Source organism: Caryophanon latum (genome assembly GCF_001700325.1).
In the GTDB taxonomy this organism is placed as follows: domain Bacteria; phylum Bacillota; class Bacilli; order Bacillales_A; family Planococcaceae; genus Caryophanon; species Caryophanon latum.
Genome location: NZ_MATO01000044.1, coordinates 56,079 through 111,130, shown reverse-complemented (window position 1 = coordinate 111,130; position 55,052 = coordinate 56,079). Strand labels below are relative to the sequence as shown.

45 protein-coding genes, 1 pseudogene, 1 CRISPR repeat array and 1 riboswitch (1 of these 48 only partly in view) are annotated in these 55,052 nt (G+C 43.0%); of the genes and pseudogenes, 33 read left to right on the top strand and 13 right to left on the bottom strand.

Features of this window, described 5'->3' with window-relative positions; genetic code table 11:
* Both A6K76_RS11885 and A6K76_RS11880 read left to right on the top strand, forming a co-directional pair.
* Window positions 1-1,794 (top strand): S-layer homology domain-containing protein (locus tag A6K76_RS11885; RefSeq protein WP_139108692.1); only part of this gene is annotated, 1,794 nt, incomplete at its 5' end.
* A gap of 209 nt (window positions 1,795-2,003) precedes the next feature.
* Window positions 2,004-2,750: a DUF7225 domain-containing protein gene (locus A6K76_RS11880; RefSeq protein WP_066465341.1), complete on the top strand. Its 747-nt coding sequence runs from the start codon at window positions 2,004-2,006 to the stop codon at window positions 2,748-2,750.
* Between the two features lie 161 nt (window positions 2,751-2,911).
* Here the strand turns inward: A6K76_RS11880 and A6K76_RS11875 are convergent, their stop codons facing one another.
* Window positions 2,912-3,913 carry an LLM class flavin-dependent oxidoreductase gene (locus tag A6K76_RS11875; RefSeq protein WP_066465339.1) on the bottom strand — a complete coding sequence of 334 codons (1,002 nt, stop codon included), beginning with the start codon at window positions 3,911-3,913 and terminating at the stop codon, window positions 2,912-2,914.
* Between the two features lie 5 nt (window positions 3,914-3,918).
* Window positions 3,919-4,200 carry a DUF3219 family protein gene (locus A6K76_RS11870; RefSeq protein ID WP_066465338.1) on the bottom strand — a complete coding sequence of 94 codons (282 nt, stop codon included), beginning with the start codon at window positions 4,198-4,200 and terminating at the stop codon, window positions 3,919-3,921.
* A 411-nt stretch (window positions 4,201-4,611) separates the two neighbouring features.
* Here A6K76_RS11870 and A6K76_RS11865 point away from each other — a divergent pair, with 411 nt between their 5' ends.
* On the top strand, window positions 4,612-5,265 hold the full coding sequence (locus A6K76_RS11865) for a nucleotidyltransferase domain-containing protein (protein WP_066465337.1): 654 nt from the start codon (window positions 4,612-4,614) through the stop codon (window positions 5,263-5,265).
* Window positions 5,266-5,463: 198 nt separating this feature from the next.
* On the opposite strand, the pseudogene A6K76_RS11860 reads toward A6K76_RS11865, so the two are convergent.
* Window positions 5,464-6,203, bottom strand: a pseudogene (locus A6K76_RS11860) (SDR family NAD(P)-dependent oxidoreductase).
* A gap of 235 nt (window positions 6,204-6,438) precedes the next feature.
* On the opposite strand from A6K76_RS11860, the gene A6K76_RS11855 reads away from it, so the two are divergent.
* On the top strand, window positions 6,439-7,122 hold the full coding sequence (locus tag A6K76_RS11855; protein WP_066465336.1) for a CPBP family intramembrane glutamic endopeptidase: 684 nt from the start codon (window positions 6,439-6,441) through the stop codon (window positions 7,120-7,122).
* 42 nt (window positions 7,123-7,164) lie between these two features.
* Here the strand turns inward: A6K76_RS11855 and A6K76_RS11850 are convergent, their stop codons facing one another.
* The 4 genes from A6K76_RS11850 to A6K76_RS11835 are packed head-to-tail and all read right to left on the bottom strand — an operon-like array spanning window position 7,165 to window position 11,070.
* Complete coding sequence (locus A6K76_RS11850; protein WP_066465335.1) at window positions 7,165-7,962, bottom strand: ABC transporter ATP-binding protein; 798 nt, start codon at window positions 7,960-7,962, stop codon at window positions 7,165-7,167.
* Window positions 7,963-8,994 (bottom strand): FecCD family ABC transporter permease, encoded by a 1,032-nt coding sequence (locus A6K76_RS11845; RefSeq protein WP_066465333.1) that lies wholly within the window; start codon window positions 8,992-8,994, stop codon window positions 7,963-7,965.
* Entirely contained in the window at window positions 8,991-10,022 is a 1,032-nt protein-coding gene (locus A6K76_RS11840; RefSeq protein WP_211271757.1) for a FecCD family ABC transporter permease, read from the bottom strand. The genes A6K76_RS11845 and A6K76_RS11840 overlap by 4 nt, the downstream gene beginning before the upstream one ends.
* A gap of 1 nt (window position 10,023) precedes the next feature.
* Window positions 10,024-11,070: an iron-siderophore ABC transporter substrate-binding protein gene (locus A6K76_RS11835; RefSeq protein WP_083995421.1), complete on the bottom strand. Its 1,047-nt coding sequence runs from the start codon at window positions 11,068-11,070 to the stop codon at window positions 10,024-10,026.
* 211 nt (window positions 11,071-11,281) lie between these two features.
* On the opposite strand from A6K76_RS11835, the gene A6K76_RS11830 reads away from it, so the two are divergent.
* Window positions 11,282-12,307 carry an NAD(P)/FAD-dependent oxidoreductase gene (locus A6K76_RS11830; RefSeq protein ID WP_066465329.1) on the top strand — a complete coding sequence of 342 codons (1,026 nt, stop codon included), beginning with the start codon at window positions 11,282-11,284 and terminating at the stop codon, window positions 12,305-12,307.
* 54 nt (window positions 12,308-12,361) lie between these two features.
* On the opposite strand, the gene A6K76_RS11825 is transcribed toward A6K76_RS11830, so the two are convergent.
* On the bottom strand, window positions 12,362-14,323 hold the full coding sequence (locus A6K76_RS11825; protein WP_066465328.1) for an Ig-like domain-containing domain: 1,962 nt from the start codon (window positions 14,321-14,323) through the stop codon (window positions 12,362-12,364).
* Between the two features lie 232 nt (window positions 14,324-14,555).
* Window positions 14,556-14,733, top strand: a riboswitch (cobalamin riboswitch).
* 155 nt (window positions 14,734-14,888) lie between these two features.
* Between A6K76_RS11825 and A6K76_RS11820 the strand changes: the two genes are divergently transcribed.
* The 15 genes from A6K76_RS11820 (at window position 14,889) to cas2 (ending at window position 34,383) form a co-directional block, all read left to right on the top strand.
* Window positions 14,889-19,292: a DUF4430 domain-containing protein gene (locus A6K76_RS11820; RefSeq protein WP_066465327.1), complete on the top strand. Its 4,404-nt coding sequence runs from the start codon at window positions 14,889-14,891 to the stop codon at window positions 19,290-19,292.
* Between the two features lie 63 nt (window positions 19,293-19,355).
* Window positions 19,356-20,801, top strand: coding sequence for an S-layer homology domain-containing protein (locus A6K76_RS11815; protein WP_066465325.1), 1,446 nt, complete (start codon window positions 19,356-19,358; stop codon window positions 20,799-20,801).
* Window positions 20,798-21,643: a DUF4430 domain-containing protein gene (locus A6K76_RS11810; protein WP_066465324.1), complete on the top strand. Its 846-nt coding sequence runs from the start codon at window positions 20,798-20,800 to the stop codon at window positions 21,641-21,643. Before A6K76_RS11815 ends, A6K76_RS11810 begins: the two co-directional genes overlap by 4 nt.
* Window positions 21,636-22,517 (top strand): energy-coupling factor transporter transmembrane component T, encoded by an 882-nt coding sequence (locus tag A6K76_RS11805; protein ID WP_066465322.1) that lies wholly within the window; start codon window positions 21,636-21,638, stop codon window positions 22,515-22,517. The genes A6K76_RS11810 and A6K76_RS11805 overlap by 8 nt, the downstream gene beginning before the upstream one ends.
* Window positions 22,490-24,097 (top strand): ABC transporter ATP-binding protein, encoded by a 1,608-nt coding sequence (locus A6K76_RS11800; protein WP_066465321.1) that lies wholly within the window; start codon window positions 22,490-22,492, stop codon window positions 24,095-24,097. The genes A6K76_RS11805 and A6K76_RS11800 overlap by 28 nt, the downstream gene beginning before the upstream one ends.
* Entirely contained in the window at window positions 24,091-24,783 is a 693-nt protein-coding gene (locus A6K76_RS11795) for an ECF transporter S component (RefSeq protein ID WP_066465320.1), read from the top strand. The genes A6K76_RS11800 and A6K76_RS11795 overlap by 7 nt, the downstream gene beginning before the upstream one ends.
* A gap of 164 nt (window positions 24,784-24,947) precedes the next feature.
* Window positions 24,948-25,637, top strand: a complete 690-nt coding sequence (locus tag A6K76_RS11790; RefSeq protein ID WP_066465318.1) for a DUF3800 domain-containing protein — start codon at window positions 24,948-24,950, stop codon at window positions 25,635-25,637.
* Window positions 25,638-26,227: 590 nt separating this feature from the next.
* Window positions 26,228-26,944 (top strand): CRISPR-associated endoribonuclease Cas6, encoded by a 717-nt coding sequence (cas6, locus tag A6K76_RS11785; protein WP_066465316.1) that lies wholly within the window; start codon window positions 26,228-26,230, stop codon window positions 26,942-26,944.
* Complete coding sequence (locus A6K76_RS11780; RefSeq protein ID WP_066465314.1) at window positions 26,937-28,706, top strand: hypothetical protein; 1,770 nt, start codon at window positions 26,937-26,939, stop codon at window positions 28,704-28,706. Before cas6 ends, A6K76_RS11780 begins: the two co-directional genes overlap by 8 nt.
* A complete protein-coding gene (gene cas7i, locus A6K76_RS11775) occupies window positions 28,703-29,602 on the top strand; it encodes a type I-B CRISPR-associated protein Cas7/Cst2/DevR (RefSeq protein ID WP_066465312.1) in 900 nt (299 codons plus the stop codon). Before A6K76_RS11780 ends, cas7i begins: the two co-directional genes overlap by 4 nt.
* Window positions 29,583-30,290 carry a type I-B CRISPR-associated protein Cas5b gene (gene cas5b, locus A6K76_RS11770; RefSeq protein ID WP_066465310.1) on the top strand — a complete coding sequence of 236 codons (708 nt, stop codon included), beginning with the start codon at window positions 29,583-29,585 and terminating at the stop codon, window positions 30,288-30,290. Before cas7i ends, cas5b begins: the two co-directional genes overlap by 20 nt.
* Window positions 30,291-30,297: 7 nt before the next feature.
* Entirely contained in the window at window positions 30,298-32,619 is a 2,322-nt protein-coding gene (locus A6K76_RS11765; RefSeq protein ID WP_083995418.1) for a CRISPR-associated helicase/endonuclease Cas3, read from the top strand.
* A gap of 12 nt (window positions 32,620-32,631) precedes the next feature.
* Window positions 32,632-33,138, top strand: a complete 507-nt coding sequence (gene cas4, locus A6K76_RS11760) for a CRISPR-associated protein Cas4 (protein WP_066465308.1) — start codon at window positions 32,632-32,634, stop codon at window positions 33,136-33,138.
* A complete protein-coding gene (cas1b, locus tag A6K76_RS11755; protein WP_066465304.1) occupies window positions 33,128-34,114 on the top strand; it encodes a type I-B CRISPR-associated endonuclease Cas1b in 987 nt (328 codons plus the stop codon). Before cas4 ends, cas1b begins: the two co-directional genes overlap by 11 nt.
* 5 nt (window positions 34,115-34,119) lie before the next feature.
* Entirely contained in the window at window positions 34,120-34,383 is a 264-nt protein-coding gene (gene cas2 / locus A6K76_RS11750; protein WP_066465303.1) for a CRISPR-associated endonuclease Cas2, read from the top strand.
* Window positions 34,384-34,533: 150 nt separating this feature from the next.
* Window positions 34,534-36,570: a CRISPR direct-repeat array (repeat unit 29 nt; unit sequence ATTTTATCTGAACGAAGAGGGATTTAAAG).
* A gap of 152 nt (window positions 36,571-36,722) precedes the next feature.
* Here cas2 and A6K76_RS11745 read toward each other — a convergent pair.
* Window positions 36,723-37,043, bottom strand: a complete 321-nt coding sequence (locus A6K76_RS11745) for a hypothetical protein (RefSeq protein ID WP_139108691.1) — start codon at window positions 37,041-37,043, stop codon at window positions 36,723-36,725.
* Window positions 37,044-37,174: 131 nt separating this feature from the next.
* Here A6K76_RS11745 and A6K76_RS11740 point away from each other — a divergent pair, with 131 nt between their 5' ends.
* The 11 genes from A6K76_RS11740 (at window position 37,175) to A6K76_RS11690 (ending at window position 50,126) form a co-directional block, all read left to right on the top strand.
* Window positions 37,175-37,819, top strand: coding sequence for a TetR/AcrR family transcriptional regulator (locus A6K76_RS11740; protein WP_066465302.1), 645 nt, complete (start codon window positions 37,175-37,177; stop codon window positions 37,817-37,819).
* 68 nt (window positions 37,820-37,887) lie between these two features.
* Window positions 37,888-38,625 (top strand): glucose 1-dehydrogenase, encoded by a 738-nt coding sequence (locus A6K76_RS11735; RefSeq protein WP_066465301.1) that lies wholly within the window; start codon window positions 37,888-37,890, stop codon window positions 38,623-38,625.
* Window positions 38,626-39,022: 397 nt separating this feature from the next.
* Window positions 39,023-40,465 (top strand): extracellular solute-binding protein, encoded by a 1,443-nt coding sequence (locus A6K76_RS11730; RefSeq protein WP_066465299.1) that lies wholly within the window; start codon window positions 39,023-39,025, stop codon window positions 40,463-40,465.
* The gene (locus A6K76_RS11725; protein ID WP_066465297.1) at window positions 40,462-42,585 is read left to right on the top strand and encodes a diguanylate cyclase; all 2,124 of its coding nucleotides are present in this window, start codon (window positions 40,462-40,464) and stop codon (window positions 42,583-42,585) included. Before A6K76_RS11730 ends, A6K76_RS11725 begins: the two co-directional genes overlap by 4 nt.
* Before the next feature lie 127 nt (window positions 42,586-42,712).
* Window positions 42,713-46,090 carry a leucine-rich repeat protein gene (locus A6K76_RS11720; RefSeq protein ID WP_083995417.1) on the top strand — a complete coding sequence of 1,126 codons (3,378 nt, stop codon included), beginning with the start codon at window positions 42,713-42,715 and terminating at the stop codon, window positions 46,088-46,090.
* Window positions 46,091-46,196: 106 nt separating this feature from the next.
* A complete protein-coding gene (locus A6K76_RS11715) occupies window positions 46,197-46,550 on the top strand; it encodes a hypothetical protein (protein WP_066465295.1) in 354 nt (117 codons plus the stop codon).
* A complete protein-coding gene (locus A6K76_RS11710; protein ID WP_066465294.1) occupies window positions 46,547-46,942 on the top strand; it encodes a type II toxin-antitoxin system RelE/ParE family toxin in 396 nt (131 codons plus the stop codon). Before A6K76_RS11715 ends, A6K76_RS11710 begins: the two co-directional genes overlap by 4 nt.
* Before the next feature lie 38 nt (window positions 46,943-46,980).
* Complete coding sequence (locus A6K76_RS11705) at window positions 46,981-47,214, top strand: S-layer homology domain-containing protein (RefSeq protein WP_066465293.1); 234 nt, start codon at window positions 46,981-46,983, stop codon at window positions 47,212-47,214.
* Between the two features lie 79 nt (window positions 47,215-47,293).
* Window positions 47,294-48,028, top strand: a complete 735-nt coding sequence (locus tag A6K76_RS11700; RefSeq protein WP_066465291.1) for a sulfite exporter TauE/SafE family protein — start codon at window positions 47,294-47,296, stop codon at window positions 48,026-48,028.
* Window positions 48,029-48,130: 102 nt separating this feature from the next.
* Window positions 48,131-49,822: an FAD-dependent oxidoreductase gene (locus tag A6K76_RS11695; protein ID WP_066465290.1), complete on the top strand. Its 1,692-nt coding sequence runs from the start codon at window positions 48,131-48,133 to the stop codon at window positions 49,820-49,822.
* Window positions 49,823-49,943: 121 nt separating this feature from the next.
* The gene (locus A6K76_RS11690) at window positions 49,944-50,126 is read left to right on the top strand and encodes a hypothetical protein (RefSeq protein ID WP_066465289.1); all 183 of its coding nucleotides are present in this window, start codon (window positions 49,944-49,946) and stop codon (window positions 50,124-50,126) included.
* 206 nt (window positions 50,127-50,332) lie between these two features.
* On the opposite strand, the gene A6K76_RS11685 is transcribed toward A6K76_RS11690, so the two are convergent.
* Window positions 50,333-50,956, bottom strand: coding sequence for a cyclase family protein (locus tag A6K76_RS11685; protein ID WP_066465288.1), 624 nt, complete (start codon window positions 50,954-50,956; stop codon window positions 50,333-50,335).
* Between the two features lie 349 nt (window positions 50,957-51,305).
* Between A6K76_RS11685 and A6K76_RS11680 the strand changes: the two genes are divergently transcribed.
* Window positions 51,306-51,710: a hypothetical protein gene (locus tag A6K76_RS11680; RefSeq protein ID WP_066465287.1), complete on the top strand. Its 405-nt coding sequence runs from the start codon at window positions 51,306-51,308 to the stop codon at window positions 51,708-51,710.
* Between the two features lie 243 nt (window positions 51,711-51,953).
* Here the strand turns inward: A6K76_RS11680 and A6K76_RS16800 are convergent, their stop codons facing one another.
* On the bottom strand, window positions 51,954-52,127 hold the full coding sequence (locus tag A6K76_RS16800; RefSeq protein WP_169818015.1) for a hypothetical protein: 174 nt from the start codon (window positions 52,125-52,127) through the stop codon (window positions 51,954-51,956).
* A gap of 583 nt (window positions 52,128-52,710) precedes the next feature.
* On the opposite strand from A6K76_RS16800, the gene phaZ reads away from it, so the two are divergent.
* Window positions 52,711-53,574, top strand: coding sequence for an intracellular short-chain-length polyhydroxyalkanoate depolymerase (phaZ, locus tag A6K76_RS11675; protein WP_066465286.1), 864 nt, complete (start codon window positions 52,711-52,713; stop codon window positions 53,572-53,574).
* Between the two features lie 19 nt (window positions 53,575-53,593).
* Here the strand turns inward: phaZ and A6K76_RS11670 are convergent, their stop codons facing one another.
* A complete protein-coding gene (locus A6K76_RS11670; RefSeq protein ID WP_066465285.1) occupies window positions 53,594-54,532 on the bottom strand; it encodes an agmatinase family protein in 939 nt (312 codons plus the stop codon).
* On the bottom strand, window positions 54,529-55,052 hold the 3' portion of the coding sequence (hutI, locus tag A6K76_RS11665; protein ID WP_211271758.1) for an imidazolonepropionase. 703 nt of this gene lie beyond the right edge of the window; only the last 524 of its 1,227 coding nucleotides appear in the window; its start codon lies beyond the right edge, outside the window; the stop codon is at window positions 54,529-54,531. Before hutI ends, A6K76_RS11670 begins: the two co-directional genes overlap by 4 nt.

The window sequence follows — 55,052 nt, the reverse complement described above, 5'->3', positions numbered from 1 at the left end:
CTTCAAACAGAAGTAGACAAAGCAAAAGATTTAGAAGAAGCAGCATATACAGAGGCAAGCTGGCAAGATTATGCTAAAGCGTTAGAGGAAGCAGAGAAAGTATTAGCGGACGAAAACGCCACACCAGAGCAGATCAAAGTAGCATTAGAAGTTTTAATAAAAGCAAAAGATGAGTTGGCAATCGTTGTAGAACCAAAACCAGAACCAACGCCAGAACCAAAACCAGAACCAACGCCAGAGCCAAAACCAGAACCAACACCAGAGCCGACGCCAGAGCCGACGCCAGAGCCGACGCCAGAGCCAACACCAGAGCCGACGCCAGAACCAACACCAGAACCAACGCCAGAACCAACACCAGAGCCGACGCCAGAGCCAACACCGGCACCAACGCCGACACCGAGTCCGGCACCGGCACCGATGCCAGAGAAGCCAGGTGAAACGGAACTAGAGGAACAGTCGACTACAATTGTTGAAGTAGCGTTAGAGGTGGCGGGTGAAAATCCGGTGGAGAGAACACCGATTGCGGTCGAGCGTACGGATAAAGGGGACAGTCAAGTAGCAGATACTGTCAACTTAACGGAAGAGCATGCGTTACAGGCAATTGAAAAGGCGCAGGAAATTCAAAATACGATTGTGCGTATCGTTGTACCAGATCCACAGGACATCGTGGCACAAACAGTAGGGAATATCCCTGGTAAAGTAGCGCAAATGCTATATGAAAATAAGCTATCGTTAGAAATTTCAACGGAAAATGCGTTGTTAGAAGTACCAAATAGCTCATTAAATGGTATAGTAGAGGACTTCTACTTCAACTTGATTCCTGTGAAAGCAGAGTCAGAGCGTATCGAAATTGAAAACCGTGCACGTACAGAGGAAGTAGTACGAGATATCCTTGGAACGAATGATGTACATGTACTAGCACGTCCGATGGTGATTGAAACAAACTTACCATCACGTCCGGTTGACATTACGTTACCGTTAAAGGATGTAACATTACCGACGAATGAGGTAGAGCGCCAAGCATTTTTAAATAGCTTAGCTGTTTATATCGAGCATTCAGATGGCGAGAAAAAGGTTGTATATCCAGAAGTAGTGAAGCTAGAAAATGACACGTTTAGTTTACGCTTCAAAGTAAATGAGTTTGGGACGTTTACGCTTCTTCAAATGGATCAAGATGTCATCACGCACGCAGCGTATATTCGAGGCTTTGATGATGGTACTTTCCGTCCAGAGGAAAACGTAACACGTGTACAAATGGCACGTATGATTGCACGTATTTTAGGTTATAAAGATGGCATGGAAGTGAAGGAGGCACCGTTTAAAGATATTTCTGCGACGCACTTTGCGGCAGGCGAAATTGCTTTCGTGAAGGCAGCAGGTATTATGGACGGTGACGAAAATGGTCACTTTAATGCATCGAACGAATTAACACGTGCACATATGGCGAAAATTATAGCGAATATGAAGCAGTTAACGGTTGAAGAAAATGTTGAGCTAACATTTACGGATACGAAAGGTCACTGGGCACAGTGGATCATCGAGGCGAACCGTGAAGCAGGTATTGTCAATGGTTACCCAGATGGTCGCTTTGCACCAAAAGAGGCAATTACACGTGTGCAAGCTGTGTATATGATTAACCGTATGTTAGAGCGCGCACCATTAAATGATTTACCGACGCAAAGCTTTAAAGATGTATCAGCGACGCATCGTGCAGTTGGAGAAATTGAAGCAGCGACTCGTACACATTCATATATCATTGATGCAAAGGGACAACAGCTCCTTGTACATGATTAAGTGACGCTGAGTGAAATCGTTTACCAATAAAAAGGAGACATGTGGCAAGTTCGCATGTCTCCTTTATTTGTTTTTTCAGTTATCAAATTATTATATAATGAATAATATTTAAGGGAATAAATGGTTCCTCACCGTAAGCTGGGGTTGACGTGAAAAGCAACCTCAAGTTATGCTGAAGAGCCCAAATAGTGTACTAAAAGGAGAACATTATGCCAACGATTTACGAACAGTTACAAGAAGTGTTAGCAGGGCGTGAGGGCGAGCTTGTGTATGCAGGCGATGTGAAGGCGTTGTTAGCGGAAAAATACGGAACGAATACAGGAAGCGTCATGTTGTCGGATTATTGCTATAACCGTTACAACAACGGCATCGCATTTACGAAGCATTTGTTTCAGTATATTGACCGCAATACATATAAATATTTAGGCGAGCATGCGAATTATACGGGGCTTATTTTTCATAAGCAACAAGGGGAAGCGGCAGAGCGCATCGTCGGCGAGTGGATTGGCGGCGTGAAATATATGAAAGGTGATGGCATTAGCAAAGCGCAAGTCGAGCAGCTGTACACATATTACCAGGACATTTTACGCTACGAGCTGCACGTTCTCCAAACGAAGCCGACTGAGCTACGCCATTTACTCGGGCGCATCGGTGAATTTTTATGCGTGCTTCAAACGGACGGTCAGCTGGCATTAAACGTCAATGAGCCAGGCTATGACGTCATTGGTGCGAACGGTCGTAAAATTAGCGTCAAAACGACAGCGCAAGCAAGCGGTTTCATTCCAATTAATCGCAACACATTCCATTTATGTGATGACTTGTTCATCGTGCAATATAAAAATGAAGCGTTCCATGTCGTTTATTTCGGTGACAAGGAGCACATCGTCGAGCATTGTCGTGCGTACGATAAAACGTATGAGCTAGATGTATCGAAGTTAAACAAGTTAACAATGTAAAAGTAGCGGCATAACGTATGTCTCATGCCGCTTTTATCATTCGAATGGGCAGTTCGCGTCATGCGGTTCGCTTTCCTCGGGCATGGCTTGAGCCTGTAGTCTCGCCGCGCGCTCACTGCCACTCATATACAGCATTCTTTTAGCTTGTTTGCTAAAAATGGCTAATCGATAAACTTCATTTCATTTGCAATCAACGTGTATGATTGAAGGCGGTCATGCAATGAATACGCAATCGTGTTGATCATGATTTCATCTGCACCGTACATACGTTGAATTGCATGAAGCTGCTCTTTCACTTGTGCGGGATTGCCGATAATGGCGCGCTTTTTCATTGTTTGTAACGTTTCTACGTCTGCCTCATTCAGCTCGTAGTTGTGCGCCTCTTCAATCGACGGAATGCCGTTTGCGCTGCCTTTGTCGAGCTGTAGCGACCAAATGAGAAAGCTTTGCGCGATGTGTTCTGCTTGTTCGGTCGTTTCGGCACAAATGACAGAAGCGGTCACGATGACGTACGATGTTTTCGCAAATGTGCTCGGCGTAAATGTGTCGCGGTACTGCTGAATGACCGCCACACCGTCCTCACTGCTCATAAAGTGACCGAACGTAAACGGCAAGCCGTGCTGTGCTGCTAACACGGCGCTTTTTTGCCCAGTGCCGAGCAGCCACGGAACGGGAGCAATTGCTGGAACTGGTGCAGCCGATAGCTTCGCGTGCGCATTTTCTGGCTGGAAGTCGTCTTGCAAAAATTGCAGCAGTTCTTCGACGAGTTGTGGGAAGCGACCGACGTTTTGAATGAAGTTACCAGATAGTGCAATCATCGCTTCCGACGAGCCACCTGGTGCACGACCGATGCCGACATCAATGCGATTTGGCAAAAGTGTTGCGAGCATATGAAACAGCTCGGCCACTTTGTACGGCTTATAATGCGGCAAAAGGAGCGCACCTGTGCCAAGGCGAATTGTCTTCGTTTGTGCGCCGATGTAGCTGAGCATAATTTCAGGCGCTGAACAGGCAAGCCCGGCTAAGTCGTGATGCTCGGCAATCCAGTAGCGCGTATAGCCGAGCGCTTCGCCGTGCTGTGCAAGCAGCAACGCATTTTGCAGCGCTTGTTGCGGCGTTTCATTTGAAGCAATCGGCGCTTGATCGAGTATGCTTAATTTCATATCGCTCAATCCTTTACTTGTGCGAATGTTACTGCATAGTTCGCTACTTGATTCGGCTCGTATAAATTCGTCGTATCGGTAACGTAATGCACAATCGTACCTGTAAATTGACGCCCGTTATGAGGCACTGTTACGTCGAATGTTTGCTCGTACAATAAGACGGCAAGCTCGTGGTATTCCTCGCTCGTAACGTTGAATGTAACCGATACGTGCAGACGGTCATTTTTCGTTTCTTCTTTATAGCTCGTCACCGGAATGACGCGGTCGTTTAATTGAATTGTTGTCACAAAAATCACTTCTTTCTAAGCGGTTGTGTTTTTATTATACGTTTCGATTGCCGAAATGAATAGCGAGCCGCATTTTTAATATATAAACAAGCGTGTTGATTAGCCATTCAATTGGCATTTCGCGTATTGCGGCTCGCTTTCCTGGGGCTCGGCTCAAGCCTCCGCACCGCTCCTACGTCGCGGCTTACGGGGTCTTGAGTCACGAGCTCTTCCCCAAGGAGTCTCGCCGCACGCTCCATGCCACTACAATGCTGCATTCATGTCAGTTTTGCTGCTGAAAACAACCAATTCAGCTGTATAAAAGTGGCTAATCAACAGACCTGATATATAAATAGTGTAGTTTTTTACTTAGCGGCTATGTTAAAATAACAACTGCATTTACCGCGGCACATAAAGAAAGGTTGATGCGATATGGACAAATGGTTACAACAATTGAAGGGTGTTTTGCTAAATGAATTTGGCGAAAGCATTCAGTTTATCGGTTTACAAGGTAGTCGCGCTCGCAATGAAGCGACAGATCGAAGTGATATTGATGTTGTTGTTATTTTTGATGCAATGACAATGGATGTACTAGCACGTTATGAAGCGGTTGTACAAACATTGCCGAATCGTCATTTATTATGTGGTTTTGTCGGTGGTCTCAATGACTTAAATAATTGGGATAAGGCAGATTTATTTACGTTTATGTATGATACGACAGCAATTTACGGGGAACTATCTATTCCGAAAGAAGCCATTACAAAAGCGCACGTACAAAAATTTGTTCGTTCCACAGCAGGAAACGTCTATCATATGGCACTTCATAATTATTTACATGGAAAAGATATACATACGATAGTAAGTTTATTTAAAAGTGCGCGCTTTGCGGTGCAAGGAATCGTGTTTTTAGAGAAGGCGACGTTTATTGCACAGCTTTCGCAATTAGAAACAGTCGCCACACATTATGATCGAGATGTTATACAGCGTTTAGCTACACTAATCAATAGTGCAGACGCAGATTTACAAAAAGATACTGAACTATTATTAGCATGGTCACAGCACGTACTACAAAGAGTGAAAGAATAATGCGATGATTATCGAATAAATGGACGGTGAACGTATTGCCGTTCATGTTCCTACAGTATTGCTTGAATCGCTTTACCGCGCGTTCACGACCATTAGCGACAGTATTTATTTGGAGCAGATAATGATAACAAGCATCGCTATATGCATTAAATTTAAAAAAGCGGCATGAGAAACGTTTCTCATGTCGCTTTTAGTTCGTTAAATAGCTGTATATCCACCATCGATTAATAAGTTAATACCTGTTGTAAATTCATTTTCACATAAAAAGACGATGCCGTGTGCAATTTCTTCTGGCTTGCCGAGTCGACCGATTGGATGACGTGCAACGAGCCCATCGTAAAATTCACCGAGTGCTTCTTTGTTTACCATGCCTGATTCGACATAGCCAGGACAAACGGAATTGACACGAATGTTTTGGAGCGCGTATTCAGCAGCAAGCGATTTCGTTAAAAGATTAACCGCGCCTTTGGATGCATTGTAAGCAAACGCCCCTGCCTCACCACACCTAAAATCGAGGCAACATTAATGACAACACCACCATCTTGCTTTAAAAATTGTTGAATGGCATATTTAGCCCCGAAAAATACGCCGTCTTGATTAATACGAATGACACGTTGATAATCTTCATAGTCGAGTTCATGTGTAGCAGCTAGCATACCGATGCCGGCATTGTTTACGATAATATGTAAGGCACCGAATGTCTGAACTGCATGCTGAACAAGCGCTGCAACACTTTGCTCATTGCCAACATCAGCAGTGAAAAAGGATGTTTCCGCTCCTGCTTGACGTAGTGCCTCTGCTTGCTGTTGACCAACCTCTTCATTTACATCTGACAGTACAACTTTCGCGCCCTTTTTGGCAAATGCTTGTGCAGTAGCAAAGCCAATACCCGAAGCGGCACCAGTGACAATAGCAACTTTTCCTTGTAAATCGAACATGCAAATTCCTCCTCTTTCGTTAACGTGCAAGTTAAGTATAACAGAAGTTACTTTGTCATAACTATTGCGGTCATATATTAATTAGCGCAATAGTTACATATAAAAGTGAATATGTATACATAATAATGGCTCTTCATTCAAGCGTATGGATTAGCGAATAAATGGGCATTGAACTTATTGTGCTCGTTTTTTATACTCTCCTTTTCGGGTATACGTATGGAAAAGGGGTGAAGTGATGAATCGTTTACACAATTGGAAAAAGGAAGATTTTTTATTATTAACGGTTATTCCGTTAGAGCTATGGATTGGCACACAGCTATCGATCATTCCGGGCATTAATAGCAGCTCGACGTCGCTCATCGTTTCGGGCGTGCTGCTGTTTATTGTAGGGATGATCGTCTGCATTTATTGGACGCGCGATTTTTTGGCGGGCGAGTGGCGCGTCTATAAAGAAAAGCTCATTCGCAACGTGGCGCTGACGATTTTGCTAGCGGGTGGTACGTTTTTAGTGATGAAATTAGCAAAGCTCGTCGTGACGGGAAGCGTGTCGAATACGGTGACGACAGCGGACGGGGAATACGGTATCTTTTTGCTTGCGTTTAGCCTCGTGCCTGCTGTTATTGCGGCGTTTGCCGAGGAGCTGACGTTTCGCTATGCGCTGCTTGGGAAGTTTCGAGGGCGCGGACTGCGAGCAGTTATGTTCATCGTGTCGTCAGTGCTGTTTGGGCTAGTGCATTTAAACAACGTGAGCGGCGATGTTGTGGCGACGGTTCCGTATATGATTATGGGGGCGTATTTCGGTGCGGTGTATATGTTCACAAAAAACATTTGGTTTGCGATCGGCACACATTTGTTATACAACGCATCGATTTCGTTGCTGCCGGTGCTGTTGTTAATTGTCGTGAGCTTGTTTCAGTGACGAAAAAAACGCGCGAAAGTTATGACACTTTTGCGCGTTTTTTTATTGATGAAATTTGCCAATTGGTAAAATGAGCGGTGTGTTCGAGACGGGATCGTTCATGACGCGGCATTTTAACGAGAAAATATCCTCGATCAGCTGTTCGTTCACAATGTCAGACGGTGCGCCTTCTGCAACGAGCTGCCCGTTTTTGACCGCGAATAAATGATGTGCATAACGTGCGGATAAGTTAATATCGTGCAGCACCATGACGATTGTTGTGCCATGCTTTTCATTTAGCTCCATCAATAAATCTAAAATTTCGATTTGGTACGTAATGTCTAAATACGTCGTTGGTTCGTCTAAAAATAAAATATCCGTTTGCTGGGCAAGTGCCATCGCAATCCAAACGCGCTGACGTTGCCCACCTGATAATTCGTCGATGCTGCGGTCGGCAAACTCGGCAATGTTCATCATATCGAGTGCTTCAGCGACCGCTTCATAATCTTGCTTTGACCAGCCTTTTAGTAACGTTTGGTGAGGGAAGCGACCACGACCGACTAAATCAGCGACCGTAATGCCTTCAGGAACGATTGGTGACTGTGGCAACAAACCGAGTACGCGCGCGAGCTTTTTCGGCGGCATCGTATGAATCGATTTGCCATCGAGTAATGCTTGACCGCTCGTTGGTTTCATAAGGCGCGACATCGTTTTTAATAGCGTTGATTTCCCGCAGCCATTTGCGCCGATAATGATGCTAATTTTATTCGCAGGAATCGATAAGTTGACGTTTTGTAAAATTGTTTTGTTGTCATAGCCAGCTGTGAGCCCGACAGCTTCAAGCGTATGTGTGTCTTTCATTTATAAATCTCCCTTTCGATTAATGCGAATGAGTAAGTAGATTAAATATGGTGCGCCGATAATGCCGGTAATGACGCCAACTGGGTAGCGCACCGAAAAAGCAAATTGCCCGATTAAATCAGCAGCAAGCACTAAAATAATACCGATGAGCCCAGCAGGTAATACGTTTGAAAAGTCCGACCCGACAAGTCGCTGTGCAATCGGTCCTGCTAAAAAGGCGACGAACGCAATCGGTCCAGTCGTTGCCGTTGCGAGTGCTAAAATGATCACTGCACCGACAATTAGAACGATGCGTGTGCGGTTTGTATCGACGCCGAGCGAGGTCGCGGCTTGTTCGCCAAGTTCGAGCATTGATAATCGTTTGCTGAAGTATAACAGCAGTGGCGTCATAATGATTACCGCAATAATGAGTGGATACGTAGATTCAAGTTTCATACCGTTTAAGCTACCACTTAGCCAGCGTAGCGCAGTTGGAATATCGTGCGTGTTTGCTAGCAACATTAAATAGGAAATAAACGCGTTAAGCATTGCTTGAATCCCGATACCGATTAAAATGAGGCGACCGATCGAGAACGATGCGCCCTTTGCTAATACGTAAATGATGAGTACCGTTGCGAGCCCGCCGACAACCGATGCAATCGAAATGACCGTATTGCTCGCTTGGAGTACGACGATGCAAAAAACAGCCGCTGCACTAGAGCCTGCCGTAATGCCGATAACGTTTGGATTGGCGAGTGGATTGCGCAGCATCGTTTGGAATACGTAGCCGCCGACACCGAACGCAAAGCCGGCAAACGCACCTGCAAGCATGCGAGGCAGACGAATCGTGCCAATCGCAAAATTCGCGCCATCGACGTCGTGACCGAGCAGCACGCGTACAACGTCACGGACTGGATAAATGGTATTGCCGAGCATGAGCATCGTACCGCAAAGAAGTAGTGCGATACATGCAAGGAGCGACGTAATAGCGATGTAACGTCGCTTTCGTTTTTGACGAGATTGTTGAATGTGTAGCATTGTGTTATTCATCATAGCGCACGCATCTTCGCTTTCATTGTAATGAGTATTAAAATTGGTGCACCGATGAACGCGGTTAAAATGCCGACTTCCAGTTCACCAGGGCTACCGAGCAGACGACCGCATACGTCGGCAATCGTTAAAATGATGGCACCTGTTAACGCTGATAGAGGCAAAATAAAACGAATGTCTGGACCGATCACAAGGCGTACAACATGTGTTGCAAGCAAACCGATAAAGCCGATTGGACCAGCAAGCGCAGTCGCAGCACCGCAAAGTAATACAGCTCCAACTGCTGCAAATAAACGAATCGTCACCGTATTGACACCGAGCCCGGTCGCTACTTCATCGCCGAGTGCAAGCGCGTTTAATGCAGGTGCCGTTAGTAGTGCAATGACGATGCCGACAATTAAAAATGGCAAAAATAGCAAAATATTATCCCAGCTACCTGAGCCGACACTACCAACTTGCCAAAAGCGAAACTCGTCCATAACGTTTGTGCGCGGAATCATAATTGCAGTAACGAGTGACGATAAAATAGCACTCGTAGCCGCACCGGCAAGCACGAGCTTTAGCGGCGTTGCACCACTTGCGCCGAGTGAGCCAATTGTAAAGACAAAAATAGCAGTAATAAATGCCCCTGCTATTGCTAACCAAATATATTCATTTGCCGTGCTAATATTGAAAAAAGCAATGCCGCATACGACAAAAAGCGATGCGCCTGTATTGACACCTAAAATACTTGGGTCGGCAATGGGATTGCGTGTAACAGCTTGCATGAGTGCGCCTGCAACACCGAGTGCCGCTCCGCATAGCAAACTAAAAATCGTACGTACAATGCGCTGACGAATAACGCTTGCTTCATGCGACGTCACGTCAGGATGGAATAATCCATCCATCAGTCCCGCCATGCTAATTGTACGTGAGCCGAATATGAACGAGGCAGCGATTGTTACGAGCAGCAATAGGCTTAGTAAAATCGCTACTTTCCAAAAATGCTTTGGCAAAATGATTTGCCGCTTCGTCACTTGTACATCGCCCATATTACTTCACGTTTTTCGCAACGTCAGATACGATTGTTAAATAGTCATCAATTGTGTATTCAATCGATAATGGGTTCGGGTTACCCGCCGCTGCTAATGGTGTGTTATCTTCAATAATCGCAACGTTGCCTGCTTTAATTGCCGGCACTTGCCCTAAAATTGGATCCGCCTGTAATGCCGCTAACGTTGAATCGTCACCGTATGCGATAAATAGTTCAACATCTGCTAATGCGTCCGCATGCTCTGCGCTTAACTCAAGATAGAAGCTTTCCTCGTCCGTCGCTAACGTTTGTAAGCTTTCAGGATATGGCATGCCAAGGTCTACTAAAAATTCACCGCGTGGGTCCGCTGGTGTGTACACATAAAACTTCGATAAGTCCGTCACCGTAAACATAGCAAACGCTGCCTTTTTACCTTGAATGTCGCTATACTCGTTTGCTTTATCTTGGATTAGCTTTTCTGTATCTGCAATTAATTGCTCGCCTTCTGCTTCCATCCCCATCGCCATCGAGTTAAATTTCACTTGATCGCGCCAAGATGTTACCCACGGTGTTTCTTGATAAGCAATGACAGGAGCGATTTGTGTTAACGTGTCGTATTCTTCCTGCGTTAAGCCTGAGTACGCTGCTAAAATAACGTCAGGATTTGAATCGGCAATCGCTTCAAAATCTAGACCGTCCGTATCTTGGTAAACGTTCGGTGAATCAACGCCAAGCTCTTTTAATTTTTCTTCCGTCCACGGTAAAATCGTTTTCCCTTCCTCAACGCCGTAATTCGCTGCTGAGAAGCCGACTGGTGCTACGCCAAGAGCTAATGCGATATCGTGGTTTGCCCAAGCGATCGTTGCAACGCGCTCTGGCTTTTGTTCAATGACTGTTTCACCTAATGCGTGTGGAATCGTAATAGGATAGTTTTCGCTCGCTTCATTTTCTGCAACTTCTGTGCTGCTATCTTTTGGTGCTGCGTCTTCCTCGCTAGTTGCGCATGCTGCTAACGTTAATGTTAATAATGCTGTACCAACTGCTAACCATCGTTTGTTCTTTTTCATGCTGTTCATTCCTCGCGTATGTATTTGTTTGATAAAGATTCTCAATATCATTTATATGCCTATAATAACTTCATTTATCTGAATGTCAATAGGCTATTATTGGGAACGAGCTGCTTTCAGTAAGCGTTGACAAATGATGCGTTGTTCCGTATATTTATCGAAAATGATTCTCAATTGAACGGTAATGTTGAGAAAAGGGAGCGATTCATAAATGGAGCTGTACGACGTAACGATTATCGGTGGAGGACCAGCAGGCTTATACAGCGCTTTTTATAGTGGGCTACGCGACTTAAAAACGAAAATTATTGAGCATCATCCACAACTCGGTGGCAAAGTGAATATTTTTTTAGAAAAAATGTTATGGGACGTTGGAGGACAGCCACCGATTCTCGCTGAAACATTCGTCAAAAATTTAATCGAGCAGGCGATGACATTTCAGCCGACTGTATGTTTAGAGCAAAAAGTAACGATGATTGATAAGCAAGACGATCTGTTCGTCATTCAAACAGAGCAAGGGCATACGCATTATTCAAAAACGGTCATTATCGCAATCGGTGGAGGCATTTTAGAGCCGATGAAGTTAACGCTTGAAGGTGCTGAAAAATATGAGATGACGAATCTCCATTACACAATTAAGGAGATGGAGCGCTTCCGCAACAAAAACGTATTGTTATCGGGTGGTGGTAACTCAGCGATTGATTGGGCAGTGGAGCTATTACATGTCGCAAAGCATATGACGGTTATTTACCGCGGCGATGATTTAAAGGCACATGAGGCACAAATTAAAAAGCTTCAGCAGCACGGTGTTACAATTCGTCTGCAAACGGAAATTCAGTCGCTCATCGCGAACGAGCAAAAGACAGCAATTGACGAAGTGCTCATCGTATCAAATGGTATGGAGGAGCGCCTTGCAGTAGACGACGTGCTCGTATGTCACGGCTTCAATCGCGAAGTATCGCTAGACGTCGCAAAAGGCATCGACATTAAGCGCAATGAGCATCAGCAATTTGAAAGCATCGGGCAATGTAAAACGACAGTCGATGGCATTTACGCAGTTGGTGATATCGTTGCTTATGCAGATAAAGTGTACTTACTCGTCGGCACATTTAATGACGCGGTGCTAGCAGTCAACAGTGCCAAAACGTATTTACAGCCAACTGCGAATCCGTACGCAATGGTGTCGTCCCATAACGAAAAATTCCACGCCCGCAACCGCGAAATATTGGCGACGACGTAATAAAAAAACGAGCGCAATTGTAGTAGGACTACAGCTGCGCTCGTTTTCGTTTGCTTATTTAAATGAGAATGGTACGTATACCGTTTCTTTTAAAATGCCACCTTCTGCTGATTTTGTACCAGCTGGGATGACAACGTAGTAATCAGCGCCCGCTACATAATCTTCTGCTGGTGTGATTGTTAATGTGTCGTCTTTTACAGTTGTTGTTGTGAATGATCGTTTTTCGATTGCTAATGGCTTATTGAAAATATCAACAACTTTAATGTTTTCTTTATCGCTATCAGCTACTGGTACTGAGAACTTGATTGACCAACTTTTCTTTTGTTCAACGTTAGCAAATTCTGTTGCCCATTTTGTGCCGTTCTTTTCGATTTCTTTTACGGCATTATACGCAGCGATTTTTTCTTGGAATGCTTTTAGCTGTTCGTTTGTCGTTGGCGCATTTACAAAGTTTTTCAGGTTCTCTAATAGAGCTTCAAATGCTTGCTTTGAAATAGCGCTCTCGATTTGCTTCACTGTGTCTGATTCTGGTTTGAATTTCTCATCAATTTCCGTTTCAGTTACAGGTTGCTCTGGCACAGCAGGCTCTTCTGTGTCACCAGGGTTATCGGTTTCAGTTGAAGTGTTTGCGGCTTCTTCATAAATAAGTTTTTCTGTTGAATAATGATGTAAGCTCGTGTATTGATCATTTTCAATTGTTCCATCTAATGCATACACTTTTAATGCATCTTTTGTTACGGCAATATAACCAGCGCGATCAGCAGGATATGAAAAATCATCTTCATAGCCTTCTTGTACGACAGAAATTGTACCATCTTTCGTAATTTGAGCTAATTGCCCATATGCATTAATAAAGAAAATGCGATCGTTAAACGTGACTAAGTTTTGAACTTGATTAATATCCTCTTCATTAAGCGGTAGTACTTGTGGCGTTAACGTCGGCTGTGTAAAATCTGCCATTTCAAGCGCATAATTTGTTGCATGTTGATAATAATAATGTTTGCCATCTAACGTAACTGCATTTGTAACGTTATGCCACGCTGCAAAGTCGTCTGAGCTTGGCTTCTTGTACGGACGCGCCTCTGTAATAACATGCCCTGCATTTTTAGCTAATTGCTCCTCTGACATTAAAAACGTGTTGTACGTGACATATTGTGGCATCGTAATCTCTTTTTGCTCGCCAACAATTGTGCCATTTCCTGCTGCATCATATGTTGCGAAGTATTCACTGAACACTGGATCGCCGTATGTAGCGTCAATATGATACGTTTTGCCATCAATCGTCACTAAATTCCATGCGTGATTAATTCCGCCTGCGACACCGACGATATATTTCGATGCAATGCCTTCTTCCTCCATTAAACGTTGGAACAATAATGCGTACGCTTGACATACACCGATGCCATCTTTCACGATTGAGTAAATTGAGTGACCGCCACCGTCTTCCACTGGTGCGATTGAATAATTTGTGTTCGTAATAATGTACTCATACGCTGCACGGACTTTTTGGAAGTCGGTCATATTGTCGCTGAAAATTTTTGCGGCTGTATCTTTTACGTATTTTGTAATTACTTGTTCTTTTTCAATCGATACAGGGTATGTGAATTTAAATGTCAATATACTAGCAGAAGAGACGCTCATAGCTGCATCGATACCGATTCCATATGTGTATTCACTTTTTCCGAAACCATTGTTCAATGCATTAGTAATTTGTTCACTCGTAGCATCTTTCATACTGATTTTTATTTGTAACTGTGGCTCGTAATTTTTTACAGCTTTAAAAACTGCATCGCTTACTTGTTCCCATGTCGAAGCCGTTTGTGTTGCTGTTGATGAAAATGAACGATCGTCTTCGATAAACTCTACTGTATGTGTGCCGAACTTTACTGGCACAAGCTTCGGTGTTTGCGTCAACGTTACTTGCTCTGTTGGTAACGCAATTTCTTCTGCACTAGCAGTTGAAGCTAGTAGTGCAAATGCTAATACAGGACTTGCTAACCATAATCTTTTTCTCATAAGTAAACACCTCTGTTAAATTTAGCCTTTTGTGTAGGCTATTACTATAAGTATGAATGAAACTTTAGGGTGTGTAAAGAAAAATTAAATTAGGTTAAATGAACTGTTCTATATAGTCATAACGTGTCCTCTTTAAGCAGGAAATTTCGCTAAAAATATCGCTGCTTGAGACAAATATTTGAAAAATTTATTGCATTGTGTCACAACTGTGATACAATCGCTTACAAGTGCATAATGTTTGCAGGATTAAGATGCGATAAAACGCATAAAAGGGAATTTGGTGAGAATCCAAAACTGTTTCCGCAACTGTGAGTATCAATGAAATGAGCGAAGCCACTGGAGCAATCTGGGAAGGGCTCAAAGTAAAGGGCGATACAAGTCAGGAGACCTATCTTAATCTGATCGTTACATAATCTCTTCGGAATAAAGAGAATGGACGGCTGGATCTTGACGAGGACTTTTTTGTATTCGTATTTTCACCACCATTTTTTTCTGTTTATTCAGAAGAAAATGGTGGTTTTTTTAATTTCTGCAACGGCACGAGCATCTATGAAGGAGGAATTATGTGAAGTACGCAAAATTTGTGCTGCAGCTACTCATTGCAGTCGTACTCATTAGCTCAAACATTGCACCGTCAATCGTAATGGCAGACGAGTTAGAGCAAGTCGCTGAACAACAGCAGCAGGCGATTGTAAATGAAGCACAAGCAGCAACAACAAACACGCAAGACACAACACCCGAACAAACAGAAGGAACGACGGATTTTAGTGAACAAAATCCGAATCAGTACGCCGTATTCGATATTACGACGACTGTAAAAGGCCCAACAGGTAACAACATCGTAGCCGCTTCAGCTGGCAAAATGTCTGTTGCAGAAGGGACGACAGCACTTGATGCAGTGAAGCAACTGCTTGATAGTAAAGAAATTGCCTATGAAGTAACAGATTCACAGTTTGGTTCATACATTACTTCTATTAAAGGCGAAACAGCAGGCAAGTTTGGCGGCTGGGACGGCTGGTCGTATAAAGTAAACGGCGCAGCACCAGAAGTTGGTCTAGCGTCTTATGTATTAAAAGCAAACGACAAGCTAGATGTGTATTACAGTACATATGCTGAGTACACAGTAGATACAGTTGTCGCAACGCAAACAGCAGACGTTGTTGTAAGCGTTAAAGGTGACAAGTTCCAATCAAACGCGAAAACGTTAACGAACTGGGTAAGCTCAAACGGTGTCGTAAAAGCAGTAACGCTTGATGAATCAATGCAGCAAGCGACCGTTACATTAAAGCTACGCGACGTGGAATCAAAAGAGCCGCTTACATTAACGATGAAGCCGAGCGCGACAGTTGGTAAACAAGAGCAGACGTTCACGTTACAAACGGCAGAAACGATTGAAAAAGATGTGATTGTGACGTACACAGAGGAAGAAGTACGTCAGCAAGCAGAAGCAGCATTACAAAAATCAAAAGCGTTTATGCAGCAAAACGTTGAAGCGTTATCAAAAGGTACGTCAAGCTCATATAGCGGCTTTTGGAAAACAGCAGCACTTGTAGCAGCGGGCATTAACCCTGCGAAATATCCGTACGCGGCGGAAACTTCACCGTACGCAAAAGGTAGCGATTGGTTAAAGCCAGTAGATAAAGCTTTTACACCAGTGAATACGAACGCAGGCTACGTGTTAGGTGCAATTCATTTAGGCTTTGATCCAACGAATTTAAAAACGCGTAACTTTATCGATGACTTAGTGAAGCAGCAAAAGGAAGACGGTAGCTTCGGACAAATTAACAACGAAGCATTTGCGCTTCTTGCATTAGATTTAGCAGGCGCGAAATACGACCGAGAAAAGCATTTACAAGCGATGATCGCACTGCAAGACGAAACAGGCATTTTCCCAGCATGGGGCTCATTAGATAGTACGGGCTGGGCATTAATGGCGTTAGCACCACATAAAGACCGCGAAAACGTTGCTGAAACGATCAAACGTGCAGTAGACGGTTTACATGCGGAATATATTGAAAACGGTGTAGACAATTCAAATACAGCAGCGGCACTCATTTCAGGGCTTAGTGCAGTAGGCGAAAATATTTTCAGCGACAAGTGGACGGATTGGCAAGGTCGTCAGCTCGTACAACATTTAGTAGCCGATTATCAGCTTGAAACAGGCGAATTTGTATGGAAAACGACAGATGCAAAAGCAAATGGTGCTGCAACAGACCAATCAATTATTGCATTAGGTGACGCATTAAACGGTTACTCAAGCTTCTCGAAGCAGGCGCTTGACAATGTGCAAAATGTAAACACGACAGTTGCCGTAAAAGGTCCAACAGGTAATAACATTGTACGTGATGAAGCGATTAAAGTAGCAGACGGCGCAACAGCACTTGATGCACTTACACAAGTATTAGATGCGAAACAAATTCCGTATGAAGTAGTTGAAGGCAGCTACGGACCGTACGTGAAGTCAATTAAAGGTGAAGCAGAAGGCAAGTTTGGCGGCTGGGATGGCTGGATGTACACAGTTAACGGCGAAGCACTAGAAGTTGGCTTAGGCGCATACACATTACAAGCAAACGATAAAGTGGAAGTATATTACAGCACGTACCCAGTATTTACGAGCGAATCAGTTGTTGCTACACAAACTGCAAATGTGATCGTAAACGTAAAAGGTGACCAGTTTAGATCAAACGCAACAACGTTAACGAACTGGGTAAGCTCAAACGGTGTCGTAAAAGCAGTAACGCTTGATGAATCAATGCAGCAAGCGACCGTTACGTTAAAGCTACGCGACGTGGAATCAAAAGAGCCACTTACATTAACGGTGAAGCCGAACGCAACGATCGGTAAGCAAGAAACGATTATTCCTATAACAACAGCAGAAACAATTACAGCAGATGAAGTTGTGACGTATACAGAGGAAGACATTCGTAAGCAAGCAGAAGCGGCATTACAAAAATCAAAAGCTTATTTACAAAGCAATGCAGAGCTAGTATCAAAAAATATTTCAAGCTCATATAGCGGCTTCTGGAAAACAGCAGGCTTAGTCGCAGTTGGCATCGACCCTGCGAACTATCCGTACGCGGTGGAAACTTCGCCGTACGCAAAAGATAGCGATTGGTTAAAGCCAATTGATGCAGCAAATGCAGCAGTGAATACGAACGCCGGCTACGTGTTAGGGGCGATTCATTTAGGGCTTGACCCGACGAACTTAAAGACGCGTAACATCGTCGAGGATTTATTAAGCAAGCAAGGTGAATCAGGTGCATTCGGCTTAATTAACAATGATGTATTTGCGTTACTTGCGCTAGATTTAGCAGGCGCGCAATACGACCAAGAAAAGCATTTACAAGCGATTTTAAGCATGCAAGATGAAACAGGTATTTTCCCAGCATGGGGTTCACTCGATAGCACAGGTTGGGCATTAATGGCATTAGCACCACATAAAGAGCGCGAAGATGTAGCAAAAGCAATTGAACGTGCAGTGAATGCGCTACATGCATCGTACATCGAAAATGGTGTCGATAACGCGAACACAGCAGCGGCATTTATTTCAGGGCTTGGATCTGTTGGCGAAAACATTTTCAGCGACAAGTGGACGGATTGGCAAGGTCGTCAACTCGTACAACATTTAGTAGCCGATTATCAACTTGAAACAGGCGAGTTTGTATGGAAAGAAGCAGATGAAGAAGCGAATGCAATGGCGACAGAACAAGCAATCATCGCATTAGGTGACGCATTAAACGGTTACTCAAGCTTCTCAAAACAAGCGCTTGATCAAGTACGAAAAACAGTAGAAGAGCCAGTAGAAACACCAGAGCAGCCGACAATTCCGACAAATCCGGAAATGCCAGCGCAGCCAACGCAACCGACGACACCGGAGCAACCAGCACCACAAACGATGAAAGTATACGTATCAATTGACGGCTTACAATCAATTGTGGAGCAGCAAGAAATAACATTACCGAAAGAAGCAACAGTACTTGATGCATTACAAGCAGTTGCAGCAGCAAACGGCGTGTCGGTATCAATTCGCAGCACGACGTACGGTTTATATGTAGAAGGTATTAACGGATTAATGGAAATGCAGCACGGCAAAACGAGCGGCTGGATGTATTCAGTAAACGGTTCGTTCCCAGAGCGCAGTGCGGATAAAGAGAAAGTAGCAGATGGTGACATTATTGCATGGTCGTACACGTATGAGGAAGCAACAGTACCAAGCAACCCATCACCATCATTACCGAGCAATCCGTCTCAGCCATCACAACCATCAACACCAGAACAACCAGTGACACCGGAACAACCGACAACGCCGGAGCAACCAGTAACACCAGAAGAGCCGACAGAGCCAGAAACTCCAGTAACACCGGAAGAGCCGACAGAACCGGAAGCTCCAGTAACACCAGAGGAGCCAACAGAGCCAGAAGCTCCAGTAACATTACCATTTACAGATATTGAGCCGACAAACTACAGCGCACCGTATATCGCGAAGCTGTACGAGTTAGGTATTACGACAGGTACGACAGATACAACATTCTCACCGAAAGCAAATTTAACACGTTCACAATTTGCGGTGATGATCGCGCGTGCGTTAAAGCTTGAACCAAAAGGCGCACCGAAGTTTAAAGACGTACAAGGTAAATGGTACGCAGATGCAGTTCAAGCGTTAGTGGAAAACGGCATCGTACAAGGTGTGGACGAAAATACATTCGCACCAGGAAATACAATTACACGTCAACAAACAGCGGTTATGTTATTCCGCGTATTACAATTTGCAGGCTATGATGCATTAGCAGATGTGCCAACGTTTAACGATGCGGCGAACATTTCACCGTATGCACAGCAAGCGTTTGCGACATTACAAAAGCTAAATATTTTAACAGGTAACGAAGGCTTCGCAAACCCACACGAGCAATTAACACGTCAGCAAATGGCGAAGTTACTTGTGTTAACGTTAGAAGCGATTCAAAAGTAAGGAAAGCGGCCGTTTAAGTACTTTACTTAAGCGGCTCTTTTCACATTTAAAGGAGGACATTACATGAAAAAGCAACTGATCGCCGTATTATTTGCGCTATGTGTATTGCTCATTGTGCAGCTTCCTGCATCAGCAAACGACATGCTGCAAAAGGCGGAACAACGATTATTATCGATCGTGCCAAACCCGAAATACGGCAATGAATGGATTGTATTTACGTTAGCGCGTGGTGGCTACGAAAATGATGCGTATTATAGCGCGTATATTGAGGACGTCGCAAAAACGTTACAGGAAAAAGACGGCGTGCTGCATATGTATAAATATACAGAATACGCACGCGTTATTTTAGCGCTGCAAGCAATTGGCGCAGACCCGACAACAATTGGTGGCTATAACGTATACGAAAAGCTACTGAACGTAAATGAAGTCGCAACACAAGGTGTAAACGGTCCAGTGTTTGCGCTCATCGCATTTGATAGTAAAAAAAGCGCGTATCCCATTTCAGACGAGCTACGCCAGCAATTTATTGCGAGCATTTTAAGCAATCAATTAGTGACAGGTAGCTTCACGCTTGATGATGAAACGGACAATGTTGATATGACGGCGATGGCACTACAGGCGCTAGCACCGTACCGTGAGCAAGCGAACGTCGGCGCAGCAGTAGAACGAGCGCTTGCGTATTTACAGCGTGCGCTACAGACAGAAGCATTAAGCTCAGAAAGCTATGCGCAAGTGATCGTGGCATTATCGGCGCTTCAGCTAGACGTGGCGACGACGGAAGGATTTACAACCGTATTACCGAAGTTTTTCGCCTTTTACAACACAGCGACGGGCGGCTTTAAGCATTTAGTGACGGACGAAGCGGACGATGTAATGGCGACCGAGCAAGGAACATATGCGTACGTGGCGTATGAGCGTTTTAAAAATGGGGATACGAGCTTATACGATATGAACGACAAAGAAACGCAATTTGTGTTTACCGATACGGTGAATCATTGGGTGCGACAAGATGCAGCGATCGCTCAAGAAAAAGGCATTATGAACGGCTACGATGATGGCACGTTCAGACCGTCACAGTCGTTAACGCGCGTGCAAGCTATTAGCATTTTAGCACGTGTATTACAGCTTCCTGCACCGAAACAATCGCTTGTATTCACAGATGTAGCGAACTATGCGAGCGCAACAAAGCAGCTCGTGCAAAGCGCATACGAAGCAGGGCTTATCCAGCATAACGGCGGGACGTTCTCACCAGCGAAGCAAATTACGCGTGCACAGCTAGCGACGATGATGGCGCGTGCGTATACGTATAAAACGAGCGAAGCATTAACGCTCACACCGACAACGTTTTCAGATGTTGCGACGTTCCATATCGATACGCAGCGTGCGATTGAATTTTTAGCATCTGTTGGCATCGTAAACAAACAGGCGACGTTTAACCCGAGCGGTGCGACGACGCGTGCGCATGCAGCAAAAATGTTCGTGCGCTTCATGGACGTGATTGAACGATGAAGCAATGGTTTTTAGCGTTAATGCTCGTATTCCTAACAGGCTGTAACATTCAAACAGTCGAGCATTATGAGGAGCAGCAAGCACCGATTGAACGCAGCGTGACGCAGCAAGAAACAGAGCAAGCAGAAGTCGAGTCACCTTCGCAAATTGAGCAAGTACAGCAAGGCACACCGTCAACTGTAGAACAAAGTAAGCCAGTCGAGGTGGACCCAGCAAATATAGAACAAGCGGCAACGGAAACAACTGTAACTGAAACGACAGAACAAGCTGAACCGGCACGACAACAAACGACACCAGTAGTTGAAGCGGAATCATCACCGCCAGCGCAGCAGGAGGAAACGTCAGTCGAAGTGGAGCAAGCCGCACTACAGCCGACCGATCCTGAACCGACGCCGGCTGCACCACCTGTTGAGAAAAAGACGGTGACGATTTCCATTGATGCAAAAACGCTATTAAATGAAGCACATTACGCGAAGTTGCATCCGTCGTTGCGCTCGGAAAAATACGTGCCAGCAGACGGCGTTATTTTAAAGCCGACGACGTATGAAATTGTGAAGGATAACGAAACGGTATTTGACATATTGCAGCGTGCGACACGCGAGTTCAACATTCATTTAGAGTACGAAGGAGCGGACGAAAACATTTACAATTCGGTGTATATCGAAGGCATTAACCATTTGTATGAGTTTAGCGCCGGCAATTTAAGCGGCTGGATGTACGCGGTCAACGATGGTGCACCAGCAAAAGGGGCGAGCCAATACGTCGTGCAGCCAAACGATGTTATTACGTGGCGCTACACGGTCGATTTAGGCAAAGATTTGGACGGTGTTACGATTGACTGAGTTACAAAGCTATCACCCAGCCGTTTTATTTTCGTTCTTTTTAATGTTGCTCGGATGCACGATGTTTTTCATGCATCCAGTATTACTCGCGGTAAGCTTTAGTGCGAGCTTGGCGATGATTTGGAAAGTAGCGCGACCGACATTGCGTTCGACACTCATTTGGAATGCGGTCATTATCATCGGTTCGGCGTGCATTAACCCGCTATTTAGTCATAACGGGGAGACGCCGCTTCTATACGTGAACAGCAACGCCATTACGCTTGAAGCGATTGCGTACGGCGCGGCAATTGGCGTATTACTAAGCGCGACGATGATGTGGTGCCGCATTCTTCAACTATGCATGACGAGCGATGCGTTTTATTACTTATTTAGCCGCATTTCACCGACGTTTGCGCTGTTATTATCGATGACGCTGCGCTTTGTGCCACTATTTAAGGAGCAAATGACCGATATGATGCGCGCGCAAAAAATGACCGGCCAAGCGATTACGTCTGGCTCGTTCCCGAAGCGTTTAATGAAAAGCTTTCGCGTGCTAACGATGATGGTAACGTGGGCGCTCGAGCAGGCGATTGAAGGGGCGGATTCGATGCGCGCGAGAGGCTACGGCATTGGCAAGCGCACACCGTTTTCGATTTATATATTTACGAAGCGTGACCGCAATGCATTCGTATTACTTGGGGCGTTCGTCGGTTTATTGCTTGCGATGACGCTTATGGATTATACGTATTACTCGTTTTACCCGACGTTCACATCGATTATTCAAACGGCATTATCGGTAACGAGCTACGTCATGTATAGCGTGTTTTTTTTCATACCGTTATTTGAGGAAGGAAGGTTACAACAGCAATGGCACAAATCAACTGTCAACAATTAAATTTTGCGTACCCGAATTCGCCGCGCTTGCTACAGAATATTTCGTTTACAGTCGAAGCGGGCGAATGGGTGACGATTATCGGGGCATCCGGCTCTGGGAAATCGACGCTGCTGCGCTTATGTAAACGAGAGCTTGCCCCGCACGGCGAACGAAGCGGTACGATCGCAATGAATGGTGAGGATATTACCGAAATGAGCGCCGAGCAGTCGAGCAAAACGATCGGCTTCGTGCAACAAAGTCCGGAGACGCAAATTGTAACCGACCGCGTTTGGCATGAGCTGGCGTTCGGGCTCGAAAATTTAGGGCTTGACCAGCAAACGATTCGCAAGCGCGTCGCTGAAATTGCACACTATTTCGGCATACATCGTTGGTTCCATAGCGACACGATGCATTTATCAGGCGGGCAAAAGCAGCTATTAAACGTCGCGTCCATTTTAGTGATGCAGCCGAATATTTTATTGCTCGATGAACCGACTGCACAGCTTGACCCGATCGCAGCAAAATCGTTTCTCCATACGCTCAAGCAATTGCAGCAAGACCTCGGCTTAACGATCGTCATCGTCGAGCATCGATTAGAGGAAGTGTTTCCGCTAACGGATCATTTGCTCGTATTAGATGAAGGGAAGCTATTATATGAAGGCAATCCGCGCGCGTTTTCAAAAACGATTACCGAGCAGTCACCGCTATTTGAAGCGCTGCCGATTGCAACACGCATCGCACTGCGCAATACGGATCACGTGCCGTTTACGATTCACGAAGGCAAACGTTGGGTTCAACAACATATTAGCAATTGTGCGCCGTTTGCAGAAAATGACGTAGTGAAGCGCGACGTATTACTTGAGGCGAAGGAGCTCGCGTTTCGTTACGAGGCGAACAGAGAGTGGATTTTGAAGCATTTTAATTGCCAAATTGAAGAGGGCGAAATTTTTACAATTGTCGGCAGTAACGGCTCTGGCAAATCAACGGCCGTGCAGTGCATGACGAGCTTGCTTTCACCGCAGCGAGGCGACGTATTACTAAAAGGCAAGCCGCTGAAAAAATATGACGACTTGTATACGACGTGGTTTGGTATTTTGCCACAAAATCCGCGCGTCTTATTTACGCATAAAACGGTTGAGCAGGAGCTGTTTTTCCAAGCGACCGACGAGCAAAAGGAGCGCGTGCATGCATATATCGAGCGCTTTCACATTGCGCACTGCTTAAGCCGCCACCCGTACGATTGCAGCGGCGGCGAACAACAAAAAATCGCGCTCATTAAAATATTACGCTATTCACCGCGCATTTTATTTTTAGATGAACCGACGAAAGGGCTCGACCCGCAAATGAAGCAAGAGCTCGTCGCATTGTTAAAGCAATTGCAGCAAGAAGGGCAAACGATCGTCATCGTCAGCCATGAGCTAGAGTTTTGTGCCGACGTGAGCGACCGATGCGGCATGTTTTTTGACGGGCAGTTACTTGCGACGCAGCAACCGCGCACGTTTTTTGCGAGCAATCGCTTTTACACGACGGCCGCGCATCGCTTAACGTATCCGCATATCGAAAATGCCGTAACGTATAAGGATGTGAAAAGCAGATGTTAACGAAACAGCGCATATTTTCGTTGCTCATTATTTTCGTCGTATTACCGATTGCGTTTTACATCGGGCTGCAAGTACTCGGCGACCGCAAATATTACGTGCTGTCGCTGCTCATCGTACTTATTGCGTTCATTCCGTTTTTCGTACGACTCGAAAAAAAGAAGCCGTCCGCACGCGAGCTCGTTATTATCGCAGTGATGTCCGCGCTGTCGATTGCTGGACGCATTTTATTTATGATGCTGCCAGGGTTTAAGCCTGTAACAGCGATGACGGCAATTACCGGCTTTGCACTTGGCGCGGAGGCAGGATTTTTAACCGGGGCGCTCACTGCGTTTGCATCGAATATGTATTTCGGGCAAGGTCCGTGGACGCCGTTTCAAATGCTGACGTGGGGTATGATTGGCTACATCGCGGGGCTGCTTGGCAAAACGAATAAAATGCATCATTGGTGGGCGCTGCTTGCGTTTTCAATTTTTGCAGGATTTTTCTTCTCGTTTGGCATGGACATTTGGACGGCGATGTCGAGCACAGGTATTTTTGAGCTAGCTGCGTTCAAAGCTGCCATTTACACAGCGTTACCGTTTACGATCATTTACATCGTATCGAACGCCATTTTCTTGTTCGTGCTGTATAAGCCGTTGACCGAACAGCTCGTGCGTGTGAAAACGAAATATAATTTATTTCAGTAAGCTAAAAGAGGTGTGCGAGTGATCGCATGCCTCTTTTTTGTCGCGCACGGCATCGAGCAAAAACGTCGCTATTTCACCGATGGAAGCGTTTACGTCACGTACCAAATTTCTGCTCTTTCCTGTATAATTTTAAGAAGGTTCAGAATAGGAACGGAAGTGAAAAAATGAAAACGATTTATATGTTTATCGACGATTCAGGCGTCTTTCACCCGAATGATGCGTATTTCGTTTATGCAGGCTACGTGTTCATGTCAAAGGCGGAAACGGAGCGAGCAAAGCGTAAATATCGCACGCTGCTGTCGAGACTCAGGAAGGAATCGCATGTGGAAGGGGAGCTGAAGGCGTGCCGATTAAAGCGCAAGCATAAACGTGCGTTATTTAACGTAATGCGACATGAGGAAAGCTTTTTTGTCGCTGTGCAAAACCGCAAAGTGCGCCAATCAATTATGACGATCACCGATACGCGACATCGCTACAAAGATTATATTTTAAAGCGCATCGTCCGCGAAAAGCTGACCAATTTAATTCGTAGCGCGCAAATTGACCCGTACGAGGACTTAGCAATTCACATTTCAATCGACGAGCAGCACACGGCGATGAACGGCTACTACAATTTAAAAAGCGCTATTTATGAGGAGCTCGTGCTCGGCGTGCCGAATTTTGACTACGGTCGAAAATACAAGCCGATTATGTATGGCAATTTACATATTGAAGTGGAGTTTTGCAATTCCGCATCGAACTATTTAATTCAAGCGAGCGATATTTTAGCCAATCGTATTTATACGTCGTTGCTGACAGACCAACCAGCATTACGTGCGAAAGAGAAAAACATGGCACTGTATTTACCAAAATAAGTGTAAAAAATAGTTGAAAAAAAGCGTATGTATTGATAATATATAACTACAGACGACGTACGTACTGTTTACAGGCGGAGAACGATTATAACAATTAAGCGTATGTTAAGTACGCCGACCCGCTTGGCTCACTTCAATGTGAGTTTACAAAAAAGCCGCGTTCCTAGCAATAGGAGCGCGGCTTTTTTTATTGCCAAAAAGTAGCTACGAACATGTATCACACAGCTGCTTTCACATTGCATCAAAAGCGGTATATTGTACAGCAAATGACAAAGTGCTGTTTAAAAACGGGTTTTTATCGTTGAAGTGACCGAACAAGACATTATATTTTATTCGAGCGTTACAACGATTCACATATATGAACAGACGAAAAGCGGAACACATTGCATTTGCTGCAGCAAACGTAATGTGTCCCGTTTTTTTGGTGAAGCACGATAACCTACTGAATTCAGATAAATGTTTCAATGGGATTGTTTAAAAATAAATTTAAATCCTACAGCATTCAAATAAAAGTTAATGTTTGACATTATTATATTTTATAATTACATTTAATGTGTGATAGATTATTTAATAATAAAGGAGGGACAAAATTGCGATTTAAAATTTTTTTAGATGTACAAAGAATACCACAAATGTATCGAATGTACTTACTATCATTTATAAAAGAAATGATACGTAAGGGAGATGCAGACTTGTATGCACAATTATATGATGGCAAAAAAAATCCTAAACCGTTTACGTTTTCGTTTTACATGAAAGATTTTCATTTTGAAAAAGAATCACAGCAATATGTGATGAAAAGCGCCACATTAATTTTTTCTACTTCTAATCCTACTGTCGGTGTCGCGTTCTTTAATGGATTAAGCCAAACTGATAAATTTAACCACCCAGAATATCCATTCAAAATTACAAGTAAGGAGATCGGGCGAGAGCAACTCATTAAGTCCGATGTCGTAACTTTTGCAATTTTAAATGCAGTGTTACTAGAAGATAAAAATAAAAAGCCTATTTTGTTTACAGATCCTAATTTTGAACAAGAGCTGAACATTATCACGAATAAACAATTTCAAGCATTATATGGTCGTGCGCTATATGAACCACTTAAAGTTTGCGCGCATAAATTGAAAAAGCAAGTGATTAAAGAAACAAACCGTCATGCAGATGGGCAAGTTTTATATTATACGGCACAAAAAGGAGACTTAATTCTTCAAGGCAACCCGAAAGATTTACAGCTTATTTATCAAGATGGCCTCGGATTACGACGATCACAAGGTTTTGGTTTATTGGAGGTACGAAATAATGGTTAAAGTGTTAATCAATGATTGGCCGTTTTCTATGGGGGCAACAGCTCTTTTAAGAATGGATACAGAAAAACAAATTACTTATAAAGCGAATTTGCTCGATATACCGACTGAATGGATTGAGTCATTACCAGAGCGTCTGTTTGATTATTTAATCAACACGTATAGCATGGGTAATAAACGAGAAGAGCAGTTGAAACGTGCATTACAAAAATTAAGTTTCAACATGGAAGAAGCTGAAGCAAAGAAAAAAGAGGGATATAAATTCCATAGCGATATCATTAAGTCTACAGTAAAGGATGGTTTAGAGCGCGTCGCTAAATACTTCCCAGATTATCAAGATGAAGTAACCGAATTGTTATTAAATATAAATACGGCGATTAAGGAAATGACGTTAGAGAAATTAAATTTATATATTTCTAAAGCAATTGAGCTATTAAAGCAACGAGAAATTGATCAAAAACTAACGTTGAATGTTGTAAAAGCAACTTTGTTAGCAAATTCAGGTGGACAAGTATCGTTCTTGAATGTGACGAAAAATACGTTAAGTTATAAGGAACAAATTGCATTATTTCGTAAAGATTTTATTGAGCCTGTCGTATTTGAGTTGAAGATGCAGGAATGTATTCAAAATCAAGATGAGGAACAGGCATGGAAACTCGTTCAGGAAAGCGAATGTGATTTAGCGGTAGAATGGAAAAAGAAAAATAAGAAGGCAACGAAAATGGATTTTTCTTATTTTTATACACTTCCAAATTGTAGTGGGATTGAAGGGCAATGGGGAACGCTCGCTTATGAAGAAATGATGTTTATGCCGCTTGCGTCCAATAGTGCAAATGATTTTTATGACGGACAGCGTAAAAACGCGCCTGTAATTAGTAAGCTAGCACGCGTTTTATTATTTCTTTCACCACTCGGATGTGTGAGCTATAAAAAAATGATTGGTCGAGAAGAGCAATTTGTTTATGGCTTCCTGCATATCGAAGGAGACTGTATGGAAACGAAACGACGCAATGATGCCTTTATGCAATCGTTAAGTAAAGATAAATTGTTTGGGAACGCGTTAATCAGTAGCCATGAAAAAATAGCACAGGTGGAAAACGAAAGAAAAAGCATAACGGTGCTCATTGAATGGATTACATATAGCCAAGCGAAAAAAACATTGTTAGAGTACCGCGTTGTGAATGATGCATTTATAACCGCGTTAGTGGAGCATCCCAAGCAATTCAATCTTAATAAAGTATTTCCAGTGTCCTTTAGAGAGCAACTCGTACATCAGTCATTACGCAATGGGGACACGAAAGCGCTCATCTTTGAAGAACTACGTAATAAAATCACTGAAAATTCAGGATATTATAATGGCATCAAGATGGCTTTAAATTTACGAGAGTTGATTTCAAATGGAGGGAACATAGTGGATCAAAAAACATTAACGGATCGCATGTATGGACGCGGTCAAAGCATCAATAAATATTTTACTCAAAAGAAATCTGAAGGTGACGATTATAGAGCACCGAATGAAAAAAAATTAGCAACGATTTCGTATCGTCTACTGAACGCAGCAAAAGGTGGTAATCGTCAAGTGTTTTTCGATACGGTATTACGTTTACATTTATCAGCTAGTAAACCGATTAGCAAAGAATTCACTAGTTTGTTAGATCACAAAGCCGTAACCGATCACGAATTTGCCACAATGTCATTAGCATTTATCGCTGGCTTAATGTCTCAGTACGAAGTCAAAGAAAAAACGGAGGAAGTAAAATCATGAGCAAAACATTAACATTTACAGCTGTTATGGAAGCAGGTTCTTTAAATTACGGAGAAGGGTTTTCGAATATTTCAGAGTTGAAAAAATTTAATCGTGCAGATGGGAATACGTACACATTTGCATCACGCCAAGCAATTCGTTATGACGTCGTGCGATTAGGTAATGAACTATTTGGTTGGAACTTAAATACGGTGTCTAAACAAAAAGGAACAGTTCAGTTTAAAGATGAATTAACAATTGAAGATTCTGTAGAGATGGATTTATTTGGGTATTTAAAAACAGGAAAGAAATCTTTAAAACGTCCAGCAACAGTACGTTTAAGCCATGCAATTGCATTAGAGCCGTACAACGGAGATATGGAATTTTTAACGAATATGGGTTTAGCAGAGCGATTAGGTGAAACGGCTAACTTAGCTAATATTGAAAATCACGTAAGCTACTACACGTATACGATTACGATTGATTTGGATAAAGTCGGTGTGGATGCCAATAATGCGATTGAACTTTCGAACGAGGAACGTTTTACACGTATCCATCAATTACTGGACATTTTAAAGCTGCTTTCTCGCAACATTCGAGGTCGTCAAGAAAACTTAACACCGTTGTTTGTTATTGGTGGTGTGTACCCAGTAGCTAATCCGTTTTTCCAAGGGCGCGTTCAATTAGAAGGTAAAAATCTCAAAGTAGATTCTCTTGTTGACACGATGGAATTTACATTCGGCGGGGAAGCGATGAAACAATTTACAAAAGTAGGCTTAACGAGCGGAACATTTACGAACGAAGACGCGATACAAGCAGCTTTGCCGGCAGTAGGATCAGTTGAAACGTTCTTCCAAGAAATGATTAAAGCAGTAGCGAATTATTATGAGGTTTCTTATGAAATTGTTAAGGCTTAAAATTTTTCAGGAAACTGCTTGTTATTTAAAACCATTTGCATTTAAAGTCGGAGAAACGTTTCCGTTAGCACCATTTTCGACGGTGAAAGGTATGCTGCATGCTGTACTTGACGCAAAAGAATACATCCCGATGAACATTTCGATTCAAGGTCGATCAGAAAGCTTTGTTATTGACTATCAAAAAAAATATATATACAAGAAAGTCGAAGTACCACAAATCGTGACGACAGCTGGTTTACGAGAAGAACCAGAACCAAATACAAGTTTATATTCCACGATGCCGATGTATCAGCATTTACTGTTTAATGTGGAGCATGTTATTCATGTGGAGGCAGCAGATGCTGTCCTCCATGCTTTGTATGACAAGCTACATCATTTGAATACGACGCTTAGTTTAGGACGCTGGGAAGATTTAGTGAGAATTGATGAAGTGTGTTTTGTTGAAGCGAGTGAAGAAATTTTTGAAGCAACTGTTTACAACCAATACGTACCAGTAGAGTATGAGGAGACAATTGTTATTACGAATCATTTCGCGCAGTATCGATTACCTCGAAAGTATACAATTTTGAATGGTAGACGTGAATGGGATTATACGGTCGCAATGTACGTGCCAGAGCATACATCAATTGATGACGAATCGTGTATTTTAACGGATGGCAGCTATAGTATTTTCTTAATGAAAGGATAAAATTTCCATGCACTTGTATTATGCAAAATCGAAACCAGATGTCCTAACGATTGCAGAGCATACGTCAGATGTTGTAGAAGCTGTGCAATGCCTTGTGAAAAGCTACGGTCATGAGATTTCTATTTTTACACCGTCAGATTTTGAGTTAATCGAAATTGCGGCACTTTATCATGATTTAGGGAAATATAGCGATAGTTTTCAGCAAGTGATTCGAGCGTCCATTGATAAAGGGCAAAAGCGCATAACGGAAAGTAACTATCCACACAATTATTTGTCTACGAGCATTATCCCATATCATGAATTGAAAAAAATGTATTCAAAAGAGGATGCGGAGATTGTCGTACTCGCTGTCGGTTTTCATCATGAACGAGACATACAACCTAAAGACGATATCATTAAACGTTTTTATAATGACTACATGGCAAAACATGTGAAAGTAATACAACGAGAGATACAATTGCCTTTTGATGTTCCAGAAAAAGTAAATAATCGTTCTGTTGGCGCATTATGTAGTCGAGAATTTACTATTTCTAAATTTGAACAATCACATTGGTATAAATATATTTTAGTGAAAGGTTTGCTACAAAGAGCAGACCATGCTGCTTCTGCTAAAAGAAAAGGCGAAGATGTTTCACGTTACGTTGAAGAAGATGTGGAAAGTGATGTAGCGGAGTATACGAAAGCTTATTTAGAAAGCAATTATACACTTCGACCATTACAACATTTTACGTATAACAACCAACATAAAAATATTGTGCTAATCGCTCAAACAGGTAGTGGTAAAACAGAGGCGGCGCTTTTATGGATTGGTAAGAAAAAAGGATTCTTTACGCTACCATTGCGTGCTAGTTTGAATGCGATGTATAACCGTATTCGAGGAGACAAAGGCATTCATTTTAAAAGTACAGGGTTGCTGCATTCAGCGGCGTTAGATCATTTACTAAGTGTTACTAACGAAGTCGATTCGTTTGAACAATCGATTGTTTTGACGGATCATACTCGATTGTTGGCAAAAAAATTAACGTTGTCGACAATCGACCAATTATTTAAATTCCCGTTGTTATATAGAGGGTTTGAAACAGAGCTTGCTACATTGGCGTATTCTAAAGTCGTTATCGATGAAATTCAAGCTTATGATGCTCATATAGTAGCGATTTTAATTAGAGGTTTAGAATTGATTCATCAGCTAGGCGGACAATGGATGATTATGACTGCTACTTTACCTGAAATTTTCTTAGACGAGCTACGAAATAAAGGATTATTAGATGACAATACACTCGTTGAAACGATGCTTATTCCAGATGATCGTGAACAACATAAGGAAATGCCAAGAAGACATCGTATACAATTATGCACGACGATAGAAGATAGCATTGAACAAATTAGTGCATTGGCGAAATCAGCGAAAGTGTTAGTCGTTGTGAATACAGTGAAACAAGCACTTGCAGTATATGACCGACTGACAAAGGAGCTACAAAGTGACAAGCGGCATTTATTGCATAGCCAGTTTATACAAAAAGACCGTTCACCTAAAGAAAAGGAAATTAAAGAATTTGCTCAATTAAATAACACTACATCCGGTGTGTGGGTTACAACTCAAATCGTTGAGGCATCGCTTGATGTAGATTTTGACTATTTGTTTACGGAAGCGGCGACACCAGATGCGCTATTCCAACGTTTCGGACGATGCAATCGAAAAGGGCTGCGTTTTAACGGAGAAGTGCCAGCTACGCCAAATGTTTTTATTTTTACTGATTTAGATGAAGTATCGGGTATTAATAAGATTTACGAGCGTGTCATTGTTGAAAATGGATTAAAAAAATTGTCAGCATTCGATGGTGAATTAATCGGCGAATTAGAGAAGATAGAAATTGTGTCACAAACGTTTAGTAGGAAAGAACTAGCTGGAACAGACTATCTTCAAAAATTTGAACTGGCGAATAAAGAATTGGAAAGCATGCGTGCATTTGAACTTAAAAAAGCACAAGCGCAAGAAATTTTAAGAGGTATTCAGTCTTGTCTGCTAGTGCCAGGAAGAGAGAATTATGAAATTGTCATGGATTTAATTGAACAATATGAGCAAATTCCGAAAGAGATTGATGCGATAGAGAAAAGTAAATTACGAAAAAAATTGCGTTTACAAATTGAGCAATATACAGTTTCAGTTAATCCATATCGTTTAAAATTCACAGCGGAAAAGGAGCGTTATTCGGTAGGTACGTTTGACCACCGAGATTTTGCACACATCCGATATTCAACTGATGTATCATACAGTGAAGAACGTGGCTTAGAATTAACGTTAGATGAAAAATTTGATAACTTTTGCTAAGGAGGATTTCCATTGCACAGTATAGGTGGTTTGCATATACAGTACTATGAAGTTTGTAAACGGAAGTTATGGCTATATAGTAAGCAAATTGGATTTGAAACCGAGCATGAACGCGTAATAGAGGGGACATTACTGCATGAATCGTCGTATGCTCGTAAAGAAAAGGAACTAGCGATTGATGAAGCAGTCATTGATGTGATCGATGGAGAATTTGTTCAAGAAACAAAGCTGTCGAGTAAAATGCAGCGTGTAGATGAATGGCAATTGCTGTATTACTTATATTTGTTAAAGCAAAAAGGGATTGAAAAGCGTGGGAAAATTGCTTATACGAAGGAAAAAAAGGTTGTAGAAGTTACGTTAACAGAAGAAAAGGAACGACAACTTAAAAGAAAAATTGCCGACATACATTCCATTTTAAAATCACAATTCGCGCCGAAATTTAAAAAGCTTCCGTATTGTAAAAGCTGTGCGTACTTTGATTTCTGTTTCATTACAGAGGAGGATGCAGATGCAACGTGATATTTTTATGTTTTCTAATGGAACGGTGAAACGAAAAGATAATACGATTTACTTGATTTCGGAGGTAGATGATAAAAAACGTCCTTTGCCAATTGAACAAATTGAAAATCTACATCTCTTTGGAGAAGTCAATTTAAATACATCTTTTTTGAATTACATGGGGCAAAAAGAAGTATTTGTTCATTGCTATAATTACTATGGGTTTTATACAGGTAGTTTTGTGCCGAGGGAGCAAAAAGTTTCTGGCATTGTGACAGTGAGACAAAGTGAGCACTACTTAGACAATGAAAAGCGTATGGTACTTGCACGTGCTTTTGTCAAGTCAGCAGCTTTCCATATGATTCGATTTAATCGAAAGAAGAATAATATGCATTCTGAATTTGTAAAAGAAATCATGACGTTACAAAAACAAATAGCAAAAGCAAATGATGTTCAACAATTAATGGGCATTGAAGGCATGATGCGTCAACAGTATTACCGTACATTGAATGAAATGATTTTGCCAGAATTTTATTTTACTGAGCGAACAAAACGCCCACCAAGAGATCCATTTAATGCTTTAATATCGTTTGGAAATACGTTAATGTATACAACTGTATTAAGTGAAATGTACAAAACACAATTAAATCCGACCGTCAGTTATTTGCATGAACCATCTCAAAAACGTTTTTCATTGAGCTTAGATATAGCAGAAATCTTTAAACCGTTATTTGTTGATCCATTGATTGTATCGTTAGTGAATACGAAAAAAATTCAACCGAAGCATTTTGATGATCACGAAGGCATGGTATATTTAAATGAAGAAGGAAAGAAAATATTTATAGCTGCCTTTGATAAAAAGTTAACGGATTCCATTAAGCATAGACAGCTTAAAAGGAATGTAAGCTATCGTTATTTTATTCGCTTAGAATGTTATAAGCTCATTAAACATGTAATCGGTGATGTACCGTATAAACCATTACAAGCTTGGTGGTGATTGGAATGTTCGTCATTATTACGTACGACGTTAACGTCAAACGTGTAAATAAAGTGTGCAAAAAGCTGAAGGAATATTTAACGTGGACTCAAAATTCAGTGTTTGAAGGCGAAATAACGAAAACGCAATTTATGAAATGTAAAAGTGAAGTAGAAAGCATTATTGATCAAGAAGTAGATAGTTTATATTACTATGTAGTGGAAAATCCAAAGCATTTGAAAAAAACATTTGTAGGCGCGGAAAAAGGCGATATGGATATCTTTTTTTAAAATGCATTTTGGCGAATTAACGTATTGATCGAGAAAACGCAGTGATATCAACGGATTCAGGGACTTTAATAGAAATGCTAAATTACATGATTAGACGTCTACTGCAAAATCGGTTGAAGAAACGTTGTAAATAAAGGTTTTTCTGCCGCTATTTTATCTGAACGAAGAGGGATTTAAAGATTAAAGAGATTTTGATATGTTTGGGTGTCATATTTATTTTATCTGAACGAAGAGGGATTTAAAGTCCTCTTCCGTTACGACCACGCCGCCGTTGTTGTCTTATTTTATCTGAACGAAGAGGGATTTAAAGGTTTGTCTACTATAAACTTTAAATTTATTGTATTTTATTTTATCTGAACGAAGAGGGATTTAAAGGCATGACGCTTTCGATTTGCTCCGAGCTGCTTGCATTTTATCTGAACGAAGAGGGATTTAAAGTGTTTAATGTTTATATGAACCGTATGACTAAAAGCATTTTATCTGAACGAAGAGGGATTTAAAGTTGCTTTAATGCGCTCCCGTAATTCCGAAAAGTTATCTATTTTATCTGAACGAAGAGGGATTTAAAGTGCGCTGAAATATTCGATGGTGTATTTTCCACGTCATTTTATCTGAACGAAGAGGGATTTAAAGTTTGGTCAACTAGCACCTTGTGTAAACCAAGTGGAAATTTTATCTGAACGAAGAGGGATTTAAAGTTGGATAGCGTCATGCCCACCGTTGCCCAAACGGATTTTATCTGAACGAAGAGGGATTTAAAGAATGAAGTTGATAGTCATTTGAGTGTACCCGCCACGCATTTTATCTGAACGAAGAGGGATTTAAAGTGAGGAAACATATACGTGTTGTTGTCAATACGTAAAATTTTATCTGAACGAAGAGGGATTTAAAGGGATGAATGCTGCGGTATAGTCATTTATCACGGGTAGATTTTATCTGAACGAAGAGGGATTTAAAGTGTTCGTAAAATATAAATTCGTTTTCGCCTGGCACATTTTATCTGAACGAAGAGGGATTTAAAGTTTGCACTTAAAAGAAATACCTTACCGCCGAAACCATTTTATCTGAACGAAGAGGGATTTAAAGCCAATAAGTGAACAAGGTTTCACTTTTCGCTATTTTATTTTATCTGAACGAAGAGGGGTTTAAAGGTAATTCCCCCGTTTGTAAAGTTAGCTCGCATCCATTTTATCTGAACGAAGAGGGATTTAAAGCCCTTCAAAGTGAATACTTTCATACCCTTCACTGCGATTTTATCTGAACGAAGAGGGATTTAAAGTTAGCATTTCATCGACATTAATGTGATACTGATTAAATTTTATCTGAACGAAGAGGGATTTAAAGCCGTTTAAGTGAATGCTAACCCGAGTACAAAAATACCATTTTATCTGAACGAAGAGGGATTTAAAGTTGATTTGCGCTTCACTCCAAATTTTCTTGATGCATTTTATCTGAACGAAGAGGGATTTAAAGTCCGAGGGAACATTCAAGCTTATTTTTTTTACAAATATTTTATCTGAACGAAGAGGGATTTAAAGAAGCTTGGCGGCGTGCGCCTGCGCGACTTTACATTATTTTATCTGAACGAAGAGGGATTTAAAGTCCGTTTGGTTCGCAACTAAAAACGCCGCGTCGCCCATTTTATCTGAACTAAGAGGGATTTAAAGAAAAAGATGTCTACTACCATGTTATTGTCCTCCTATGATTTTATCTGAACGAAGAGGGATTTAAAGATAGTCGGTAGTATTTGCGTTTTGCTTTAAACACATTTTATCTGAACGAAGAGGGATTTAAAGCTTACTCGGTAGCTGCTACATGTATAGTGTAAAACATTTTATCTGAACGAAGAGGGATTTAAAGTTGTAACAATCCATTTCCCACGTGCTACACGTTTGCATTTTATCTGAACGAAGAGGGATTTAAAGATCAAATATAAAGCTGATTTCAAGATTATACATAATGATTTTATCTGAACGAAGAGGGATTTAAAGGTTTGTGCTGCTAAGGTTTCTGAAAAGCGTAGATTAATTTTATCTGAACTAAGAGGGATTTAAAGCCATCGCTGCTATCCAGTCACACTCGACTAGATCCGCATTTTATCTGAACGAAGAGGGATTTAAAGTCTGAATAAATATATTGATGCCCTTGTGCTAATGTAATTTTATCTGAACGAAGAGGGATTTAAAGTTTACTTTGATGCCAAGTACATCGAGCATCCTTTTCATTTTATCTGTCCAACTTAGTGTAGCCTATCCAATTTATACAAAATGAAAGGGATGCCCAAACGTCGATTTTGACTTTTGGGACAGCCCTTTTTGAAAACCGGTTTGTCATTTTCGTTATTCGTCCGCTTCCGAGCTAGACGTATCTTTCGTATGATCTTTGTTGCGCTCGTCTTTTACTTTGTCGTTTAACTCCTCGTTCGGAATATGATCGACTGTTTGGATATCGGTGCGTTCTGCTTCATGCGTATTGTTATTTAACTCTTCACGGTCGACGAATTGGCGGTCGTTTTCGTGCTGTTCAAATTGCTGATCGTTCGCTGAATCGATTTCATTTTCAGAAGACGTCAAATTATTTTCCTTTTGCTCATGTTCGTTTAAATGGTGGTGGTGGTTTTGCTCGATTTCTTTTTTGCGTTGTTCATCGTTGTATGGCATGTCATCACTCCTTTGTGTATATTATTCCTTTTTTCGTACAAAATGAAACTAGCACAAAAGAAACAAATATGACGTTCGTGGTAAACTAATGACACAATGAAGATGAAACATTTGTTTAGAGGGGGCATCATATGAATACGACAACGAACAAGCGCGCGTTGCAAAAGCAGCAGCGACGAGACGACATCATTCAGGCGGCGAAAGCACTTTTTTTGAAGCGCGGCATTCATCACGTCCAGCTGCAAGAAGTCGCATCGGCAGCAGGCATTGGCATTGCGACGCTGTATCGGTATTTTCCGAACAAGGAGCAGCTCGTCTTTGCGGTAAACAATATTATTACTGCGCAAATGGTGGCGCACATCGAAGCGATTGATGCAGAGCCAATTAATGCGTACGAAAAAATTGAGCGCGTGTTTGATTATTACGTGCAGTTAACGGACGAGACGGAGCAGCAATTCGTACAGTTTATTAAAGCGTTTGAGCGCTATAAATCGTTCGGCGAGCAGACGGATGAGGTGAAAGCATATTATGACATTCGGCGCGAAATGGCGGATGTGCTACTACGAATTGTAGCGCGTGGACGACAAGACGGCTCCGTGCGTACCGACATCGATTTAGACGTCTACATTATTACGACGGTGCAAAACATTAGCACGTTCATGACGGAGAGTACGTTGACGCAGCACGATCCGCAATTGCCGGTAAAGCTGAAGCCGAAACATCAACTTATACTCATTCGCGATATGTTTTTACAATATGTGAGAGCAATTAGTTGACGAATGAAGCGTCCATTTGGTATTTTAAAAGTGATAGTTGACTATCATAAAAAAGGAGGACATCATTCATGTCACGTTTACAAGGTAAAGTAGCAATCATTACAGGTGCAGCACAAGGTATGGGTGCATCACACGCACAATTATTCGTTAAAGAAGGCGCGAAAGTTGTCATTACAGACTTAAATGAAGAAAAAGGTGCAGCATTAGCAGCAGAGCTTGGTGCAGACAATGCATTATTCGTGAAGCAAGACGTAACGAGCGAGCAAGGCTGGGCAGATGTTGTAGCACAAGCAGAAGAAAAGTTCGGTCCTGTGAACGTATTAGTTAACAACGCAGGTATTTCATTCAATAAATTCGTTTTAGATTTATCGTTAGACGACTACATGAAAATCGTCAACATTAACCAAGTATCAGTGTTCTTAGGAATCAAAGCAGTAGCTGGCTCAATGCAAAAAGCGGGCGGCGGCTCAATCGTGAACATTTCATCAATTAATGGCTTAGTTGGTGGTGCGGTTGGTTACACAGATACGAAATTCGCTGTACGTGGTATGACGAAAGCAGCGGCATTAAACTTAGCGCCAATGGGCATTCGCGTAAACTCAGTACACCCAGGTGTCATCGCAACGCCAATGATTATGCAAGGCGACCAAAAAGAAGCAATCGAAGCGTTCGCGAAGCACATTCCATTAAAACGCGTATCACAGCCAGAGGAAATTTCACAATTAGTGTTATTTTTAGCTTCAGACGAATCAAGCTATTCAACAGGTTCAGAGTTCGTAGCTGACGGCGGGATTACAGCACAATAATTATGAAAAAGGAGCTATGCGGCATTGATCGCATAGCTTTTTTGATGAATGAGCATGTCTCCTATTGAAAAAATAGACGTGTCTTTTGTTGATACACGCTCCTGCCAATTAACACGCTTGCTCTAGAGGCTTGAGCTGCAACATGCGCACAGCCACTTTAAAGGCTAAATCAATGAATAAACATGCACATGAGCGAACGTCAGCTTATGTGCATTTTTTTGTGCAATTAAATAGAGCGAAAGTTGGCAATAAAGACAGAATATGTGTTATATATAGATTTATATGGATTTTTATGGTTTTTGGCGACATTCATGTTGCGTGAGATAAGCTTGCGAAAAGAATAACAGCAAATGGTGAACAATTAACGATGTAGGAAAGTGGAAAAAAGGGGTGCGGCATGGGGAAATGGTTTCGTACAGTAGCATTGTTTGCATGCGTAATTTTTTTACAAGGGTGTAGTGAAAAGGTGGATGACGATCCGCTTGATCCGAACAATCCGATTTCGATTACACTTTGGCATTATTATAGCGGCAATACGAAAATTAAATTTGATCAGCTCGTTGAAACGTTTAATGAAACAGTAGGAATTGAAAAAGGTATTTTAGTCGATGCGCAAAGTCAAGGAGACATTTCACGCTTGGAGACGGCGGTATATGATGCGGCGAATAACAAAATTGGAGCGCAGCGTTTGCCAGACATTTTTGCGTCGTACCCTGACAATGCGTACCGCGTTAGTAATAGCGTGGCGTTTGTCGATTTAACGCATTACTTTTCGGACGAGGAGCTGGCGGAATATCGGGAAGACTTTTTACAAATTGGGCGGCTTGGTAAAGAGCAGACGTTAACGATTTTGCCAATTGCGAAGGCGACCGAAAACGTGTTCGTCAACAAAACGGTATGGGATGCATTTAGTAGCGATACAGGTGCAACGTTGTCAATGCTTAGCACGTGGGAAGGTATTGCGACAGTTAGTGAGCTTTACTATAAATGGTCAGATGGTCGCGCTTTTTTCGGCATCGATTCTGTTGCGAACTTCATGCTCAGTACCGCGGAGCAGCAAGGGACGAGCATCGTGTCGTATCGTTCTAGTAAGGCAGAGGTGAAGCTAGATATTGAAGCGATGTATGCGATGTGGGAGACGTATTACGTGCCGATGCTAAAAGGATATTATGCAAAGGAAGGACGCTTTTCATCGGATGATGCGAAGCTTGGCGTCGTGGCGGCATATACTGGATCGACAGCGAGTGCGGCATATTTCCCGACTGAGGTGACGTTAAGCGCACAACGTATTGAGCCGATCGAAAGCTTAGTGTTGCCGTATCCGACGTTTGCGCAAGGTGAGCCAGTTGTGACGCAGCAAGGAGCAGGCATGGTCATCGTGAAAAGTGATGAGGCGCATGAGTTTGCGGCGGCGGAGTTTTTAAAATGGTTTACCGATGTGGAGCAAAACCGTGCGTTCGCAGCAGCCACTGCGTATTTCCCAGTGAAAACGGAGGCGCTAGATGAGACGGCGATGTTACAGGCGGTGCAGCAGGAGCAGGAATTTACTGCACCGGCGTTAAACAGCTCGATTGCGACGACGATTGACATGCTGAAAACGTATCGATTGTACGGTTACCCGGCATTTGACAATAGCTATGAGCTGCGTGAGTTACTCGATCGTCATTTGAAGGAATGGGTGAAGCGCGATTTAGCGACGCTTGCTCAATTAACAGGTGAGGCGCGCGCAAAGCAGCTGGATGAGTACATATCACAAGTATGGTTTGAGCAGTGGTACGCATCGCTTCAGCAAGAAGTAGAAGCAGTTACGTCAATGCCGATTGCAGGTGAGGCGCAATGAAGCATATGAATCAATGGAATCGTAGCTCCATTACGTTTAAATTTACGAGCCTCGTCGTGCTGCTCATCATTATTCAGTCGTGCTTGGTCATTGGTACGATGATTGTTGCTGGGGTGCTAAGTGAAACGGAAAAAAATGCGCTCGAATCGTTTGAGGAAAGCGTCAATATGCAAAAGGAATATTTGTTTAAAGAAATGCGCCATCGCTGGACGAACATCGATCCGTACATTGCGGAAATTTCGCGCAGCTTGCCGGCAAATAGCGAGCCCGCTTCGTTAAATGCATTTTTTCAGCAAGCAACGCCGACGCTCATTTCGATGTTGCGAACGACGATGACAAACGGTGTATTTATCATTTTAGAGGACGAGCCACTTCAGCGAAACGAGCATAGTGCGCTCTATTACCGCGATTACGAGACGCTGTTAAACGATGAATCGAACACCGATATTACGTGCATTGCGGGAGCGGCGGACATTTGCCAGCAGCAGCGACTACCGTTAAATGAGCATTGGTCGCAATATTTACAGCTGACGCCGAGCAACGAAGCGTTTTATGAGCAGCCAGCAAGCGTCGCTAATTTGACGACGAACGCCGCACTGCTTGGCTATTGGAGCAAGCCGTTTCAGCTGCACGAGCACGACGTTCACGTGATGACGTATTCGATGCCGATTTACGATACACAAGGTACGTTTCGCGGTGTCGTCGGCGTTGAAATGTTCGTCGATAATGTCGTGCAATATTTACCGGGGAAAGATTTACTTGGGCGCGACGACATTAGTTTTTTGCTTGGGTATGAAGATGAAACGACGGACGGTATTATGCCACTTGTGTTAAACGGTGCTGTACAAAAAAGCATTTTGCCAAGCGACGAGCCGCTATCGTTTGAGCGCATTGACGACGAGCGTGACATATACGTCGTCGATAACCAAACGTCCGCGACAACCGTGTACAGCTCGATTCAGCCAATTGAGTTTTACATGACGAACACACCGTTTGAGCGCGAAAAATGGTATTTAATCGGGCTAAAGAGCGAGAACAAGCTATTTGGGTTAATTCAGCGCATCGAAAACATTTTATTGCTGTCGTTGGCGAGCGCACTACTCATTGGCGTGTTAGGTAGTTACTTCATTGCACGGCTATTTACGCGACCGATTGTACATCTTGCGCATGAAGTGGCGACGAGCGACATACATAAGGCGACGAAGCTACGGCGGACAGGTGTAAGTGAAATTGACCATCTATCGAGCGCAATTGAGCATGCGAATAAGCATTTGCTCGATTCGACGATGAAGCTGTCGCAAATTATTAAGCTCGTCGATGTGCCGCTTGCTGCTTTTGAATATAAGCATCATGAGCAAACGGTGTTTATGACCGACCAGCTCGGCGATGTGCTACAGCTAAAAAGCGAGCAAGTAGCAGCGATGCGACAAAATAAGCAGCACTTCATAGCGTATTTACAAAGCATTCAGCAACACCCTGAGCGTGAAGAACAGGACGTTTATAAGCTCGCACCGAATTACTGGGTACGCATTAAGCTGCTTGAAGACGAAAATCGTACGCTCGGTGTCGTCATGAACGTCACGCAAGAAACGCTCGATAAAATTCAAATTAAGCTCGATCGCGATCACGATACGTTGACGCAAATTTTCAATCGCGGTGCGTACAGTCGCCACGTCAAGCAAGTGTTAGCGGAGGAAGATTTACGAGTGAGCGCATGCGTCATGTTCGACCTTGATTTTTTAAAGCATGTAAACGACACGTTCGGGCATAAGTGGGGCGACACGTACATTGCAGAAACGGCAAGACATTTACGTCAATTTAGCGAGGACGGCAACATCGTCGGGCGCATTTCCGGCGATGAGTTTTCGGTATTTATGTACGGCTACGAATCGAAGGAGGCGCTGTTAAACGTCATTCAACGTTTTTATGATGAACTCGACGCCAAGCCGATTGTGTTCCCGACCGAGGTGCGCACGATCAAAATTTCAGGCGGCGTTTACTTGCTTCACGATTCGCCGAGCACTACGTTTGACGACATGATACAAAAGGCAGATAGTGCGCTATACGAGGCGAAGCGCATGAAAAAAGGAAGCTGGGTACTGTTTAATGAAATGAAGTAGCGTTATAGCAAGCACGACGAATGTTGGAAAGTCCACGTTCGTCGTTTTTTTATGCGAAAATAGCGAATGATGTGAAACTTTTTCACATCAGCTCCGTCTGTACGGCAGCAAATAACATAGTAGGAGGATGTTGAACATAAAAAAATGGATGGCAACGTTTGCGGCAGTGGCAGCAGTTTGTGCAGTCGCACCGCAAGCAGAGGCGAATGAAACGATTGTGCAAGACGGGGTACATTATGAAATTTTTGTTGCGGATAACGGTAAGAAGGAAGCACGTATTGTCGGACGAGAATTTGAAGCAACAACGGTATCATTACCAGATACGGTAAAAGGTGTGCCGGTAACGGAAATTGCGCAGTCAGCGTTTGTGCTCGACACTTCGACGCCTGATGAAACATTGTTCTATGCTACAACGATTTTAAAGCTGCCTGCGCAACTGAAAAAAATCGGGGCGGGTGCATTTGGAAGAGGAATGTCTGAAAACGGAAAATTCCCAAATGGTGTGATCCTACCTGAAACAGTGGAAATTATCGAAGGCGGTGCGTTTGATGGAGTTGAGACGCCAAAGCTAGTTATTCCTACGACAGTCAAAGTGATCGAGGACCATGCATTTTCGTCTATGAACATTTCCGATTCAGCACATATTCCCGCTTCGCTGCGCAAGCATCAAGTAAGCATTTATACGAACAATGCGAACTTCGAGCTACAGCTCACAGGAAATGATTCACACCAGCTTGTAGGTGATGTATTTTATGAAACGTTTACGCATAACGGTGCGAAGGAAGTGCGCGTCATTGGACTAAATACGCTATCGAACAGCACGACGATTACAGTACCAGAAACGATTGATGGCTTGCCTGTGACGGAAATTGCAAATTCTGCACTTTCAACGGAGCAAATGGTGCGCTTTAATGGATCAGCAGTTACGATGCGCACAATCGAGCTACCTGCAACGATTCGAAAAGTGGGTGAGCATATTTTCCACGGCCATAACGTGACGTTTGATATTACGACATTGCCGAATTTAGAAGAAGTAGGAACGAGTGCGTTTACATCGCATGCCTCTGAACAAAATAACGTCTACAACAGCAAGCCGTTTGTGCTACCAAAAACGCTTCATACAATCGGTGCGCATGCGTTTGAGAATACGAGCATTACAGACGTCCACATTCATGAAGACAACAACATCGGTGAAGGTGCATTTATACGTAGTCAATTACAGCAAGTGACGATGGATGAAGGCATAACACATATTGCAGATAGCCTATTTTCAGATAATGCGATTCATTCGGTTACGCTACCGTCAACATTGAAAAGCATCGGTGCGAATGCGTTTACGAATAATAAGTTAACGACGCTTTCGCTACCAGCAAGCGTGACGGCAATTGGTTCGTCTGCCTTTAGTGGCAATGCGTTAACAGCTGCACATCTATCAAGCGATATCGAATACGGTACGAGCGTGTTTGCACAAAATGCCATTACCGACGTTACATTTGATGATAGCATTAAGGCAATCCCAGCCGGCATGTTTGATGAAAATGAGCTAACAAGCGTAAAACTACCGTCAACGCTGACACATATTGGAGCACTTGCATTTAGAAATAATGCGCTACAAAGCATTGAATTGCCAACATCGATTACGCATATTGGGGAAGCTGCGTTTAGAAGCAATGATTTCACAGCGGTGCACATGTCAAAGCATATTGAATACGGAGCATATGTATATGCGGCCAACGACATAACGAAAGTCACATTTGATGAAGATGTAACAACGATTCCAGCCGGCATGTTTACGTACAATCAGCTCGCAAACGTGACGCTACCGCATTCGATTACACATATTGAACCATTTGCATTTAGCAACAATGCATTGCAAAATATCGAGCTGCCACGAGCCATTGCGGAAATTGGCGAAGGCGCATTTCAACATAACAATATTTCAGATTTAGTGTTGTCCGCAAATAATGAAATTTATGGCAAAAACGTCTTTTTACACAATCCATTAACGAGTGTTAGTTTTGCGGAAGGAACAACACATATTAAAGATTTTTTATTTGATAACGCAAAACTAACAAATGTCACGATTCCAGAAGGTGTGACACATATTGGAAAGGCGGCATTTCGTGAAAATGCATTAACGAGTATTACGATTCCAAACAGTGTGACGACGATTGGCGATATGGCATTTGCCGACAATCAATTAACGACCGTTGTGTTAGGAGCGGAATTAACGACGCTCGGTAGCGAGGCATTTCGTAACAATGCACTAACACAAATTACGATTCCAAGTAAGTTAACCGAAATACCGTTTCGAGCATTTGTGAATAATAAATTAAGCGCGTTAACGATTCCAGCAACGGTGAAGACGATTCATCATGGTGCGTTCCGACAAAATGAACTCGCAACGATTTCAATTCCTACGTCGGTTACATCTATTGGGTCTGCTGCCTTCGCACATAACAAGCTAAAGAAGCTACATGTACCGGCATCGATTGCGAATGTTGAAACATCGACGTTTGCGTATAACGAGCTAGAAGATGTGACGATTGAAAAAGCAAGCAGCATTGGCAGTGGCGCATTTATGGGCAATCGCATTCATACATTGTCGCTACCAAATACGTTAAAAACGATTGGCCGCGAAGCATTCCATAAAAGTAATTTAAAGCGTCTTATTTTACCAGAAGGCGTGGAAGCAGTTGGCGAGAAAGCGTTCCAAAATAATCAAATTACGTCCGTTACAGTGCCGGCGTCGTTAAAAACAGTGGATTTAACATCCTTTTATACGAATCCGTTATCACAGCTTATTTTAAAAGGAAGCAATACGGTTATAAACGAGCCGTGGCTTATGCTGAATAATGAAAGTGCTACATTAAAAGGGCTGTATACGAACGAGTCATTAACAGTAAAGTATGAGCGAATCGGCAAGCAAAACGGCAAGCCACAAACATTGTATGTCGCATGGCAGAAGGAAGCGAAGTTCAAAGACATCGCCGGACACTGGGCACAAGGTGCGATCGAAAGCTTCACTACGAAAGGCTACATTAACGGCTACCCAGACGGCACATTTAAACCTGGCGCACCAATTCAGCGTAAACATGTCGCACGTATTTTAAACGACGTCTTCAAGTTCGAATCGACACAAACGGTTGCGGACTTTACAGACGTACCGAAAAACCATGCGTACTACGAAGCCATTTCAGCGGTGCAGCAAGCCGGCATCTTTAGCGGTGATGGCGGCAAGTTCCAACCAGAGGCGAACTTAACACGCGGTCAGCTCGCGAAAGTACTCGTACTCGCAGCAGGCTTCGAACCAGGTGGGAAGTCAACATTTAAAGACACACCAGCGAGCTACTGGGGCACACCGTACGTATCCGCTTTAGCAGACTTAGCGATCGTCAAAGGCACAGACGGTTTCTTCAATCCACAAAAGCCGATTACACGTGCACAATTTGTATCGATGACGTCACTGGCGTTAGAGGAAATGGAGCGACGAAAGAGCAAGTAACGATAATTAATCGTTTGTCAAAAGGTGCTTATATGTACGAATGTTTGTACATTTTTTTGTACATGTATTATGATGAACATAACAACATGTAGAAAGAAGTGAGTTCATGGATACATTTGAACAGCTAGACATGAAACGTTTAGAGCGAGAATTGCCAAATAGCAACCGACTGCAAGCGTCCGATTTACGTCATAGCAAGAAGTGGAAAGAGTTGTTGCAAAGTTATACGACGATTGAAATTATTTCAAGTGGCGAAACGATTGCTCAATTAAATACGCCTCACCTTATTCCATCGCTCGTGCAAAAAATTAAGCAGCTCGAACAAGAGGTGGAACAGTTGAAGGTGGAGCGACTTTATCACGAGCGTTTGAGTGAGAAACATGTACGAAGTGGAGCCGATTTAGAACGAGAAACAAATGCGCTGTTAGATCAATATTTACAAAATGGAGACGTGAAATGACGGTTTCAGAACAATCATTACGTCAGGCAATTCGTATCATTACGAGTATCGATGGCATTGTCATGAATCCGCAACATCTATTATTAGATATTTTAGCGTTATCACAAGTACCAGCGTTTGCGGATGATGAGAAATTCAATTCGGTTATTGCAACAATTGAAAAGGCATTACGCGAAATTGCGAATAATGATGCAATTGGAGACAGGTTAAAAAATGATTTTACTGGCTTCAAATCGTTCCATATAAAATCAGACTATCCAACAGACCCACCGCATGATGATTTACGGATTGTGTATGAACGTGAAACAAAGCAAGTGTGGATTGTGGCGTTTGGACATCGTTATTTACCAGACGACTTTTATGATCGTATTCGACAAAGTAACAGAATGTAATGAATAAGACTGCCTGCATGTCGGGTGGTCTTTTCGTTATGCCAAAAATTTCATACTTTTCTACAGCAGGCTTCGAACCAGGTGGAAAAACGACATTCGCCGACACACCCGATACGTACTGGGGTACACCGTACGTTTCAACGCTCGCAGATTTAGCAATCGTGAAGGGTACGGACGGTTTCTTCAATCCACATAGGCCGATTACACGTGCGCAATTTGTATCGATGACGTCACTGGCACTGGAAGAAATGGAGCGACGTGCGAACAACTAAGTGGCGAAAATATCATATTCCATATTCAGACAATTTGATGTATGGTGGAAATACGTCATACGAATAAGGAAGTTATACGATGGTTACCATTTTATTTTTTGTCGGGCTGATCGGAAACGTCATCGGCACATTGGCGGGCGGTAGTGGTTTACTGACGCTACCGACGATGCTGCTGCTCGGCGTACCAACGCACTCGGCAATCGGCGCCAATAAAATATCGAGCTTTGCCAGCACGCTATCCGCAATTTTAACAGTCATTAGTAAAAAGCAATTGTCGAAGGAAGAATTTATCCCGATTTTACTCATTGGGTCAATTGGGGGTATGGTCGGTGGTGTCACCGCTTCGTTTTTAACGACGAAAGCATTAACGCTTATTGCGATTATATTGCTTATGTTCGCGCTCGTTTTATCCATTTTAGGGAAAACGAATTTCGGCGAACGCGCGAAGCTCACATTGAATAAAAAAGTGAGTGCGTTACTTGTCGCAATCGGCTTTTACGACGGTTTGTTCGGTCCAGGTAGTGGCACGCTATTTATTTACGTCTTTGCGACTGAAAAGCTAACGTATATGAAATGCGTATTGCTCGGACGTATCGGTGTATTTTCAACGTGCTTAGGTGCAGCAATCGTCTACATTTCGTCAGGCTATATTTTATGGTACGAGACGATTTTTTTAACGATCGGCTCGATTTTAGGGGCACAAATTGGCATGCGCTTAGTCCAATACATTTCGAACAAAGTCGCACAGCTTATTTTGCGCGGCATTACGATCATTTTAATTGGACAACTCGTGCTGGAATTTTTAGCGCACTAGTTTATCGCACAACGAAGCAGTATCGTTGTGCGATTTTTTTTGTTGACGTACATACCTATGGGGGTATATGATGGAGCGGTGAAATAGAAGGAGGAATAACAAATGAAAAAAGTAGTAATCGTCGGTGGCGTTGCAGGTGGTGCCTCTACAGCAGCACGTATTCGCCGTTTAGATGAGCAAGCACAAATTGTCATGTTTGAGCGAGGGCCGCACGTATCGTTTTCAAACTGTTCGCTGCCATTTTACTTAAGCGGCGTCGTGCCAAATAGTAAACGTTTATTAATGATGACGCCCGATTCATTCGAGCAAAAGCACAACATCGACGCGCGCGTAAATAGCGAAGTCATTGCGATCAATCGTGACGAGCAATACGTACACGTTAAAAATACGGTAACAGGTGACGTGACGACAGAACGTTACGACACGCTTGTGTTATCGCCTGGAGCAAGTCCAATCGTGCCAAACATTCCAGGAAACAATTTACCGCATGTGTTTACGGTACGCAACGTCGTCGATATTGAAAAGCTTCACAACGCAATTGTTGAAAATGATGCCGCAAACATCGCCGTTATCGGTGGTGGCTTTATCGGTGTCGAAGTGGCAGAAAATTTACGCCTTGCTGGTCGCAACGTGTCGCTCGTACAATCCGCCTCGCACATTTTAACGTCGTTTGATGACGACATGGCGCAGCTGTTACATAAGGAAATGCTCGATGAAGGCGTGAACTTAATTGTCGGTGACGGCTTAGCGGAAATTCATACGTCATCTGTCGTGTTACGCTCTGGCAAGGAAGTAGCGGCTGACATCGTCGTACTTGCGATTGGTGTGCACCCTGAGACGAAGCTTGCGGCAGAAGCGGGCTTAACGATTGGCGAAACAGGAGCGATTGCAGTTAATGAAAATTATCAAACGAGCGACTCGAACATTTATGCAGTAGGTGACGCAATTGAAGTGTATCACCGTTTAATGGGCAAAAAAGTTCGTTTAGCACTTGCAGGTCCAGCGCAGCGTCAAGCACGAGCAGCCGCGGATCATATGTACGGCATTCCCGTAACGAACAAAGGGGTCATCGGGTCATCAAGCATTCAAGTGTTCAACTATGCGGCGGCGTCAACAGGCTTAAACGAGCGTACGGCGAAGCAGCTCGGTTTAGCAGTCGAAGCGGTATACGTCATTGCACCAGATAAAGTCGGCTTAATGCCATCGAGCAACCCGCTTCATTTCAAGCTCATTTACGAAGTGCCAACCGGTCGCATTATCGGCGCACAAGCAATCGGTAAAGGAAACGCGGATAAACGCATCGACGTAATTGCAACACTTATTACGATGAACGGGACAGTGGATGACTTAAAGGAGCTAGAGCTATCGTATTCGCCGATGTTTAGCACCGCAAAAGACGTCGTAAACATCGCCGCGCTTGTCGCAAACAACTTAATGGCTGGTCGCTTCCAGCAAGTGCGTGTAAGCGATGTGCGTCGCCTCGTTGAAGAAGGGGCATACATTGTTGACGTGCGCGAGCCGAACGAATTCGCAAACGGTGCGTTGAAAGGAGCGGTGAACATTCCGCTTAGTCAGCTACGCGAGCGCATGAATGAAATTCCAACAGACGTGCCAGTGTACGTGCATTGTCGTTCTGCACAGCGCAGCTACAATGCGGTCATGGCGTTAAACAATAGCGGTTACACGAACGTTTTTAACGTATCAGGCTCGTTTTTAGGCATTTGCTTGTACGAATGTTATCGCGATGTAACGGAGCAGCGCGAGCCAATCGTGACGGCATATAATTTTAAATAATATCAAGCGTGTTGATTAGCCAATCAATTGGCAGAAGCGTATAGCGACTCGCGGCAGAAAAGATTTTGCTCCTGCGGTTACTCGTCGCAGATCAATCTCCTGGGGCTCGGGGGCGAACACGATGTTTGTTCTGAAGGTGGTGACTCGTGTAGTGGCGCTTACCGCCTTCCTCAAGCCCTCCTACGTCGCGGCTTACGGGGTGTTTCGGCACGAGCTTTTCCCCGAGGAGTCTCGCCGCACGCTTTCTGCCACTACAAAACAAGCGATTCAGCTGTATAAAAGTGGCGTATCAACAGACCTGTAAATACAAAAAACTATAGCTAGAGCAAGTGGATTCAGCACGGAGTTAAATGAGGAAAAACACGCTACACATTTTCATAATGGTGGCGTGTTTTTTTCTCAAATGATGGGCATTCTGATTGAAGCAACATAGGTGAATGAAAGAAGCTGCCAAAAGCGATGGCAATTCCTTTTTGTAAATGTGTCTGTTAGTAGTTACGCAGCTATATTTTACTCTTGTTTACTATGTTTTCGAATAATAGCGCGAATTGGTGATGCATCAGCGCCCGCAATCGCAAGTGGCAAACCGATAAACTCATAGATGTTCGGCTCAACATGATGTAACACTAAATTTTCAATAATGATGATATGTGTATCGCGACATGCTTCATGTGCAAGTAGTGGTGCGTGCACAGCATCAACAGACGGAGCATCAGTGCCAATGACGCGTACACCACGCGCCGCTAAATAATGTACAGCTGCTGGATCAATCGTTGTGAAATCTGCATTAAATATGTATGGTGCTTGCGTCTTGCGCGTTTTGAAAAATAGGCGCTCCACGTGCTCAAGATCGAGTGCTTCAAGCGTTTGTACTGTAATATGACGCGTATTTGTTACATCGACAATTTGTGCAAGGCCGTTAAATAAATCGAGTGGCAATGCATCAATCGATTTACCGAAATCGTCGTAATGATACGGTGCGTCGATATGCGTACCATTATGCAAGCCCATCGTAATGCGCCCGACGTTTGCACCGACCTCATCATACGTCGCGTCGAGTGCGTAAGAGAACGCGGTGTCGTCCGGCCAAACCGGCATGTTTTTGCGCAGTGGCATCGTAATATCAATCCACATAGTAAATCCCACCTTTTCATCGTATTTTGTTATTATACCGAAAAAAGGTGTTTCGTTGCGCAATAAATTAAAGTATATGTAGAATGAACTTTTGAATATGACATGAGGAAAGCATTGTTCTGACGTGTTGGAACAAAGGCTCAATTCGTCGCGTCCATGCGACAACGCCTTAGTGACCGACATCGTGTCGAACTCTGCGAAAAGCGTCCGCCGAAATGAAAGAACGATCGACAATAGATTTTAGTCTGGATTTTATTTTTGTTGTTAAATTCTCGAAAAAACAACAAAAATGTATTATATAACTTTTTTTTGTTTTGTAATAAAATGATATTGTGGAGGAGGAGATTGTATGATGTTTGAGTATAGTGGGTACAAGGAAAATTATTTCCAGCTCGGTGGAGGATTTAAAAACGAAACGTTCTTTACGTTGCTTGAAGATAATTACGATACGTCTGGTATAAAGAAAATGTATATTAAAAACATTTTGAATGAAGCTAAATGGGAGATGGTGCTGTTTTACGAAAATAAAATTGTAACCGGTACGCGACTTGAAAATCGCTACGTTTTTCGTGAAAATCGTAAGCGCATCGTTGACAAGCGTTTAATTTGCGGTAAGCTAAAAGGGCATCATGCGCAGTTAACGCTAGTATTTGAAGACGGAGAACAGTTTGTGCTATGCAGTGAACAAGATGCTAATAAAAAAATGCAGCACGACTATACGAAGGCAATCAAAGAGTTATATAAAATACTGTAAAGAAAGAGTATAATGTCTTTTAGTAACCGAAATGAAGAATATGACACGTCTGTTGATTGGCCACTTTTATAGAGCTAAATCGATTGTTTTAACCGCAATACGCTCCTGCCAATTGAATGGCTAATCAGCACGCTTGATTTTACAATGTATGTATACGACGTCGTTAGCGCAACTGCTAGCGGCTTTTTTGACGTTACAAATAAAAAAGCATGGAGTGAATTGCTTCCCTTCATGCCTCATGCATTATACGCCCATTTTACGACGTGTATTGCTCGTCTTTTTCGATTGCTGGCTCGTTAACTTTTTTGTTGATACGTCGCCTTTTAATGAACCTTTTGCTTGTGCGTTTTTATTTTGCTTCGCTGCTAGCTGCTGTTTCATAATTTCTTGTAAGCTTACTTTTTTTTGTTCTGTCATCTTTATCACTCCTCGATGTCTCGCTATATTCAGTATAGGCGATTTTATATGTTTGTCAACGTCCTGCGTAAACGCTGATGAGGGGCTTATGTCACCTAAATAGGCAGGCTACCTACTTAGCGAGTAACTTTTATACATATATTTGCCGAATCGTGCAAACGTTTTTCAACTGCCTATTTTAAAGTAACAACTAACCGAGAAGCTCCTACTTCAAACATGTTTTGAAGTGGGGGTAGTTCACGAAAGGTATACTTGTCGCAAATATAATAAAACGTTTAATTTTTTGTAAGTGAGGAATATAGAGTGTAGCATCACATAGCTGGCTCATAAGTTTCATTAAATCGTAATAAAATGCATATATTTTCAATAATATGTTAAAATAAGTCGATTAGCGTAACGTATAGTTAAAAGAAAGTAATAACAACAGCTATGTTTATGCGATGAAATCCATAGTTTTTAGCAACCAAGCTGAAAACAATGCTGTATATGAGTAGCACTACGCTTTTGCCGATAAACTGGTTGATCAACACGCTTGTAATCATAATAAACTTAACTGAACGGTTTATTTATAGGAGGAACAATAATGGCAGAAATCGATTCTTTACATCACGTAACAATACCGAATGGGGAAACGTTAACATATCGCAAGCGCACAGGTGGCGATGACGTCATTGTGCTCATTCACGGCAACATGACGTCATCAAAGCACTGGGACGTATTGATGGAAAATTTACACGAGCGCTATACGATTTATGCAATCGATTTACGTGGCTTCGGTGGATCGACATACGAACAGCGTGTAACGTCCATTCGTGACTTTAGTGAAGATGTTAAAGCAGTTATTGACTATTTGGAACTGAAGGACTTTACCGTAGTTGGCTGGTCAACCGGGGGGAACGTCGCGATGCAGCTATGTGCCGATTACCCGAATTTAGCGAAAAAGCTCGTGCTGTTCGCATCGGGCTCAACACGAGGCTTTCCGTTTCACAATCCGTTCCAGCAGCGCGTTAAAACGCTACAAGAAATTGAACAAGATATTATGAAAACGATTCCGATGCAAATGATGTACGATGGGCAAAATCGTGAAGGGCTGCGCCTCGTTTGGAACAGTTCGATTTATACGCATAAGCAACCAGAAAGCGAACGATACGAACGCTATATTGATGATATGTTAACGCAGCGCAATTTAGCGGACGTTTACCACGCACTCAATCAGTTTAACATTAGCGACGTATTAGACGGCACAAACGGCGTGGCGAACATTCAAATTCCGACGCTCATTTTATATGGCGACCGCGATTTAGTCGTAACGAAAAAAATGACCGACGAAATTATTGAAGATTTCGACGGACGTGCAACAGTCGTCGAGCTTGAAAACTGTGGGCATTCACCGCTCATCGACCAGTTAGACCTCGTTGTAGAGCATATTGAGCATTTTGCATCGTAAACAAAAACGCGGCACGGATTTATTCCATGTCGCGTTTTTGTTGTGCGGCAATGAACGTAAAGTATGCATACGCCGCCGCTTTTACTGTCATGTTCGCGACGTCTCGAAGCGGATCAATACATACGAAATCGATCGCGGTAATATCACGTTGTCCAATTTCAAATAATAACGAAAATAATTCATTGCTGCGCATACCACCAGGTGTAGCAGCAGGAACACCGGGCGCGTACGCAATGTCGAGCACATCGATGTCAACGGTTACGTATATGAGATCTACGTCGAGCAGTGAAAATGCGTGCGCAACCGTTTGTTTGATGCCAAGTGAGCGCATTTGTTTTAGCGGGATAATGTGTACGCCGTAATGCTGTGCTGCTTCGATCAATGATTTCGCATTGTAAAAGCCGTGTGGACCGATGTTGACGACGTGACGCCCTTTAACAATGTCTTCTTCGACGAGCTGGCGAATCGGTGTGCCATTTGTGCGTCCTTGCGAAAAGTCGCGCAAGTCAAAATGTGTATCGAGCTGAATGATGCCGATTGTTTTCGTCGGGTGCGCGCGCTTCAGTGCACGAACGAGCGGTGCTGTAATCGAATGGTCACCGCCAATTGTCGTGTATAAGCTTTTGTCATATCGTTCAATAACGTACATCATCGCCTCTTCCATCATCGCATGGCTTTTCGTAACGTCCGTCGCATGCAGTAACACGTCGCCAATGTCACATAGTCGGTACGGCGAAAAATCAATCATTTCGTCGACGTAATACGGCGTGAATGAGTCCCACGTGCGGCGAAATGCATTTGGAAACTCCGATGCTCCCGACGCACTAATCGATGCACGCGCAAACGGAATGCCTAGCATCGTCGCATGTGGTGTATCGTCATCGTAGCGAATCCAGTCTTTTATTTTTAGGTCACCGTCTGTTTGTTGCTGCCAAAGAAAGCTCGGTCGCACAATCATACGAGACCACCACTTTTAACGACGATTTTGCCGCGCTTTACGACCGTATGCGTATGATTCATACCGTAGTAATATTGCAGCTGCTTGTAGTTTGCAACGTTTAACAGGAGCACATCTGCTTGCTTACCAACTTCGAGTGTGCCGAGCGTATCGCCGCGGTTAATCGCATGTGCGGCATTAACGGTCGTCGCAACGAGCACTTCCTCCATCGTCATGCCCATATTAACGCACGCTAAATTCATTATGAACGGCAAGCTAATCGTAGGCGACGAGCCAGGGTTAAAGTCGGTCGAAATTGCTACTGCGACGCCGCGGTCAATCATTAAGCGACCGCGCGCAAACGGAGCTTGTAGGAAAAATGCGGTGCCTGGCAGTAATACCGCAATCGTGCTAGCACGCGCTAAGTCGTCAATGCCTTGATCGGACGCGACGAGTAAATGCTCAGCAGAAATCGCCCCCACTTCCGCCGCTAGCTCTGCACCGTCGTACGGCTCGATTTCGTCAGCATGAATTTTCGGAA

Bases quoted from the DNA above. Each gene is read 5' to 3' on its own strand.
- A6K76_RS11795 (WP_066465320.1), top strand. From the start codon at position 24,091: ATGTTAACGAAACAGCGCATATTTTCGTTGCTCATTATTTTCGTCGTA.
- A6K76_RS11745 (WP_139108691.1), bottom strand. From the start codon at position 37,043: ATGCCATACAACGATGAACAACGCAAAAAAGAAATCGAGCAAAACCAC.
- A6K76_RS11880 (WP_066465341.1), top strand. From the start codon at position 2,004: ATGCCAACGATTTACGAACAGTTACAAGAAGTGTTAGCAGGGCGTGAG.
- A6K76_RS11720 (WP_083995417.1), top strand. From the start codon at position 42,713: ATGTTGAACATAAAAAAATGGATGGCAACGTTTGCGGCAGTGGCAGCA.
- A6K76_RS11810 (WP_066465324.1), top strand. From the start codon at position 20,798: ATGAAGCAATGGTTTTTAGCGTTAATGCTCGTATTCCTAACAGGCTGT.
- A6K76_RS11680 (WP_066465287.1), top strand. From the start codon at position 51,306: ATGATGTTTGAGTATAGTGGGTACAAGGAAAATTATTTCCAGCTCGGT.
- cas1b (WP_066465304.1), top strand. From the start codon at position 33,128: ATGCAACGTGATATTTTTATGTTTTCTAATGGAACGGTGAAACGAAAA.
- A6K76_RS11855 (WP_066465336.1), top strand. From the start codon at position 6,439: ATGAATCGTTTACACAATTGGAAAAAGGAAGATTTTTTATTATTAACG.
- A6K76_RS11790 (WP_066465318.1), top strand. From the start codon at position 24,948: ATGAAAACGATTTATATGTTTATCGACGATTCAGGCGTCTTTCACCCG.
- A6K76_RS11835 (WP_083995421.1), bottom strand. From the start codon at position 11,070: ATGAAAAAGAACAAACGATGGTTAGCAGTTGGTACAGCATTATTAACA.
- cas7i (WP_066465312.1), top strand. From the start codon at position 28,703: ATGAGCAAAACATTAACATTTACAGCTGTTATGGAAGCAGGTTCTTTA.
- A6K76_RS11700 (WP_066465291.1), top strand. From the start codon at position 47,294: ATGGTTACCATTTTATTTTTTGTCGGGCTGATCGGAAACGTCATCGGC.
- cas5b (WP_066465310.1), top strand. From the start codon at position 29,583: ATGAAATTGTTAAGGCTTAAAATTTTTCAGGAAACTGCTTGTTATTTA.
- cas2 (WP_066465303.1), top strand. From the start codon at position 34,120: ATGTTCGTCATTATTACGTACGACGTTAACGTCAAACGTGTAAATAAA.
- A6K76_RS11850 (WP_066465335.1), bottom strand. From the start codon at position 7,962: ATGAAAGACACACATACGCTTGAAGCTGTCGGGCTCACAGCTGGCTAT.
- A6K76_RS11840 (WP_211271757.1), bottom strand. From the start codon at position 10,022: ATGGGCGATGTACAAGTGACGAAGCGGCAAATCATTTTGCCAAAGCAT.
- A6K76_RS11705 (WP_066465293.1), top strand. From the start codon at position 46,981: ATGCCAAAAATTTCATACTTTTCTACAGCAGGCTTCGAACCAGGTGGA.
- A6K76_RS11815 (WP_066465325.1), top strand. From the start codon at position 19,356: ATGAAAAAGCAACTGATCGCCGTATTATTTGCGCTATGTGTATTGCTC.
- A6K76_RS11695 (WP_066465290.1), top strand. From the start codon at position 48,131: ATGAAAAAAGTAGTAATCGTCGGTGGCGTTGCAGGTGGTGCCTCTACA.
- A6K76_RS11690 (WP_066465289.1), top strand. From the start codon at position 49,944: ATGTTTGTTCTGAAGGTGGTGACTCGTGTAGTGGCGCTTACCGCCTTC.
- A6K76_RS11825 (WP_066465328.1), bottom strand. From the start codon at position 14,323: ATGAGAAAAAGATTATGGTTAGCAAGTCCTGTATTAGCATTTGCACTA.
- A6K76_RS11710 (WP_066465294.1), top strand. From the start codon at position 46,547: ATGACGGTTTCAGAACAATCATTACGTCAGGCAATTCGTATCATTACG.
- A6K76_RS11865 (WP_066465337.1), top strand. From the start codon at position 4,612: ATGGACAAATGGTTACAACAATTGAAGGGTGTTTTGCTAAATGAATTT.
- A6K76_RS11875 (WP_066465339.1), bottom strand. From the start codon at position 3,913: ATGAAATTAAGCATACTCGATCAAGCGCCGATTGCTTCAAATGAAACG.
- A6K76_RS11725 (WP_066465297.1), top strand. From the start codon at position 40,462: ATGAAGCATATGAATCAATGGAATCGTAGCTCCATTACGTTTAAATTT.
- A6K76_RS11715 (WP_066465295.1), top strand. From the start codon at position 46,197: ATGGATACATTTGAACAGCTAGACATGAAACGTTTAGAGCGAGAATTG.
- A6K76_RS11730 (WP_066465299.1), top strand. From the start codon at position 39,023: ATGGGGAAATGGTTTCGTACAGTAGCATTGTTTGCATGCGTAATTTTT.
- A6K76_RS11740 (WP_066465302.1), top strand. From the start codon at position 37,175: ATGAATACGACAACGAACAAGCGCGCGTTGCAAAAGCAGCAGCGACGA.
- A6K76_RS11670 (WP_066465285.1), bottom strand. From the start codon at position 54,532: ATGATTGTGCGACCGAGCTTTCTTTGGCAGCAACAAACAGACGGTGAC.
- A6K76_RS11845 (WP_066465333.1), bottom strand. From the start codon at position 8,994: ATGATGAATAACACAATGCTACACATTCAACAATCTCGTCAAAAACGA.
- A6K76_RS11735 (WP_066465301.1), top strand. From the start codon at position 37,888: ATGTCACGTTTACAAGGTAAAGTAGCAATCATTACAGGTGCAGCACAA.
- A6K76_RS11780 (WP_066465314.1), top strand. From the start codon at position 26,937: ATGGTTAAAGTGTTAATCAATGATTGGCCGTTTTCTATGGGGGCAACA.
- phaZ (WP_066465286.1), top strand. From the start codon at position 52,711: ATGGCAGAAATCGATTCTTTACATCACGTAACAATACCGAATGGGGAA.
- A6K76_RS11765 (WP_083995418.1), top strand. From the start codon at position 30,298: ATGCACTTGTATTATGCAAAATCGAAACCAGATGTCCTAACGATTGCA.
- A6K76_RS11685 (WP_066465288.1), bottom strand. From the start codon at position 50,956: ATGTGGATTGATATTACGATGCCACTGCGCAAAAACATGCCGGTTTGG.
- A6K76_RS16800 (WP_169818015.1), bottom strand. From the start codon at position 52,127: ATGACAGAACAAAAAAAAGTAAGCTTACAAGAAATTATGAAACAGCAG.
- A6K76_RS11830 (WP_066465329.1), top strand. From the start codon at position 11,282: ATGGAGCTGTACGACGTAACGATTATCGGTGGAGGACCAGCAGGCTTA.
- A6K76_RS11800 (WP_066465321.1), top strand. From the start codon at position 22,490: ATGGCACAAATCAACTGTCAACAATTAAATTTTGCGTACCCGAATTCG.